49 protein-coding genes (1 of these 49 running past the window's edge) are annotated in these 57,671 nt (G+C 66.8%); 31 read left to right on the top strand and 18 right to left on the bottom strand.

What is annotated here, in order from left to right; genetic code table 11:
• Together V7060_RS11550 and V7060_RS11545 are read left to right on the top strand one after the other, a co-directional pair.
• Positions 1-1,518 carry the 3' portion of a hypothetical protein gene (locus tag V7060_RS11550; protein ID WP_334179391.1) on the top strand. Its footprint begins 525 nt before the window's first position, so the window shows 1,518 of its 2,043 coding nt (coding positions 526-2,043); the start codon falls outside the window, past its left edge; the stop codon is at positions 1,516-1,518.
• Positions 1,519-1,691: 173 nt separating this feature from the next.
• A complete protein-coding gene (locus tag V7060_RS11545) occupies positions 1,692-3,434 on the top strand; it encodes a hypothetical protein (protein WP_334179390.1) in 1,743 nt (580 codons plus the stop codon).
• 46 nt (positions 3,435-3,480) lie between these two features.
• On the opposite strand, the gene V7060_RS11540 is transcribed toward V7060_RS11545, so the two are convergent.
• Positions 3,481-5,844, bottom strand: a complete 2,364-nt coding sequence (locus V7060_RS11540; protein ID WP_334179389.1) for a Tex family protein — start codon at positions 5,842-5,844, stop codon at positions 3,481-3,483.
• 154 nt (positions 5,845-5,998) lie between these two features.
• Between V7060_RS11540 and pip the strand changes: the two genes are divergently transcribed.
• On the top strand, positions 5,999-6,955 hold the full coding sequence (pip, locus tag V7060_RS11535) for a prolyl aminopeptidase (protein ID WP_334179388.1): 957 nt from the start codon (positions 5,999-6,001) through the stop codon (positions 6,953-6,955).
• A 58-nt stretch (positions 6,956-7,013) separates the two neighbouring features.
• Here the strand turns inward: pip and V7060_RS11530 are convergent, their stop codons facing one another.
• From V7060_RS11530 to V7060_RS11490, 9 genes are all read right to left on the bottom strand, one after another.
• Positions 7,014-7,640, bottom strand: a complete 627-nt coding sequence (locus tag V7060_RS11530) for an OmpA family protein (RefSeq protein ID WP_334179475.1) — start codon at positions 7,638-7,640, stop codon at positions 7,014-7,016.
• 158 nt (positions 7,641-7,798) lie between these two features.
• A complete protein-coding gene (locus V7060_RS11525; RefSeq protein WP_334179387.1) occupies positions 7,799-9,259 on the bottom strand; it encodes a wax ester/triacylglycerol synthase family O-acyltransferase in 1,461 nt (486 codons plus the stop codon).
• A gap of 59 nt (positions 9,260-9,318) precedes the next feature.
• Positions 9,319-10,737, bottom strand: a complete 1,419-nt coding sequence (locus V7060_RS11520; RefSeq protein WP_334179386.1) for a deoxyribodipyrimidine photo-lyase — start codon at positions 10,735-10,737, stop codon at positions 9,319-9,321.
• Between the two features lie 28 nt (positions 10,738-10,765).
• The gene (gene alr / locus V7060_RS11515) at positions 10,766-11,962 is read right to left on the bottom strand and encodes an alanine racemase (protein ID WP_334179385.1); all 1,197 of its coding nucleotides are present in this window, start codon (positions 11,960-11,962) and stop codon (positions 10,766-10,768) included.
• A 42-nt stretch (positions 11,963-12,004) separates the two neighbouring features.
• Positions 12,005-13,405, bottom strand: a complete 1,401-nt coding sequence (locus tag V7060_RS11510; RefSeq protein WP_334179384.1) for a replicative DNA helicase — start codon at positions 13,403-13,405, stop codon at positions 12,005-12,007.
• A gap of 204 nt (positions 13,406-13,609) precedes the next feature.
• Positions 13,610-14,059: a 50S ribosomal protein L9 gene (rplI, locus tag V7060_RS11505; protein WP_334179383.1), complete on the bottom strand. Its 450-nt coding sequence runs from the start codon at positions 14,057-14,059 to the stop codon at positions 13,610-13,612.
• Between the two features lie 97 nt (positions 14,060-14,156).
• The gene (rpsR, locus tag V7060_RS11500; protein ID WP_055942998.1) at positions 14,157-14,387 is read right to left on the bottom strand and encodes a 30S ribosomal protein S18; all 231 of its coding nucleotides are present in this window, start codon (positions 14,385-14,387) and stop codon (positions 14,157-14,159) included.
• An 11-nt stretch (positions 14,388-14,398) separates the two neighbouring features.
• Positions 14,399-14,824 carry a 30S ribosomal protein S6 gene (rpsF, locus tag V7060_RS11495; RefSeq protein WP_334179382.1) on the bottom strand — a complete coding sequence of 142 codons (426 nt, stop codon included), beginning with the start codon at positions 14,822-14,824 and terminating at the stop codon, positions 14,399-14,401.
• 168 nt (positions 14,825-14,992) lie between these two features.
• Positions 14,993-15,331: an iron-sulfur cluster assembly accessory protein gene (locus tag V7060_RS11490; RefSeq protein ID WP_334179381.1), complete on the bottom strand. Its 339-nt coding sequence runs from the start codon at positions 15,329-15,331 to the stop codon at positions 14,993-14,995.
• Positions 15,332-15,442: 111 nt separating this feature from the next.
• On the opposite strand from V7060_RS11490, the gene asnS reads away from it, so the two are divergent.
• From asnS to V7060_RS11395, 19 genes are all read left to right on the top strand, one after another.
• Entirely contained in the window at positions 15,443-16,843 is a 1,401-nt protein-coding gene (gene asnS, locus V7060_RS11485; RefSeq protein WP_334179380.1) for an asparagine--tRNA ligase, read from the top strand.
• Positions 16,844-16,969: 126 nt separating this feature from the next.
• Positions 16,970-17,275, top strand: a complete 306-nt coding sequence (locus tag V7060_RS11480) for a hypothetical protein (protein ID WP_334179379.1) — start codon at positions 16,970-16,972, stop codon at positions 17,273-17,275.
• Complete coding sequence (locus V7060_RS11475; RefSeq protein ID WP_334179378.1) at positions 17,272-17,580, top strand: hypothetical protein; 309 nt, start codon at positions 17,272-17,274, stop codon at positions 17,578-17,580. The genes V7060_RS11480 and V7060_RS11475 overlap by 4 nt, the downstream gene beginning before the upstream one ends.
• Positions 17,581-17,587: 7 nt before the next feature.
• Positions 17,588-18,232 (top strand): FMN-binding negative transcriptional regulator, encoded by a 645-nt coding sequence (locus V7060_RS11470; RefSeq protein WP_334179377.1) that lies wholly within the window; start codon positions 17,588-17,590, stop codon positions 18,230-18,232.
• Between the two features lie 93 nt (positions 18,233-18,325).
• Positions 18,326-19,111, top strand: coding sequence for an SDR family oxidoreductase (locus V7060_RS11465; protein WP_334179376.1), 786 nt, complete (start codon positions 18,326-18,328; stop codon positions 19,109-19,111).
• Positions 19,112-19,155: 44 nt separating this feature from the next.
• The gene (locus tag V7060_RS11460; RefSeq protein ID WP_334179375.1) at positions 19,156-20,577 is read left to right on the top strand and encodes an aldehyde dehydrogenase; all 1,422 of its coding nucleotides are present in this window, start codon (positions 19,156-19,158) and stop codon (positions 20,575-20,577) included.
• Positions 20,578-20,592: 15 nt separating this feature from the next.
• A complete protein-coding gene (gene can, locus V7060_RS11455) occupies positions 20,593-21,267 on the top strand; it encodes a carbonate dehydratase (RefSeq protein ID WP_334179374.1) in 675 nt (224 codons plus the stop codon).
• Complete coding sequence (locus V7060_RS11450; protein ID WP_334179373.1) at positions 21,260-21,655, top strand: RidA family protein; 396 nt, start codon at positions 21,260-21,262, stop codon at positions 21,653-21,655. Before can ends, V7060_RS11450 begins: the two co-directional genes overlap by 8 nt.
• A 1-nt stretch (position 21,656) precedes the next feature.
• Positions 21,657-22,205, top strand: a complete 549-nt coding sequence (locus tag V7060_RS11445) for a 3-hydroxyanthranilate 3,4-dioxygenase (protein ID WP_334179372.1) — start codon at positions 21,657-21,659, stop codon at positions 22,203-22,205.
• A gap of 29 nt (positions 22,206-22,234) precedes the next feature.
• Positions 22,235-22,849 carry a hypothetical protein gene (locus tag V7060_RS11440; RefSeq protein WP_334179371.1) on the top strand — a complete coding sequence of 205 codons (615 nt, stop codon included), beginning with the start codon at positions 22,235-22,237 and terminating at the stop codon, positions 22,847-22,849.
• 90 nt (positions 22,850-22,939) lie between these two features.
• Positions 22,940-23,581 carry a nucleotidyltransferase domain-containing protein gene (locus tag V7060_RS11435; RefSeq protein WP_334179370.1) on the top strand — a complete coding sequence of 214 codons (642 nt, stop codon included), beginning with the start codon at positions 22,940-22,942 and terminating at the stop codon, positions 23,579-23,581.
• Positions 23,565-23,972 (top strand): hypothetical protein, encoded by a 408-nt coding sequence (locus V7060_RS11430; protein WP_334179369.1) that lies wholly within the window; start codon positions 23,565-23,567, stop codon positions 23,970-23,972. Before V7060_RS11435 ends, V7060_RS11430 begins: the two co-directional genes overlap by 17 nt.
• Positions 23,973-24,051: 79 nt before the next feature.
• Positions 24,052-25,062 (top strand): amidohydrolase family protein, encoded by a 1,011-nt coding sequence (locus V7060_RS11425; RefSeq protein ID WP_334179368.1) that lies wholly within the window; start codon positions 24,052-24,054, stop codon positions 25,060-25,062.
• Positions 25,063-25,225: 163 nt separating this feature from the next.
• Complete coding sequence (kynU, locus tag V7060_RS11420) at positions 25,226-26,500, top strand: kynureninase (RefSeq protein ID WP_334179367.1); 1,275 nt, start codon at positions 25,226-25,228, stop codon at positions 26,498-26,500.
• A gap of 75 nt (positions 26,501-26,575) precedes the next feature.
• The gene (locus V7060_RS11415; RefSeq protein ID WP_334179366.1) at positions 26,576-26,905 is read left to right on the top strand and encodes a GIY-YIG nuclease family protein; all 330 of its coding nucleotides are present in this window, start codon (positions 26,576-26,578) and stop codon (positions 26,903-26,905) included.
• Between the two features lie 12 nt (positions 26,906-26,917).
• Positions 26,918-28,291, top strand: coding sequence for an NAD(P)/FAD-dependent oxidoreductase (locus tag V7060_RS11410; RefSeq protein ID WP_334179365.1), 1,374 nt, complete (start codon positions 26,918-26,920; stop codon positions 28,289-28,291).
• A 107-nt stretch (positions 28,292-28,398) separates the two neighbouring features.
• Entirely contained in the window at positions 28,399-29,838 is a 1,440-nt protein-coding gene (gene sbcB, locus V7060_RS11405) for an exodeoxyribonuclease I (RefSeq protein WP_334179364.1), read from the top strand.
• A gap of 59 nt (positions 29,839-29,897) precedes the next feature.
• Complete coding sequence (locus V7060_RS11400; protein ID WP_334179363.1) at positions 29,898-30,584, top strand: DUF2461 domain-containing protein; 687 nt, start codon at positions 29,898-29,900, stop codon at positions 30,582-30,584.
• A gap of 16 nt (positions 30,585-30,600) precedes the next feature.
• Positions 30,601-31,143: a DUF2939 domain-containing protein gene (locus V7060_RS11395; RefSeq protein ID WP_334179362.1), complete on the top strand. Its 543-nt coding sequence runs from the start codon at positions 30,601-30,603 to the stop codon at positions 31,141-31,143.
• A 19-nt stretch (positions 31,144-31,162) separates the two neighbouring features.
• Here V7060_RS11395 and V7060_RS11390 read toward each other — a convergent pair whose 3' ends face one another.
• The 5 genes from V7060_RS11390 to V7060_RS11370 form a co-directional block, all read right to left on the bottom strand.
• The gene (locus V7060_RS11390) at positions 31,163-31,822 is read right to left on the bottom strand and encodes a hypothetical protein (protein WP_334179361.1); all 660 of its coding nucleotides are present in this window, start codon (positions 31,820-31,822) and stop codon (positions 31,163-31,165) included.
• Positions 31,823-31,992: 170 nt separating this feature from the next.
• Positions 31,993-32,901 carry a 5'-nucleotidase gene (locus tag V7060_RS11385; protein WP_334179360.1) on the bottom strand — a complete coding sequence of 303 codons (909 nt, stop codon included), beginning with the start codon at positions 32,899-32,901 and terminating at the stop codon, positions 31,993-31,995.
• 47 nt (positions 32,902-32,948) lie between these two features.
• Positions 32,949-33,443 carry a hypothetical protein gene (locus V7060_RS11380; protein ID WP_334179359.1) on the bottom strand — a complete coding sequence of 165 codons (495 nt, stop codon included), beginning with the start codon at positions 33,441-33,443 and terminating at the stop codon, positions 32,949-32,951.
• Between the two features lie 118 nt (positions 33,444-33,561).
• A complete protein-coding gene (locus tag V7060_RS11375; protein WP_334179358.1) occupies positions 33,562-34,329 on the bottom strand; it encodes an NAD kinase in 768 nt (255 codons plus the stop codon).
• A gap of 158 nt (positions 34,330-34,487) precedes the next feature.
• A complete protein-coding gene (locus tag V7060_RS11370) occupies positions 34,488-39,395 on the bottom strand; it encodes an NAD-glutamate dehydrogenase domain-containing protein (RefSeq protein ID WP_334179474.1) in 4,908 nt (1,635 codons plus the stop codon).
• 476 nt (positions 39,396-39,871) lie between these two features.
• Between V7060_RS11370 and V7060_RS11365 the strand changes: the two genes are divergently transcribed.
• From V7060_RS11365 to V7060_RS11345, 5 genes are all read left to right on the top strand, one after another.
• On the top strand, positions 39,872-40,579 hold the full coding sequence (locus V7060_RS11365; RefSeq protein ID WP_334179357.1) for a TetR/AcrR family transcriptional regulator: 708 nt from the start codon (positions 39,872-39,874) through the stop codon (positions 40,577-40,579).
• Positions 40,576-41,757, top strand: a complete 1,182-nt coding sequence (locus V7060_RS11360) for an efflux RND transporter periplasmic adaptor subunit (RefSeq protein WP_334179356.1) — start codon at positions 40,576-40,578, stop codon at positions 41,755-41,757. Before V7060_RS11365 ends, V7060_RS11360 begins: the two co-directional genes overlap by 4 nt.
• 15 nt (positions 41,758-41,772) lie before the next feature.
• A complete protein-coding gene (locus V7060_RS11355) occupies positions 41,773-44,937 on the top strand; it encodes an efflux RND transporter permease subunit (RefSeq protein ID WP_334179355.1) in 3,165 nt (1,054 codons plus the stop codon).
• A gap of 279 nt (positions 44,938-45,216) precedes the next feature.
• A complete protein-coding gene (locus V7060_RS11350) occupies positions 45,217-46,413 on the top strand; it encodes an efflux RND transporter periplasmic adaptor subunit (protein ID WP_334179354.1) in 1,197 nt (398 codons plus the stop codon).
• 12 nt (positions 46,414-46,425) lie between these two features.
• Positions 46,426-49,608, top strand: coding sequence for an efflux RND transporter permease subunit (locus tag V7060_RS11345; RefSeq protein WP_334179353.1), 3,183 nt, complete (start codon positions 46,426-46,428; stop codon positions 49,606-49,608).
• 106 nt (positions 49,609-49,714) lie between these two features.
• Here V7060_RS11345 and V7060_RS11340 read toward each other — a convergent pair whose 3' ends face one another.
• Positions 49,715-50,098, bottom strand: coding sequence for a helix-turn-helix domain-containing protein (locus V7060_RS11340; protein WP_334179352.1), 384 nt, complete (start codon positions 50,096-50,098; stop codon positions 49,715-49,717).
• 127 nt (positions 50,099-50,225) lie between these two features.
• On the opposite strand from V7060_RS11340, the gene V7060_RS11335 reads away from it, so the two are divergent.
• The gene (locus tag V7060_RS11335) at positions 50,226-51,128 is read left to right on the top strand and encodes an SDR family oxidoreductase (protein ID WP_334179351.1); all 903 of its coding nucleotides are present in this window, start codon (positions 50,226-50,228) and stop codon (positions 51,126-51,128) included.
• A 61-nt stretch (positions 51,129-51,189) separates the two neighbouring features.
• Here V7060_RS11335 and V7060_RS11330 read toward each other — a convergent pair whose 3' ends face one another.
• Entirely contained in the window at positions 51,190-53,061 is a 1,872-nt protein-coding gene (locus tag V7060_RS11330; RefSeq protein WP_334179350.1) for a DUF885 domain-containing protein, read from the bottom strand.
• Between the two features lie 173 nt (positions 53,062-53,234).
• A complete protein-coding gene (locus V7060_RS11325; protein ID WP_334179349.1) occupies positions 53,235-54,383 on the bottom strand; it encodes an acyl-CoA dehydrogenase family protein in 1,149 nt (382 codons plus the stop codon).
• Positions 54,384-54,509: 126 nt separating this feature from the next.
• On the opposite strand from V7060_RS11325, the gene V7060_RS11320 reads away from it, so the two are divergent.
• The 3 genes from V7060_RS11320 to V7060_RS11310 form a co-directional block, all read left to right on the top strand.
• A complete protein-coding gene (locus V7060_RS11320; protein WP_334179348.1) occupies positions 54,510-55,439 on the top strand; it encodes a metalloregulator ArsR/SmtB family transcription factor in 930 nt (309 codons plus the stop codon).
• Positions 55,436-56,521, top strand: a complete 1,086-nt coding sequence (locus V7060_RS11315; RefSeq protein ID WP_334179347.1) for a homocysteine S-methyltransferase family protein — start codon at positions 55,436-55,438, stop codon at positions 56,519-56,521. The genes V7060_RS11320 and V7060_RS11315 overlap by 4 nt, the downstream gene beginning before the upstream one ends.
• Positions 56,518-57,671: dihydropteroate synthase (locus V7060_RS11310; protein ID WP_334179346.1), on the top strand; the 1,154-nt coding region annotated here is incomplete at its 3' end. The genes V7060_RS11315 and V7060_RS11310, both read left to right, overlap by 4 nt.

Genomic DNA, 57,671 nt, shown 5'->3' with positions numbered 1-57,671 from the left:
GAAGGGTTCGAGGACATTCCCGAGATCGGCCGCCTGCAATTGCAGGACAACGGCATCCAGCCGGACGATCTGGTATTCGCCGTCACCGAAGGCGGCGAGACCTCCGCGGTGATCGGCACGGCGCTGGCCGCCGCCGACCAGGCAGGCGCCGATGCGCGGCGTACCTGGTTCGTCTACAACAATCCCGATGACGTGCTGCGTCCGTTCGAGCGCAGTCGTCGCGTGCTGGACGATGCGCGCATCACCAAGATCCCGCTGCCGACCGGACCGCAGGCGATCACCGGCTCCACCCGCATGCAGGCCACGACAACCAGCCTCTACGTGCTGGGCGTGGTACTGGAAGACGCCACGCGCGCGCTGCTGCGCGACGTACTGACGACCGACGAACTTGCATCGCTGGGCTTCAGCGAAGCCAGCGTCGCCGACCGGCTGCGCGGCTTCGGCGTGCTGCAGCAGACCGCTGCGGCCACTGCACCGAAGCTCGCCGCCTGGACCGAGCGCGAAGCCGCCAGCTATGCCCGTGGCCATCGCAGCACCTACCTCGCCACGCGTGCGCTGATGCCGGTGTTCGTGGACGTCACCGAACGCGCGCCGACGTTCCGCCTGGGCCCGCTCGATCCGGTCGACGCCACCGAGCGCCGCTCGTGGATCCAGGTATGGACGCCGGCCACCGATGCGTCGCAGGCGTGGCAGGCGCTGCTGCACCGGCCTTTCCACGGCCTGGACAAGGCGCTGTACCTGCCGCCGTTCGAAACCGGCATTCCCGACCCCTACCTGCGCGAGGCCGCGCTGCGCGGCCTGTCCAACGCCGGCGACGAACAGCAGGCGCTGTACGACCTGTCGTATTCGCCGGCCAACATGCAGCGCAACGCACCGGCTGCGGGCGATTCCGGCGCGCTGATCCTGCTTGGCGACGAAGCGCACCAGGTCGCCAACACGCAATGGCTGGAGGCCGCCACCGCGGCCGGCGCGGAGCTGGTGCTGTTCTCGGTGTCCGCACGCCCGTTGGCGTCGGATGTGCTGCGCGATGTCGCTGCCCTGCCCCGCCCGGTGCCGGTGATCGCGATCACGGTGCCGCAACGCGATGCGTTCGAACTGGACCAGACCATCACGCTGAAGATGCTGCTCAACGCGCATTCCACGGGCGTGATGGCCAAGCTTGGCCGCGTGGTCGGCAATACGATGACCAGCGTGCAGCCGGGCAACCTGAAACTGGTCGGCCGCGCGACATGGTTGATCCTCTCGCACGTCAACGGTGTCCTGGAAACGCCGGCATGGCGCGATGCGCATGGCGCGACGGCGCCGTTGTCGTACGCGGAGGCCAACGCCGTGCTGTTCGATGCCATCGAACAGCGGCGCATGGCCGCAGGTGCGGCCGGTCTGCCGGAAGTGGAACTGTCGGTCGTGGCGGTGCTGGAGGCATTGAAGACCGGCACGCCGGTCGATTGGGCCGCGGCGGCGACGCGGTTGCGCACGGAAGGCCTGAACCGCTACCTGGCGCCGTACGCGACGCGCTGATCCGCGCAGGCGGCATGCCGATGACACATCGGCATCACCGGCGAACGGCTGTAGGAAAACCCTGATTTTTCGTGAACAGGGCGCGCTGCGCGCCCGTGCGTGTCCGTCGTGCCGGTGGCCGGGCGTTGTCCTTCATGCAGGAGGGATCCCAGCCATCAGCCAAGGACAGCATCATGCCCACCATCGACACACCCCTCACGCTCGAGAACCTGCGCCATCTGGAGCTGCGCGAACGTTTCCGCGACGACTGGCGCCTGAACCCCGAGATCTACTGGCCGTTCCTGCGCCCCTGCACGGTGAAGTTGCTGCTGGTCGCAGATGGCGGACTGGATTTTTCCGAAGGCGACTTCGGCCTGTCCACGTTCGTCCGCTCGCTGCTCGCCATGCCCGGTCGCCACGCGCGCTTCGAGATCACCCTGGCCCACATCAATGCGGTGGCCGGCAGCCAGCTGATGTCGGCTGAAACCCGCATCGCCCAGCGCATTCCCTCCTTCAAGTTCGACAACGCCGCACACTTCGGCACCGGCATGTACGACGCGGTGTTCCTGTTCGGCATCGACGGCAGTTTCGGCGGTCGCGGCGCCGGGTATCCGTCCGATCGCCTGTCCGACAATGAACTGCGTGCAGTGACGCAGTTCATGAACGCAGGCGGCGGCGTCTTCGCCACCGGCGATCACGGCTCGTTGGGACGTGCCCTGTGCCACGCGATTCCGCGCGCACGCGGCATGCGCCTGTGGCAGTCCACGCCCGGCGTCGGCGGCCTGGATGAGGTCAGCATGGGCGGGGCGCGCCGCAACGACACCAATCGGCCGCCCGGCACGTCCTCGTTCTCGGACCAGTCCGACGATGTGCCGCAGACGATCCAGCCCCGCATGTACGCGCGGCGCAACGGGCTGTTCCGCTACACCTACCCGCATCCGCTGCTGTGCGGACCGCGAGGCGTGATCCGGGTGATGCCCGACCATCCGCACGAAGGCGAATGCGTCGAGCCCTCCGCGACCGGCGCGAACCTCAACTTCGGCGGCGCCCTCGGCGCGGAGTATCCCACCGCCATCGACGGCGGCCCGCGCCCGCTGCCGGAGCTGATTTCCACCAACAGCGTGCTCGGCGGCACGCGCTCCGGCAAGGATCCGACACAGTCGCAGACCTTCGGTGGCATCTGCGCCTACGACGGCCACCGCGCCGGCGTCGGTCGGGTGGTGACCGATGCGACCTGGCACCACTTCGTCAACGTCAACCTGATCGGCCTGTTCAACGACAGTGGCCTGCCCGCGGGGCATGTGTGGCGCAACGGCTTCCTGTCGTCGGCCAGCGGGCAAGCGCACTTCGAGGAGATCAAGTCCTACTACCGCAACCTGGCCGTGTGGCTGTCGCGCCCGGAACGCATCCGCTGCATGAACTCGCGCCTGTACTGGACGCTGCTGTGGGACGAGCGCGTGATGGAAGCCGTGCTGACGACGACCGATGTTCCGCTCGCCAAACTCGACCTGGGTGCGATCCGCCTGATCGGCCAGCATGCGCGCGACGTGCTTGGCCGCTTCGCCGGGCGCTGCCAGGGCGTACGGTTGGCGCTGGACCTGTTGTACGAACGCCTGCCGCCGCTGATCCCCGACATCGATCCGTGGTGGCCGGAACCGGGCCCGCTGCACGAGAAATTCGATGGCGTGGAATGGCTGGACGGCACCCAGTTGTTCGACATCGCGATCGGCAGCGCGCTCGTGGCGTTGCGTGAAGCGTTCCCCGAGCCAGACGAGAAGACGGTGCGCAAGCTGGAAGGCGAACGCATCGAGAAGGTGTTGCGGGAAGGCGCGGGCACGGGCGTGCAGCGCGCCCTGGACTCGATGGTCGCTTCGGCGGAGCTGTTGGCGTCCGCGTCGAAGGCCACCGCCGTGCAGAAGCCACGCAAGAAGCGCTGACCCGGGCTGACGGGACATCGGCCGGTGCCGATGTCCCGTGTTCGCGTCAGGGCTTGTCGCGGGCGCGGGCGAACGCCGCCGCCAGCGCGTTGTCGGCCGGCGGTGCGCCGGACTTGGCCGGCGCCGGATTGCGTCGCGGATCGCGCGGGTTGCCGCGGTCGGGACCACGCGGCGGACGCGGGTCGTTGCCGCGTGCTTCGCGCGGCACCTGCGGTGCGGGAGCGTCATCCAGACGTCGCGTCAATGCGATGCGCTTGCGCGCCACGTCGACCTCCAGCACTTTCACCTTGACGATGTCGCCGGCCTTCACCACGTCGCGCGGATCCTTCACGTAGCGGTCGGCCAGCGCGGAAATGTGGATCAGGCCGTCCTGGTGCACGCCGATGTCGACGAAGGCGCCGAACGCGGCGACGTTGCTGACCACGCCCTCCAGCACCATGCCTTCACGGAGGTCCTTGATGTCCTCCACGCCATCGGCGAACCGCGCGGCCTTGAACTCCGGACGCGGATCGCGGCCGGGCTTCTCCAGTTCCTTGAGGATGTCGCGGATGGTCGGCACGCCGAACCTGTCATCGGTGTACTGCTCGGCCTTCACCGCGCGCAGGAATACCGTGTCGCCGACGATCTGCTTCACCTGCCGGCCACTGCCGGCGAGGATGCGCTCGACCACCGGATAGGCTTCCGGGTGCACGGACGAGGCGTCCAGCGGCTGGTCGCCATCGGCGATGCGCAGGAAGCCGGCGCACTGTTCGAACGTCTTCTCGCCCAGCCTCGGCACGTCAAGCAGCGCCTTGCGGCTGCGGAAGGCGCCGTGTTCGTCGCGGAAGCGGACGATGTTCTCGGCCACTGTCGACGACAGGCCGGACACGCGCGTCAGCAACGCGGCCGAGGCGGTGTTGACGTCCACGCCGACCGCGTTGACGCAATCCTCGACACGCGCATCCAGTGCGCGCGCCAGGCGGAACTGGTCGACGTCGTGCTGGTACTGGCCGACGCCGATCGCCTTCGGTTCGATCTTCACCAGCTCCGCCAGCGGATCCTGCAGCCGGCGCGCGATCGACACCGCGCCACGGATGCTGACGTCGAGGTCCGGGAATTCCTTCGCCGCGAACTCCGAGGCTGAGTACACCGAGGCGCCGGCTTCGCTGACGACGATCTTGTCCATCTTCAGCTCGGACGCCTGCTTGATGAGGTCACCGGCCAGCTTGTCGGTTTCGCGGCTGGCGGTGCCGTTGCCGATCGCGATCAGGTCGACCTGGTGCTTCGTGCACAGCGCGCGCAGCACGTGCAACGACTGGTCCCACTGGCGCTTGGGTTCGTGCGGATAGATCGTCGCGGTGTCGACCAGCTTGCCGGTCCGGTCGACCACGGCGACCTTCACGCCGGTGCGCAGCCCCGGATCGAGGCCGAGCACGGCTTTCGGACCCGCAGGTGCAGCCAGCAGCAGGTCCTTGAGGTTGTCGCCGAACACGGTGATGGCCTCGGCCTCGGCCTTTTCGCGCGCCTGGTTGAACAGGTCCAGCAACAGGTGCATGTGCAGCTTGGCGCGCCACGTCAGGCGGCAGGCGTCCAGCAGCCACTTGTCGGCGGCACGCCCCTGCGCGGACACGCCGGCATGCACCGCCACGCGACCTTCGGCCTGCTGGTGGCCGGCCTCGGCTTCCATGCCGGGGTCCAGGTCGAGTTGCAGGATTTCTTCGCGCCGCGCGCGGAACAGCGCCAGCAGACGGTGCGAGGGGATCTTCGCCAGCGATTCGGCGTGGTCGAAGTAGTCGCGGTACTTCGCGCCCTCGTTCTCCTTGCCGGTGGCCACCTTCGCGCGGATCACGCCGACCTCGGTCATCCAGCCACGCAGCTCGCCGACCAGCGCGGCGTTCTCGCCCCAGCGCTCCATCAGGATCGCGCGCGCACCATCGAGCGCGGCCTTGGCGTCGGCGACGCCCTTCTCGGCGTCGATGTAGGTGGCGGCGACCGTTTCCGGCACCTGGGTCGGATCGGCAAGCAGACCGTCGGCCAGCGGTTCCAGCCCGGCTTCGCGCGCGATCTGCGCCCGCGTGCGGCGTTTCTGCTTGTAGGGCAGGTACAGGTCTTCCAGGCGCGCCTTGCTGTCGGCGGCTTCGATATCGGCGCGGAGTTCGTCGGTGAGCTTGCCCTGCTCCTCGATGCTGGCGAGCACGGCGACGCGGCGGTCTTCCAGTTCGCGCAGGTAGGTCAGGCGCGTTTCGAGGTTGCGCAGTTGGGTGTCGTCCAGGCCACCGGTGACTTCCTTGCGGTAGCGCGCGATGAAGGGCACGGTGGCGCCTTCGTCGAGCAGGGCGATGGCGGCCTTGGCCTGCGAGGTCTGTGCGCCGATCTCGGCGGCGATGGTGGCGGCGATGTGCTGGGCGATCTGGGGATTGCGGTCTTGCATTGCGTCCGTACTGGAAATCCCGATGCACCGGGAGGGACTTCGATTGTCGCAACGGATGGCGACCGGGGGAACGGGTTGACAGGCAGGTCCATTGCGGGCTGACGGACGTGGTGTGGCTGGCTATGCTCGACTGCCCCCGCACGGACCCTGCCCCATGCGCACGCTGTATCCCGAGATCACCCCCTATCGCACGCACACCGTGCCCGTCGATCCGCTGCACACGCTGTACGTGGAGGAATGCGGCAATCCGGACGGCATCCCGGTGATCTTTCTGCACGGCGGACCGGGCGCCGGCCTGTCGCCGGTGCATCGCCGCTTCTTCGATCCGGCGCGGCACCGCATCGTGCTGTTCGACCAGCGTGGAACGGGCCGCTCCACGCCGTTCGGCGAGCTGCGCGACAACACCACCGCGCACCTGGTCGCCGACATCGAGACGATCCGCGAGCGTCTGGGTATCGATCGCTGGCTGGTGTTCGGCGGTTCGTGGGGGTCGACGCTGGCACTGGCCTACGCGCAGGCGCATCCACGACGCGCCACCGGGCTGATCGTGCGCGGCATCTACCTCGGCCGCGAAGAAGAGAACCGCTGGTTCAACGAGGCCGACGGCGGCGCGCGCTGGATCTTCCCGGAGCGCTGGGCGCGCTACGAGGCGCATATCCCGCCGGACGAGCGCGACACGATGATCGAGGCCTATTGGCGTCGCATGGACAGCGCGGACGAGGCGACGCGGCTCGAAGCCGGATTGGCCTGGCTGGGCTGGGAGGATCACGCCGCGACCCTGATCCACGATCCCGGCGCCGATGCGGCCGAGGATCCGCACAAGGTGCTGGCGAAGGCGCGCATCGAGGCGCACTACTTCCGCCACAACGCGTTCCTGGAACACGGCCAGTTGCTGCGGCACGTGGACCACATCCGCCACCTGCCCGGTGTGATCGTCCAAGGCCGCTACGACATCATCTGCCCTCCGCGCAGCGCATGGGACCTGGCGCAGGCTTGGCCCGAAGCGCGCCTGGAGATGGTGCTGGCTGGCCACAGTGCCACCGAGCCGGCGATCACGGATGCACTGGTGCGCGCGACGGATACCTTCGCCGACTGCGCGAGCCTGGCCTGAAACGGAAACGGGCCGCATGGAGCGGCCCGTTCGCGATACATCATTTCGCGGTGACGGCTTACGAACGCACCGGCAGCACGCGGACTTCGACACGGCGGTTCATCGCGCGACCCGACTCGGTATCGTTGCTGGCGATGGGGTAGCGCTTGCCCATGCCGACGATCTCGAAGCGCTCGCGCTGCAGGCCCTGGCCGATCAGGTAGTTGCCGACCGACGCGGCACGCTGCTCGGACAGGCGCTGGTTGACTGCATCGGTGCCAATGCTGTCGGTGTGGCCGCTGACTTCCACGATGGTCTGGTTGTACTCGCGCAGCGTGGAGGCGACGTTGTTGAGCGCGGGATAGAACTGCGACTTCAGGTCGGCCTTGCCGAAATCGAAGGTCACGCCATCGGGCAGGTTGAGCTTGATGACGTCGCCATCGCGGCTGACGTCGATGCCGGTGCCGGCGGTCTGGCGGCGCAGCTCGGCTTCCTGGCGATCCTGGTAGGCACCGATCGAGCCGCCGGCGAGTCCGCCAACGCCCGCACCGACCAGCGCACGCTGGCGACGTTCGGTGGCATCACCACCGCTGAGCAGGCCCGCCACCGCGCCGATGCCGGCACCGATCAGCGCGCCATTGCGCGTGCGGTTGGGATCGTTGGGGTCGTTGGTCTGCCCGGTGTAGCTGGCGCAACCGCCCAGCATCGTGACCGTAAGTGCCGCAAGGGCGCCGCTCTTCAGCATCGTATTCATAAATCCTCCTGGGTGGCCTGCGGGGGTAACTCTGGAACGGGGGCAAGCCTAACCAGCGAACTGTTCAGTTCTTGCGATTAGAGCCCTGTTCATTCAGCCGGCGTCGGGTATCAGGACAGCAGCGCGTGGGCGGTGGGTGCGTCCAGGGTCTGCTCCCAGTCCCCCATCAGCGACAGGTACAGCAGCTTGTCGAACTCGGGACCGAAGCGGCGGATCACGGCATCGGGATCGGGGATCAGCTTGGCATCCGCGATGAGGCCGAAATGCACGCGACCGTTGTAGCTGAGGATCGACACGCCGATGCCGATCGAACCCGTCTGCGGCACCCAGAACATCATGTCCCGCAGGCGCGAGCCGCCCATGTACAGCGGCTGCTGCGGGCCGGGGACGTTGGTCGCCACTGCGGTGGCCTTGCGCGAAAACAACTCCAGCGCGACGCCCTGGATCGCCGCGGGCGCCATGCCGAGCGCCGCAAGAAGTCCAAAGGCGACAATGGCTTGGCGTGAATTCTTCAGGTCACGCATGCACTCTGCAACACGTTCCAGCCGGCGGATCGGGTTGTCTTCGCCGACCGGCAGGTCCAGGAAGACCAGGCCAAAATGGTTGCCCAGCTTGCGGGCATGTTCGAGCGGTCGCAGGTTGACCGGCACGGTAGCCCGCAAGGTGACGCCGTCGAGCTGTTCGCCGCGCTCGATCATGTAGCTGCGCAGTGCACCGGCCGCGGCCGCCATCAGCACGTCGTTGACCGTGCAGTCGCAGGCGCGACCGACCGCCTTCACTTCCTCCAGGTCCAGCGGTTCGGCCCAGGCCACGCGCTTGCTGACCCCCAGCTTGCCCCGCAGCAAGGTGGGCGGATCATCGGACAGCGACAGCGCATGCAGCAGCTCGCGTCCGATCTCGCCGCCCTCCTTCGCCAGCATCGTCGCCAGCGTGGGGTCCTGCATCATCTCCATGCCCTTGCCGAGCACCTTGCCGCCGATCTGCATGTAGCGGTCGATGGCGCCGACACGGCGCACGACGTCCGCACCGTCCTTCTTCAGCCAGGCCGAACGCAGGTCCTTGCCGGCATCGGGTTTGCGGCTGGTATCGGTCAACGACAGCAGCACCTGCACCAGCGCGATGCCGTCGGCATAGCTGTGGTGGATGCGCGCGACCAGCGCCGAGCCGGTGCCGTAGCGTTCGATCAGGTGGAACTGCCAGAGCGGCTTGGTCTTGTCGAGCGGCGTGGACGCCATCTGGCTGGTGAAGCGTTCCAGCGCCTTCTTTTCGGACTTCGGATCATGCCGGCCCGGCAGCGCGGAAATACGCACGTGCCAGTCGAGGTCGAAGTCCGGATCGGTCACCCATGACGCACCGGCAGGCGTATCGACCGCCTTCTGCAGGAAGCGCGGGTACGCGAGGAAGCGCTTCCTGATCACCTGCTTCAGTTTGTCGAGCGTCATCGGCTCGTCGAACATCAGCACGCCGGTGATCATCATCGGGTTGGTCGGACGGCACATCCGCAACCACGCGGTATCCACCCGCGACATCGGCTCGCGACGCGGCTTTGCCGGCGTCTTTTTCGTGGCCATGCTTGCCCTCCTCTCCCGCACCGAGTGAAGCACGCGGTGGCGAAAGGCGTCAACGCGGCTCAGTCGCCGGTCTTGCGGTAGGCCGCCAGCGCACCATCGCGGCCCGTGGCCAGGTCGACGACGGGATGTCGCGGATAGTCCGGGGCCAGCCTCGCGAGGACGTCGGGCTTCTGCCACGGCGCGAAGCGCAACGGCACCGGGATCTCGGCCAGTTCCGGCACCCAGCGGGCGATGTAGCTACCCTTCGGGTCGAATTTCTCCGCCTGCGTCACCGGATTGAACACGCGGAAGTAAGGCGCCGCGTCGGCGCCCGTGCCGGCCACCCATTGCCAGCCCAGCGTGTTGTTGGCGAGGTCCGCATCCACCAGCGTGTCCCAGAACCAGCGCGCTCCGTGCGACCAGTGGTAGCGCAGGTGCTTGGTCAGGTAGCTGGCCACGATCATGCGCACGCGGTTGTGCACGTAGCCGGTCGCCCACAGCTCGCGCAGGCCGGCGTCGATGATCGGCACCCCGGTGCGGCCGCGCTGCCAGGCTTCCAGGGTGGCTGGATCCACCTTCGCCCAGTCGAAATGCTCGAAGCGCGGGTTGAGGTTCTGGCTGGTGGTCTGCGGGAAGTGGTGCAACAGGTGGTAGGCGAACTCGCGCCAGCCCAGTTCGCGGATATACCCGTCCATGTCGGCACTGTTGGCGGCGGTACGTGCGCGCTCCAGTTCGGCAGTGATGCGCCACGGCGCGATCTCCCCGAAATGCAGGTGCGGCGACAGGCGAGAGGTGCCGATGCGGTCGGGGCGGTCGCGATCCGTACGGTAGCCGTTGAGCGCACCGTCGACGAAGACCTCCAACGCCTCCCGCGCGCCCGCCTCGCCCGGCACCCATGATTCCCAGAAACCCGTGTCCCAGCCGAGGCGCGGTTGCAGCGCCAGCGCCGCAAGCGCTTCCCCTTCTAGGGGAGCGTCCACCGCAGGCAATTGCGACGGTGCATCCCATGGCAAAGGCACGCGCCATTTCGCCAGTGCGGTGCGCCAGAACGGCGTGAACACCCTGTAGGGCTGGCCCTGCTGGGTCGCGATGTCCCACGGCTCGATCAACAGGCTGCCGTTGAAGCTCTCCACGCGCAGTCCCTGCGCGCGCAATGCCTGCTTGATCGCGGCATCGCGCCGCTGCGTGGCGGGTTCGTACTTGCGGTTCCAGAACACGGCCGTGGCACCGGACTGCTCGATCAACACCCGCAACATCCCGGCGCTGCGGCCCTGCCGAATCAGCAGGCGTGAGCCACGGTGCCTCAGGTCCGCATCCAGCGCTGTCAACGAACGGTGCAGCCACGCCCGCGAGGCGGCGCCCGGTGACCACTCGCCTTCTTCCGCCGGCGCGTGGATATACACGGGTATCGGCGTGAATCCCTCGTCCAGCGCGGCGCGCAGTGCCGGATTGTCGTCCAGGCGCAGGTCGTGACGGAACCAGACGATGGCATTCGGCATTTGGAAAACCAGGAGGGACGACCAGGTCTTACGCGAGCGGCTGACCACCGGATGCAGCGCCGATGTATTCGCGCGGAATGCGCGCATTGAGCCCGGTCAGGATCTCGTACGGGATGGTGCCGGCCGCCTGCGCGACCGCCTCACAGGAAATCGCATCGCTGCCCTGGCGGCCGATCAGGACGACTTCATCCTCGTTGTACGCCGTACCGCCGGGTCCCAGGTCGACCATGAACTGGTCCATGCACACGCGGCCGATGATGGGCTGGCGTGTACCGCGCACCAGCACCTCACCGCGCGACGACAGCGAGCGGGGATAGCCGTCGCCATAGCCGATCGGCACGGTGATCACCCGCGTATCGGCGACTGCGGTCCAGGTGGCGCCGTAGCTGACGGTGCGGCCCGCCTTGACCACCTTGAAGTAGACGACCTTCGAGACCAGCGACAGCGCCGGCTTCAGTGCGACCGTCGGACGCGACGCGGGATCGGGCATCACGCCGTACAGCGCGATGCCCGGACGCACCATGTCCAGCCAGGTGTCGGGGAAGTGCAGCACGCCGCCGGAGTTGGCCAGGTGGCGGATCGGCATCGGCGCGCCCAGTCGATCGAAATGTGCGCAGGCATGCAGGAAACGCTCACGCTGCTCGACGGTCATCGGCGAAGCGGGATCGTCCGCGCAGGCCAGGTGCGAGTAGATGCCCTTCACGGTGCACCACCGCGACGCCACCGCCGCTTCGATGAACGCGCCCGCGTTGTCGCTGTGCACGCCGATGCGCTCCATGCCGGTATCGACCTTGAGGTGGATCACCGCGTTTCGGCCCAGCGCGGCCGCCGCTTCTTCCACCTGCCGCAGTTTGGCAATGGACGACACGGTCACCTCCAGGTCGCAGGCCAGGAACTGGCCGACCTGCGGTGCATGGATGCCGCCCAGCACCAGGATCGGCACGGTCACGCCGGCACGACGCAGCGCCAATCCTTCTTCCACCAGCGCGACACCAAGCTGACCGATGCCCTGCGCCTGCAGATGCAGGGCGACCGGCACCAACCCGTGCCCGTAGGCATTCGCCTTGACGATGCCCATGACCGGGACGCCCGCATGGGCCTGCAGTGCATGGAAATTATGGCTCAGCGCATCCAGGTCAACGCGGACGCGCGTGGGCCGGTCGTTGGCTTCCGGGCGCAACGAGGTCGCAGTGTCCGTCACGTCGATGAGGTCGGTTTCTGGCATTCCCGGATTGTAGCCGCGCCGCATCGAGGAGCGCGGAGGGTGCTACTCGAACGCGCCGATGTTGTCGTGGCTCAGGTTGTCGAAGCGGGTGTACTCGCCGAAGAACCGCAGCTTGCACGAGCCGGTCGGGCCGGAACGCTGCTTGCCGATGATGATCTCGGCCAGGCCCTTGTCCGGCGAGGTTTCCTTGTTGTAGTAATCGTCGCGGTAGATGAAGACGATCATGTCGGCGTCCTGCTCGATGGCACCCGATTCGCGCAGGTCGGCCATCACCGGACGCTTGTCGGTACGCGTTTCCAGCGAGCGGTTGAGCTGCGACAGTGCAAGCACCGGCACGTTGAGCTCCTTCGCAAGCCCTTTCAGCGAGCGCGAGATCTCGGAGATCTCGGTGGCGCGGTTCTCGCTGTTGCCCGGTACCGACATCAACTGCAGGTAGTCGATGACGATCAGGCCCAGGTCGTGCTCGCGCTTCAGCCGTCGCGCCTTCGAGCGCAGCACGTCCGGCGACAGGCCCGGCGTGTCGTCGATGAACACCTTGGCCTGGTCCTTGAGGATGCGGATGGCGCTGGTCACGCGGCTCCAGTCCTCGTCTTCCAGCGAACCGGTGCGCAGGCGCGTGGCATTGATGCGCCCGACCGACGAGATCAGGCGCATGGCCAGCTGGCCGGCCGACATTTCCATCGAAAAGACCGCGACTGCCTTCTTCGATTTGATCGCCGCGTACTCGGCGATGTTCAGCGCAAAGGTGGTCTTGCCCATGGCCGGACGCGCCGCCAGGATCACCAGGTCGGTGGGCTGCAGGCCCGCGGTCATCATGTCGAACTCGGTATAGCCGGTCGGCAGGCCGGTGACCGTGCCGCCGCTCTCCGAACGCACGCGCAGGACCTCGAACGCGTCCTTCAGCGCATCGTTCATCGCCACGAAGTCGGTACGGCCGCGCGCGCCCTGCTCGGCGATGGCGAACACCTTCTGCTCGGCGACGGCCAGCATCTCGTCGCTTTCCTTGCCCTCGGGCTGGAACGCGTCGTTGACGATCTCGGTGCCGACTTCGATCAGCTGCCGCATCACCGCCTTGTCGCGGACGATCTCGGCATAGGCGGTGATGTTGGCAGCCGACGGGGTGGTGCTGGCCAGTTCCACCAGATAGGCGCCGCCGGCGACCAGCTCCATGTGGCCCTGCGATTCGAACCACTCGCCCAGCGTCACCGCGTCGAACGGCCGGTTGCGCTCGGCCAGTTCGCCGATGGCGCGGTAGATCAGCTGGTGGTCGCGCCGGTAGAAGTCGTTCGGCGTCAGCTTGTCGTTGATGCGGTCGTAGGCTTCCGGCGCCAGCATCAGGCCGCCCAGCACCGCCTGTTCCGCCTCGATGGAATTCGGCGGCACGCGCAGCTGTTCGATGCGCGCATCATGGGAATCGGAACGGAAATTCGTGCGTGCTGACATGTGCGGGGCAAACTCCTGCGGCGCATGCGGGGCGAACGCCAGCACGGCCGGACATGGTAGGCAGTCCATGCCCGGGGGTGTTGCAGATAAGTGTGTGGATAACCGGTGGGAATCTCACTGCCTGAGACGCGCTCAGCCCCTGAAAACAGGACGGGCGCCTTTCGGCGCCCGTCTGTCGGCATCACGGATGATGCGCAGGGTGGATCAGGCTTCGGCCTGCACCACGACCTTGACGGTCGTCTGCACGTCGGCGTGCAGCTTCACGACGATCTCGTACTCACCGACGTTGCGCAACGCGCCTTCGCCCATGATGACTTCGCTCTTCTCGAGTGGCAGGCCGGCGGCGGTGAAGGCATCGGCGATGTCGCGCGGACCGACCGAACCGAACAGCTTGCCTTCGGTCGCGGCGTTGGCCGTGATCGTGACGCTGGCGCCTTGCAGCTTGGCGGCGCGGCTTTCGGCGTCGTCATGCACGGCCTTGGCCTTGGCTTCGTAGTCGGCACGCTTGGCTTCGAACTCGGCGACGTTGGCAGCGGTGGCCGGCACGGCCTTGCCCTGCGGCACCAGGAAGTTGCGGCCGTAGCCCGGCTTCACGTTGACCTTGTCACCCAGGACGCCCAGGTTGGTCACTTTCTGCAGAAGAATCAGTTCCATCGTATTGCTCCGTATTCGTTAGCAGGACGGGCCTGCAGCGATTGGCTGTCCGAATGACAGTGGGAAAAGGAACCTCCCCGTGCGGGGAGGCCCTGGATTACACGTCGTGGTTGTCCGTGTACGGGATCAGCGCCAGGAAACGGGCGCGCTTGACCGCGGTGGACAGCTGACGCTGGTAGCGGGACTTGGTGCCGGTGACGCGGCTCGGCACGATCTTGCCGTTCTCGGTCAGGTACTGGCGCAGGGTGTTGAGATCCTTGTAGTCGATCTCTTTCACGCCTTCGGCGGTGAACTTGCAGAACTTGCGGCGGCGGAAGAACTTGGACATGGGTGTGCTCCTCAGGCGGCTTCGGCGTTGTCGGAATCGGTCGAGGCAGCGGGGGCCTCGCCTTCTTCGTCGTCACGGCGGCGACGCTCGCCACGTTCGGGCTTGTCGCCCTTCTCGTCCTTGTTCTTCATGATCAGGGACTGCTCGGTGTCCGGGCCATCGCGCTTGACGACCAGGTTGCGCAGCACCGCATCGTTGAAGCGGAAGCTTTCCACCAGCTCGTTCAGCACGGCCTGGTCGGCTTCGATGTTGAGCAGGACGTAGTGGGCCTTCACCAGGTTCTGGATCGGGTAGGCCAACTGGCGGCGGCCCCAGTCTTCCAGACGGTGGATGGTGCCGTTGCCGCCCTCGATCAGCGCCTTGTAGCGCTCGATCATGGCCGGCACCTGCTCGCTCTGGTCCGGGTGGACCAGGAATACGACTTCGTAGTGACGCATCGTTTTTACCTTTCGGATGTGGGTCCAGCCATGGAAAACGGCTGGACGGTACAGCCCCCCGACGCCGGGAACGGACACGGTGGAGCGAGGAACCGGTGGCCTGACGGGCCTCCGGGAGCCGGAAAGTATGACAGGTCAATCACTTAGGGGCAACCAGCCCCCGACGTGTCAGGCGGCGTCGGCCGCGGTGGTGAAGCTCTCGCCGCAGCCGCATTCGGCAGCCGCGTTGGGGTTCCGGAAGATGAAGGTCTCGGACAGGCCCTGCTTGGCGAAGTCGATCTCGGTACCGTCGACCAGCGACAGGCTGGTGGCGTCCACATAGATCTTCACGCCGGCGAATTCGAACACGGTGTCGCCCTCGCGCTCGTCGCGGGCCAGGTCGGCCACGTGGCCCCAGCCCGAACAGCCCGTGCGGGTCACGCCGAAGCGCAGGCCCAACGCCGACGGGGTCTGCTCGACGAAACGCCGCACGCGTTCGAGTGCAACCGGGGTCAGGGTGATGGCCATGCGTGTCTCCTGTGCGGCGCGGACGATTATAGCCGCCGGCATGCCGAGGGCTGCGCGGCTCTTGTAAACTCCGCGTTCCATTAATAAGTCTGTTATCGAAGGATTCAAGCCATGACGGTGGTGAGCGTCGAACATGCGCTGGCGGGCAAGCTCCCGGCCGGCGGCGAAGTCACGGTGCGCGGCTGGGTGCGCACGCGGCGCGATTCCAAGGCGGGCCTGTCCTTCGTCAACGTCAGCGATGGCTCGTGCTTCGCGCCGATCCAGGTGGTGGCGCCCGACTCGCTGTCCAACTACGAATCCGAGATCAAGCACCTGACCACCGGTTGCGCGGTCGTCGCCACCGGCACGCTGGTGGCCTCGCAGGGCCAGGGCCAGAGCTTCGAGATCCAGGCGTCGTCGGTCGAGGTCGTGGGCTGGGTGGAAGACCCCCTCACCTACCCCATGCAGCCCAAGCAGCATTCGCTGGAGTACCTGCGCGAGTTCGCCCACCTGCGCCCGCGCACCAACCTGTTCGGCGCGGTCACCCGCATCCGCAACTCGCTGGCGCAGGCGGTGCACCGGTTCTTCCACGAGAACGGCTACTTCTGGATCAGCACGCCGATCATCACCACGTCCGACGCCGAAGGCGCCGGCCAGATGTTCCGCGTATCGACGCTGGATATGGTCAACCTGCCACGCGACAAGGAAGGCGCGGTGGACTTCTCGCGCGATTTCTTCGGCAAGGAAACCTTCCTGACCGTGTCCGGCCAGCTCAACGCCGAGGCCTACGCGCTGGCGATGAGCAAGGTCTACACCTTCGGCCCGACCTTCCGCGCCGAGAACAGCAACACCACGCGCCACCTGGCCGAGTTCTGGATGATCGAACCGGAAGTCGCCTTCAACGACCTGGCCGCCAACGCGCAACTCGCCGAGGACTTCCTGAAGTACCTGTTCCGTGCCGTGCTCAGCGAGCGCGCCGACGACCTGGCGTTCATCGCCGAGCGCGTCGAACCGACTGCGCTGACCCGGCTGGAAGCCTTCGTCAACTCGCCATTCGAGCGCATCGACTACACCGATGCGATCTCCCTGCTGCAGAAGTCGGGGCAGAAGTTCGAGTTCCCGGTCGAATGGGGCCTGGACCTGCAGACCGAGCACGAGCGCTGGCTGACCGAGCAGCACGTCGGCCGCCCGGTGGTGGTGACCAACTATCCCGAGCACTTCAAGGCCTTCTACATGCGCCTGAATGACGACGGCAAGACCGTCGCCGCGATGGACGTGCTGGCGCCCGGCATCGGCGAGATCATCGGTGGCAGCCAGCGCGAGGAGCGCCTGGACGTGCTGGACGCGCGCATGGCGCAGTTCGGCCTGGATCCGGCGCACTACGGCTGGTACCGCGACTTCCGCCGCTACGGCTCGGTGCCGCATGCCGGCTTCGGCCTCGGCTTCGAACGGCTGGTGGTGTACGTCTGCGGGTTGTCCAACATCCGTGACGCCATCGCCTACCCGCGCGCACCGGGCAATGCGGAGTTCTGAACAACCTCGTCATTCCGGCGCATGCCGGAATCCATTGCCGCTTGCAGCCACGTACCTGCCCGGCGCGGGCAAGATGGGTTCCAGCGTGCGCTGGGACGACGGAAACCCTCTCTGGAGTGACCTTCGGTGATCCTCTTTTTCGCTCTCTGCTTCGTCGGCGTCGCCATCGCCGGCTTCTGCGCATTCGTCATCTTCTGGCCACTGACCCTGGTGCACGTCCGCGACCGCCACGGTTCGCTCGGCGCGCAATGGGGCGAAGGCGCCTTCCTCAAGCCGGTGGCGCTGCGCTGGCTGCTGGCCGGCGACTACCGCCGGATCGCCGACACCTCGTTGTCCGGCCTGGCCACGCCGGCCCGCATCTCGCTGTGCGTGATCATGTTCGGGCTGGCGATGGCCGGCCTGCTGGCGTTGTGGGCGGAGGCCTTCGCATGAACCCGTCCATCCGTGAAGACTGGTACCTCGCCTCGCTCGGCCGCACGCTGATCTGGGCGCGCCTGCATGTCCTGGAAGCCGGGACCGCCGAGGTACTGGACAGCGACGGCAACACCCTCGCCTATGACAGCGAGGACAGCGCCCGTGCGGCGCTGTTTGACGCGGAGTTCGTCGCCTTCGACGGCCTGGATGAAGACGACGCGCTGGCGCGCGGCTTCTCGCTGACCGGTGTGCGGCCGCCGCAGGGCGACGACGATGCCGCGCTGGTGCCGCAGATGGTGCAGTCGCTCGGCGCGCGCGCCTGATCCGCCCATGTTCACGCCGCGTGCGTTCGTCGAAACCGATCTGGCGGAACTCGACAGGCTGATCGCCCGCGATGCCTTCGTCACCCTGGTCACCGTGGCCGATGGCGCGCCCGTCGTCAGCCACCTCCCTGTGCTCTACGCACGCGACGGCGACCGGATCATCATCGAAGGCCACTGGGCGAAGCCGAATCCACAGGCACGCCATGCCGGTCCTGCCCTGCTGATCGTGCACGGCCCGCATGCCTATCTGTCGCCGGGATGGTACGCGGACAAGGAAGAGAACTCCCGTGTACCGACCTGGAACTATGCCGTCGCGCACCTGCATGGCGTCCTGGAAACGACCGAGGACACCGCAGCGCTGGCCTCGATCGTCGACCGCCTCAGCCAGGTCAACGAAGCGCGCGTCGGCAACGACTGGCGCTTCGAGCACGATCGTGACGACCATGTCCGACAGCTGCGCGGGATCATCGGTTTCCGCTTCGACGTCGAACGCGTCGAGTTGAAGTTCAAACTGAGCCAGAACCATCCGGCCGCCAATGTCGAGGGTGCCGCCGCAGCACTGCAGCAGCTTGGCGGCGAAGACAACGTGGCCGTATCCGACCTGATGCGCGGACGACTGGCCCGCCGCAAGGACGGCGTGGGAGCGACGTAAGTCGTGAAGCGGAACGCCAGGAAAGCATCGCGACTTGCGTCGCTCCCACATCCCGCGCCGCTAAACTCGACGCATCCCGACCCAGGAGCACGCATGGACCTCAACCTCACCGGCCGGCATGCCCTCGTCTGCGGGGCCTCCGAAGGCATCGGCCGTGCAGCGGCGCATGAACTCGCCCTGCTCGGCGCGGACGTCACCGTGCTGGCGCGCCGCTCCGACGTGCTTGCGGACGTTGCCGCAGGCTTGCCTGTTGCCGGAGCGCAGCGACATGGCGTGCTGGTGGCCGACGTGTCGGACCCGGTCGCGCTGAGGGACAGGGTCGATGCGCTCGTCGCCGGCAGGCCCGTCGACATCCTGGTCAACAACACCGGCGGTCCGCCCGGCGGGCGCGCCATCGACGCGGGAGCGGACGACTATCTGGCGGCGTTCCAGCGCCACCTGCTCGCCAACCAGTCACTCGCACAGGCCGTCGTACCTGGCATGCGGAAGTCCGGTTGGGGGCGCATCGTCAATGTCGTGTCCACCTCCGTGAAGGAACCCATCGCCAACCTCGGCGTCTCCAACACCATCCGCGGCGCCGTCGCGAGTTGGGCCAAGACGCTGTCGAAGGAGCTGGGTGCCGACGGCATCACCGTCAACAACGTGCTGCCCGGTTACACCCGCACGCAGCGCCTGGAACAGATCCTTCATGACCGTGTGAAGGCGACAGGCAAGGACGAAGCCACCGTCAGCGCCGCGATGCTCGCCACGGTGCCGGCCGGCCGCTTCGCGGATGCGGGTGAAATCGCCGCCGCCATCGCCTTCCTCGCCTCGCCCGCCGCCGGCTACATCACCGGCGTCAGCCTGGCGGTGGACGGCGGCCGCATGCAGTCCATCTGAGCCTGCGGGACGGGGGGCTTGCCAGCCGGGTTAAGCTAGTGGGCATGGACCGCTTCGGCCACTTCATCGACGGCGAACCGCGCCCCGGCAGCGCCTGGCGCCCCGTGTTCGAACCGGCGTCCGGCGACGTCTATGCCGAGGTGGCGGATGGCAGCGAAAGCGACGTGCTGCTGGCCGTGCAGGCGGCCGAGGCCGCCTTCCCCGCCTGGTCGGGACTGACGACGAGCGAGCGGTCGCGCTGGCTGGAACGCCTGGCCGATGCGCTCGAACAGCGGCGCGACGCCTTCGCCGCTGCCGAGTCGCGCGACACCGGCAAGCCGCTGGCGCTGGCCCGCGACATCGAGATTCCGCGCGCCGTCGCCAACCTTCGCTTCTTCGCGCATGCGGCCACCCAGTTCGCCAGCGAATCGCATCACGGCGAGGCCGGGTTGAACTACACCCTGCGGCAACCGCTGGGCGTGGTCGCGGCGATTTCGCCATGGAATCTCCCGCTCTACCTGTTCACCTGGAAGATCGCGCCTGCGTTGGCCGCCGGCAACACCGTCGTCGCCAAACCGTCCGAGATCACGCCGGCCACGGCCACGATGCTTGGCGAACTGGCGGCCGAGATCGGCCTGCCGCGCGGCGTGTTGAACATCGTGCACGGCACAGGCCCGGCGATCGGCGAACCGCTGGTGATGCATCCCGCGATCAAGGCGGTCTCCTTCACCGGCAGTACGCCGGTGGGCCGACGCATCGCCGGGCTGGCCGGGCCGCAGCTCAAGAAGGTCTCGCTGGAACTGGGCGGCAAGAACGCCACGCTCGTGTTCGCCAACAGCGACTGGCGCGCGCACCTCGACACCCTGCTTCGCTCCGCGTTCCAGAATGCCGGGCAGATCTGCCTGTGCGGTTCGCGCCTGCTGGTGCAGCAGGCGATCTACGACGAGTTCCGCGAGATGCTGGTCGAACGCGCGGCCACGTGGCAGGCCGGACCGCTCGACGATCCGGATACGCGCCTCGGCGCGATGGTGTCGCAGGCGCATTTCGACAAGGTGCTGGGATGCATCGCGCGGGCGCGTTTCGAAGGCGGCCGCGTGTTGAGCGGTGGTCACGCGCTGGACCGGCCGGGCTGGTACATCGCGCCGACCGTGATCGAAGGCCTGGGACCGCAGGCGTCCACCAACCGCGAAGAAATCTTCGGGCCGGTGGTCACCCTGCAGCCGTTCGCGGATGAAACCCACGCGCTGGCCCTGGCCAACGCCGGCGATTACGGCCTGGCGGCGACCGTGTGGACGCGCGACCTCGACCGCGCCCATCGCCTGGCCGCGCAGCTGCGCGCCGGCATCGTCTGGATCAACACCTGGATGACGCGCGACCTGCGTACGCCGTTCGGCGGCGCCGGCGCGTCTGGCCTTGGCCGCGAAGGCGGCCTGGAGGCCATGCGTTTCTTCACCGAACCCAAGAACGTCTGCGTCGCGTTGCGCTGAGGATGACCGAACCGAATGTCCGACCTTTCCGAACTCGAGAAGCTGCTGCAGAACAACCGCGACTGGGCCGCCCGCATCAAGCAGGAGGATCCCGGTTTCTTCAAGCGGCTGTCGCAACAGCAGTCGCCGCGCTACCTGTGGATCGGCTGCTCCGATTCGCGCGTGCCGGCCAACCAGATCCTGGGCCTGGACCCGGGCGAGGTCTTCGTCCATCGCAACATCGCCAACGTCATGTCGCACGGCGACCTCAATGCGCTGTCGGTGGTGCAGTTCGCCGTCGATATCCTGAAGGTGGAACACATCCTGCTGGTGGGCCACTACGGTTGCGGCGGCGTGCATGCCGCGATGACCGGACTGCGCGTGGGCCTGGCCGACAACTGGCTGCGCCACGTGGCGGACGTGGCACTGAAGCATGAGGCCCTGCTGGCGCAGGTCGATACCGAATCGCTGCGCCATGCGCGCCTGTGCGAACTCAATGTCATCGAGCAGGTGTTCAACGTCTGCCAGACCACCGTCGTGCAGGATGCGTGGGCGCGTGGCCAGCCGCTGGCCATCCATGGCTGGGTCTACAGCCTGTTCGACGGGCGCGTTCGCGAACTCGGCATGGACGTGGCGGCGCAGGACGAACTGCAGCCCTCCTACCAGCGTGCCCTCGCCGGCGTGCCGCCAAAGGGCAAGCGCGATGCGTGAGGTCGTGCAGGCCGATGGCGCGCCCAAGCCCGTCGGGCACTACCCGCATGCGCGGCGCGTCGGCGACCTGCTGTTCCTGTCCGGCATCGGCCCACGTGAGCCGGCCACGAACGGAATTCCCGCCGGCATCGAGGCGCAAACGCATGCCGTCTTTGCGAACGTGCGCGCCGTACTCGACGCCAGTGGTGCGCGCTGGGAAGATCTGGCGGACGTGACCGTGTACCTGACCGACATGACAGGCGATTTCGCCGGCTACAACCGGGTCTGGGCCGAGTACTTCCCCGATGCCACCGTTGCCCCCTGCCGCACCACGCTGGGCATCACCGCCCTGCCTACGCCGATCTCCATCGAACTGAAGTGCATCGCGCACCTGCCGGAGCGCCGCTGACATGCTGCCGAACCCGCTCAACTTCCAGGCCTGGATCGACGAGCACCGTCACCTGCTGAAGCCGCCGGTCGGCAACAAGGTCATCTACGACGGCGACTTCATCGTCATGGTCGTCGGCGGGCCGAACGCACGCACCGACTACCACTGGGATGAAGGTCCGGAGTGGTTCTACCAGTTGGAAGGCGACATGGTGCTGCGGATCCAGGAGGACGGCGCCGTCCGCGACATCCCGATCCGCGCCGGCGAGATCTTCCTGTTGCCGCCGCGCGTGCCGCATTCGCCGCAACGCATGCCCGGCTCGGTCGGGCTGGTGATCGAGCGCAAGCGCCTGCCGCACGAGGACGACGGCCTGCTGTGGTTCTGCGAACGCTGCAATGCCAAGGTGTACGAGGAGTACTTCCACCTCAACGACATCGAACAGGACTTCTTCCGCGTGTTCGAGGCCTTCTACCGCAACGACGACCTGCGCACCTGCAAGGCCTGCGGCCACCTGAATCCCCGCCCGGGCCGCTACGAAATGCAGGCGGATTCGCAGGCCGACATCACTTGACCCGACTCCTCAAGGACCGAGGCCGCCCCATGCGTTTTCCCTCACGCAGTCTCTTCTCCTGCTTCTGTCTGCTGCTGGCGACGCCAACGCTAGCCCAGAACCAGGAACTCGCCTCCCTCTATGAAGCTGACCAGGCCGCCCGTTCGAAGCCTGCCGAGATTGACTGGACGATTCTCCTCCCGGAAGACAGGAAACGTCGTGAACGCGTTCTGGAGCTCATGCGCGCCGGCGCAATGCAGAGTGCCGTGGACTACTACCATGCGGCGATGGTGTACCAGCATGGCCAGAGCCTGGATGATTTCCGGCTTGCTCATGCCCTGTCGACCATCGCGATGTCGCTGGAACCGGAAGAAAAACAGTATCGCTGGCTGACGGCGGCCTCGTGGGACAGGATCATGGCCTCGCAGCTCCAGCCGCAGTGGTACGGCACCCAGTCCCATTCCGATGACAAGGGGATGTTTCTGTACCCCGTTGCTGACGATGTCGTCACCGACGAGGATCGAAAGGCGATGCAGGTTCCCACGCTGGCCGAAACGCGCGCACGGCTCAAGGAACTGGCCGAGATGCATGGCCAGACACTTAATCCAGACCCGCCAACGATTGATGAGTTGCGCAAAGCAAGGCGGGCATGGTCGCAGGAGTAGCGCTGTGATCGGCGATCCGCCAATGCGGTGCTATGCCCACACCGCGGCTTGCATCTGCCCAATATGGGCATTATCGTGCCCGATATGGGCATGAATAACACCCCCCGATCCGGGAGAGTCAGCGAGGCGGCAGCGCGCTACGCAAGCGCCAGCCTGTCTGGCGCGCTCTTCACCACCACCCAGCAACGCGTGCTGGCCTGCCTATTCGGCGAGTCGGGCCGCAGTTACGCGGTCAACGAACTGATCCAGGCCACCGGCGCCGGCAGCGGCGCGGTCCAGCGCGAGTTGGCCCGGCTGGCCGGCAGCGGACTGCTGACCGTCGAGCACGTCGGCAACCAGAAGCGTTACCGCGCCAATCCCGACGCGCCGATCCACGACGAACTGGCCTCCATCGTCCGCAAGACCTTCGGCCTGGCCGAGCCGCTGCGCGAAGCGCTGGCGCCACTGGCCGACCGCATCCACGCGGCCTTCCTCTACGGCTCGATCGCCAAGGGCAGCGACACCACCCGCAGCGACATCGACCTGATGGTGATCGCCGACGACCTGGCCTATGCCGAGGTGATGCTGGCCCTGCACCCGGTGGCGGAGCGGCTGGGCCGGCAGATCAATCCCACGGTCTATGCGCGCGACGAACTGCGCACCCGGATCGATGCGGGGAACAGCTTCGTCACCCGCCTGCTGCAACAACCGCGGCAATGGCTGATCGGGAGCGACGATGACCTCGCCGCTTGAGAAGCTGGCCACGCACGGTGGACCGCTCAGCGCCGAGCCTCCCGACAAGCAGGAAACCGCCGGGCTGCTGCGTTCGGGATTGGCGCGGCTGGCCGATGCGCACAACGACGCGCTGTCGCTGGATAGTCGCTTCGACCTGGCCTACAACGCCGCCCATGCGCTGAGTCTGGCCGCGCTTCGACGCGCCGGCTTCCGTGCGCGCCATCGCTACATCGTCTTCCAGGTGCTGCCGCATACCCTCGGACTCGGCCCGGAGGTGTGGAGGGTGCTGGCCAAGGCGCACGACCTGCGCAACCTGGCCGAGTACGAAGGCCACGTGGAAGTGGATCGCCGCCTGGTCAACGACCTGATCGCCGCCTGCGAGCGCGTCTCCGACGCGCTGGAACGATGAACGTCGACGCCTCGCACGTTTCCGCTCCGTCGCGGCACTGCAGCGCGAATCCCCTGCAGGCAGCCCCTACAATCCGACGATGCTGAAGATCGACACCCACGCGCATTTCCTGCCCCGCGACTGGCCCGACCTCGCGGCCAAGTACGGCGATGTGCGTTTCCCGGTGATCCACCACGGCGACGACGGCCGCCACCGTATCTACAAGGACGGCAAGTTCTTCCGCGAGATCTGGCCCAAGACCTGGGATCCGGAGGAACGTATCGCCGACTACGCTCGCTTCGGCGTGCAGGTACAGGTGATCAGCACGGTCCCGGTGATGTTCAGCTACTGGGCCAAGCCGCACCACGCGCTGGAACTGCACCAGGCACTCAACGACCACACCGCCGTCGCCTGCCGCGACTACCCGCGCCACTACGCCGGCATCGGCACCGTGCCCCTGCAGTCGCCGCGACTGGCCGTGCAGGAACTGGAACGCTGCATGGACCAGTTGGGCCTGCAGGGCGTGCAGATCGGCAGCCACGTCAACGACTGGAACCTGGACGCACCGGAGCTGTTCGACTTCTTCCAGGCCGCCAGCGAACTGGGCGCCGCGATCCTCGTGCACCCCTGGGACATGATGGGCGCCGCCTCGATGCCGAAGTACTGGCTGCCCTGGCTGGTCGGCATGCCCGCCGAGCAATCGCGCGCCGCGTGCAGCCTGATTTTCGGCGGCGTGCTGGAACGACTGCCGCAGCTGAAGGTCTGCTTCGCGCACGGTGGCGGCAGCTTTCCCTACACGATCGGCCGCATCGAGCATGGCTTCAACATGCGCCCGGACCTCGTGGCCACCGACAACCCGCGCAATCCGCGCGACTATCTGGGCCGCGTGTATTTCGATTCCTGGGTCGCCGATCCGCGCGCCTTGCGCTACCTGCTCGACACCGTCGGCCACGAGCGCGTGATGCTCGGCACCGACTACCCGTTCCCGCTGGGCGAACAGGAACCCGGCGCCGGCATCGCCGCACTGGGCCTGGACATCGCGCAGCAGACCCGCCTGTATCACGGCACCGCGCTGGAATGGCTGGGCCTGCCGGCCTCGAGGTTTGCGTGATGACGCTCCCTGTAGGAGCGACGTCAGTCGCGACCGCACGGTCCGGCATGACCCAGGCCTTCATCAGCTTTTTGGGAAATCAGCACATCCGACGTCAGATCCGCCGACACTCCACGGTCGCGACTGACTTCGCTCCTACACCCTATCGAACACCTCCGACCCGATGACCGACCCGCTGTCCCGCACCCACATCATCGCCCTCGACGCTGCCGATCCCCTGCGCGCACTGCGCAATGAGTTCCTGATTCCCCGCCACAAGCACAACGACCAGATCTATTTCTGCGGCAACTCGCTGGGCCTGCAACCGAAGGGCGCACGCGTCCACCTCAACGAGGCGCTGGACAAGTGGGCGAACGAAGCCGTCGAAGGCCACTTCACCGGCAACGCACAGTGGATGACGTACCACGAACTGGTACGCGAGCCGCTCGCACGGCTGGTGGGCGCCGAGCCATCGGAAGTGGTGGCAATGAACACACTGACCACCAACCTGCACCTGATGATGGTCAGCTTCTACCGCCCCACCGCGGAGCGGCCGGCGATCCTGATGGAAGCCGGTGCATTTCCCTCCGACCGGCATGCGATGGAGTCGCAGGTGCGCTTCCATGGCTTCGATCCCGCGACCGACCTGATCGAGGTGGAACCGGACCAGCCCGACGGCACGCTGTCGATGGCCGCGATCGAGCGCGCCATCGCCGAACACGGCCCACGCCTGGCGCTGGTGCTGTGGCCCGGCATCCAGTACCGCACCGGGCAGGCGTTCGACCTGGCCGAAATCGTGCGCCTCGGCCATGCGCAGGGCGCCGTGGTCGGCGTCGACCTGGCCCACGCGGTCGGCAACCTGCCGCTGCGGCTGCACGACAGCGGCGTCGATTTCGCGGTGTGGTGCCACTACAAGTACCTGAACTCCGGTCCCGGCGCCGTGGCGGGCTGCTTCGTGCATGCGCGACACGCCAACACGGACCGGCCGCGGTTCGCCGGCTGGTGGGGCCATGAGAAGGAAACCCGCTTCCGCATGGGCCCAGCCTTCGTACCCACGCCTGGCGCCGAAGGCTGGCAGCTCAGCAATCCGCCGATCCTCGGACTGGCGCCGCTGCGTGCGTCGCTCGAGGTGTTCGAGAAGGCCGGCGGCATGGACGCGATCCGGACCAAGTCGCTGAAGCTCACCGGCCTGCTGGAAGCGCTGATCCGGGCGCGGCTGTCCGATGTGCTGCAGATCATCACGCCTGCCGACACGGCCCAGCGCGGCGCGCAGCTGTCGTTGCGCGTGATCGGCGGCCGCGAGCGCGGGCGCGAACTGTTCGAGTACCTGCTGTCGGTCGGTACCGTCGGCGACTGGCGCGAACCGGACGTGATCCGCATCTCGCCCGCCCCGCTCTACAACCGCTACATGGACCTGCTCCGCTTCGTCGAGGAAGTCGAGACGTGGCGGGGGTTCTGAACATCCCGGTGAAAGTGGAAACCGTCATTCCCGCGCAGGCGGGAACCCAGCGACTTCGCTTTACGACGGACGCTTATGGACAAGCAACCGGCGACCTACATCCTGGCAAGTCGACGCAACGGAACGCTCTACATCGGTGTTACCAGCGACCTCGTGGGACGTATCTGGCAACATCGTAATCACGTGGCATCGGACTTCACTTGCCGGCACAGCATTACGCTACTCGTGTGGTACGAGTTGCACGAAACGATGGGAGCTGCGATTACCCGCGAAAAGCGACTCAAGAAGTGGGAAAGGACATGGAAGATCCGGCTGATCGAAACGTCCAATCCCTACTGGAACGATCTCTGGACGGACATCACCGGGCAGAGCAAAGTCACTGGGTCCCCGCCTTCGCGGGGATGACGGATCATGCCATTGGACAAGACTGACACATCGCGACACATCACCATCATCGGCGCCGGCCTGGCCGGTGCGTTGCTGGCCACCCTGATGGCGCGCGCCGGCTGGCGCGTGGACGTCTACGAGAAACGCGGTGATCCGCGCGTGCAGGGCTACGCCGGTGGTCGCTCGATCAACCTGGCGCTGACCGAACGCGGCCGCCACGCGTTGCGGATGGCCGATGCCGACGATGCGGTGATGCGCCAGGCGGTGATGATGCGCGGCCGCATGGTGCATGCACTGGACGGTCGCCAGCAGTTGCAGCGCTATGGCCGAGACGATTCCGAGGTGATCTGGTCGATCCATCGCGGCGACCTGAACATCACGCTGCTCGACCTGGCAGAGAGGGCCGGCGCGACGCTCCATTTCGATCGCCGTTTGGATGCCGTCGATTTCGATGCATCCGTCGCCCGCTTCGCCGATGAACAGGCCGGAGGATTCCGTGACGTCGGGTTCACGGCACTGATCGGCGCCGACGGCGCGGGATCGTCGCTGCGTGGCGCCATGCAGCACCAGGAGGATCTCGGCGAGCGCACCGAGTTCCTCGACCACTCCTACAAGGAACTGGAAATCCCGCCGTCCGCCGAAGGGGGCTTCATGATGGAGCCGAATGCCCTGCACATCTGGCCGCGCGGGCACTACATGTGCATCGCGCTGCCGAACGACGAGCGCACGTTCACGGTGACGCTGTTCCTGCCCAACCAGGGCGACCCGAGTTTCGCCAGCGTGCGCAACGGCCGCGATGCGAAGGCGCTGTTCCTGCGCGATTTCGCCGATGCCGTGCCGCTGATTCCCGACCTGGAGCAGGACTGGGAAGCCAACCCCACCGGCCTGCTGGCCACGCTGTACCTGGACCGTTGGCATCTTGGCGGCCAGGCGGTGCTGCTGGGCGACGCGGCCCACGCGATGGTGCCGTTCCACGGCCAAGGCATGAACTGCGCGTTCGAGGACTGCGTGTCGCTGGCGCGGCATCTGCAGGCCAACACCACCCTGGATACCGCCTTTGCGGCGTTCGAGGCGGAGCGCAAGCCGAATGCGCTCGCCATCCAGGAGATGGCGCTGGAGAACTACGTGGAGATGCGCGACAAGGTGGACGACAGCGGCTTCCTGCTGCAACGCGAGCTGGAGCTGGCCCTGCAGCAGCGCCACCCGCAGCGCTTCGTCCCGCACTACACGATGGTCAGCTTCATGCGGATTCCGTACGCGGTCGCGCAGCATCGCAGCCACGTGCAGCGCGACCTGCTGATGCGGCATACCGCCGGACTGGCGTCGCTGGACGGCGTCGACTGGAAGGCCGTCGATGCCGACGTCGACACCCTGTTGCCGGTGCTGGAGGACGCAGCGGGGTGAGCGCATGCTCCCGCTTCCACGATCGCACCCCCCTCGGCCGGCCAGCGCGCATTGAACGATGCCGTTGCGACGGCACGGCACAATGACCTGCAGGGAAAGGACCGCACATGGCTGGAAGCTTTCTTTTCTATGATCTGGAAACCTTCGGCGCCGACCCGCGTCGCAGCCGCCTGGCGCAGTTCGCCGCGGTGCGCACCACGCATGCGCTGGAGGTCATCGACGAGCCGATCAGCTTCTTCGTGCAGCCCGCGGACGACCTGCTGCCCTCGCCCATCGCCACGCTGATCACCGGCATTACACCGCAACAGGCCCTGCGCGATGGCGTCAACGAAGCCGAAGCCTTCGCCCGCATCGCCGACGAGATGGGGCGCCCCGAGACCTGCACGCTCGGCTACAACAGCCTGCGTTTCGACGACGAGTTCGTGCGCCATGGCCTGTTCCGCAATTTCCACGAGCCTTACGAGCGCGAATGGCGCGGCGGCAACTCGCGCTGGGACCTGCTGGACGTGATGCGGTTGATGCATGCGCTTCGACCGGACGGCATCGTCTGGCCAAAGCGCGAAGACGGCGCCACCTCGTTCAAGCTGGAACAGCTCGCGCTCGCCAACCGCGTCCGCGAGGGCGACGCGCACGAAGCGCTGTCGGACGTGTACGCCACCATCGGCTTGGCCAGGCTGATGCGGCAGGTGCAGCCGCGCCTGTGGGACTACGCGCTGCAGCTGCGCGACAAGCGCTTCGCCGCGCGGCTGCTCGACACCACGGCCATGCTGCCCGTCCTGCACGTGTCGCAACGCTATCCCGCAAGCCGGCTGTGCGCCGCGCCGGTATTGCCGCTGGCCCGGCATCCGCGCATCGACAACCGCGTGGTGGTGTTCGACCTGGACAGCGACCCGGCGCCGCTGCTGTCGATGTCGCCCGACGACATCGCCGATCGGCTCTACACACCCGCGGCCGACCTGCCCGAAGGCGAGCAACGCATTCCGCTGAAGGAAGTCCATCTGAACCGCGCGCCGGCGCTGGTCGCCTGGTCGCACCTGCGGCCGGCCGACATGGACCGGCTGGGCATCGATCCGGCGCGCTGCGAGCGCCATGCCGCGATCCTGCGCGAGGCCGGTCCCGATCTGGCCGAAACGGTGCGCCGGGTGTTCTCCACGGAACGCAGTTTCCAGGCGGGCGATGTCGATGGTTCGCTGTACGACGGCTTCCTGGCCGACGCTGACAAGCGCCGCTTCACCGACGTGCGCACCACGCCTCCCGCGCTGCTGGGCCAGCGCGATTTCGGCTTCCGCGATGCGCGGCTGCCGGAACTGCTGTTCCGCTACCGTGCGCGCAACTGGCCCGGGACCCTGTCCGCCGATGAACGCCAGCGCTGGGACGATTACCGCCGCCAGCGGTTGACGACCGACAGCGGCCTGTCGGAATACAGCTTCGAGACCTTCGATGCCGAAGTCGCGCACCTGCGGCAGGCGGAGTCCGGGAACGCCGACCGGCTGGCGCTGCTGGACAGGATCCAGCAGTGGCGCGACGAGATCCAGGCAACCCTGTAAGCGGACATCGAGGGCGGCCTTGTCGGCCCCATGACACCGGCTTGTCTAGAATGGCGACCATGGCCACCTACTTCTCCGATGCCAGTTTCAAGTTCCTGCGCGGGCTGGCGCGCCACAACGACAAGACCTGGTTCAACGACCACAAGGCGCAGTACGAAGACCACGTCCGCCAGCCGTTCCTGCGGCTGCTGACCGACCTGCAGCCGGACCTGGCCGCGGTCAGCCTGCACTTCCGCGCGGACCCGAAGACCGTCGGCGGGTCGCTGTTCCGCATCTACCGCGATGCGCGCTTCTCGAACGACAAATCGCCGTACAAGTCCTGGCAGGGCGCGCGCCTGTTCCACGAGCGCCACAAGCAGGTCCCCGCGCCGTCGTTCTACCTGCACCTGCAACCGGGCGAGTGTTTCGTCGGCGCCGGGCTGTGGCATCCGGAACCGGACACGCAGCGCCGCGTCCGCCAGTTCATCCTCGACAACCCGGGCAGTTGGAAGAAGGCCGCGCACGATCCGGCGTTCCGTCGCCGCTTCGACTTCGAGGAAAGCGAGAAGCTGGTGCGCGCGCCGCGCGGATTCCCGGCGGACTTCGAATTCATCGAAGACCTGAAGCATCGCAACTTCGTCTTCTGGCGCTCGCTGGACGATGCCACGATGACCGGTCCGCGCCTGCGGCAGGCCCTGGCCGGGGACCTGAAGACGCTCGGACCCTTCGTCGACTACCTGTGCGCGGCGCTGGACCTGGAGTTCTGACGTGGAGGTGTCACCGATGAAGAAGTGGCTTGTCGGCGGTGCGGCGTTGGCCGTGCTGCTGGGACTGGCGACCTACGTGGTCGCAGGCCCCTATCTCGCCATCCACGGCATCCGCACGGCGCTGGCGGAGCAGGACACGGCGAAGCTGCAACGGCATGTCGACTTCCCGTCGCTGCGGGTCAACCTGCGCGCGCAGGTCGAAGACTATCTGGCCCGCAAGGCCGGGCCGGAGGTGTCGTCCAACCTGTTCGGTGCAGCCGCCCTGTCGATCGCCAACCAGGTGCTGGGGCGCGGTGTCGATACGCTGGTCACGCCGATGGGCATCGCCGCCGTGCTGCAGGGCCGTGCCACGTGGAAACGCGCGATCGGCGAGACGGTCGGGGGCGACACCTATGCGCCGCCCGTGCCCGCCGAACCACTGGAAGGCGCGGCGCACCACTACGAATCCCTGTCGCGATTCACCGTCACGGTCCACGATGAGCAGGGCAATCCCGTGGTGCTCGTGTTCACCCGCCAGGGACTGCGCTGGCGCCTGACGGATATCCGGCTGCCGCTCTGATCGCCCTGCCACCGAGCCGTCAGACCTGCGCTGGCCGTGCAGCGGCCCAGACCGCATCGGCACGCGGCAGCGCCAAGCGGAACAGGTCGTCCAGGGTGCGTACGCTGTCGAGGATCGCGTCACGCGCCGCCTGTTCTTCATCGGTCTGCGCATCCGTGTCCTGCCACAGGCATGCCCGCAGCACGGTCCGCTTCTCGTACGCATCGATCCTCGCGTAACGGCTCACCCGCTCGATCTTTCCCGTCCAGCTGCTCTGCCAGTAGAAGTCGCGATGGTCCGCGAAGTGTTCGCAACGCGGCAGGAAATGAAGCGGCCGGACCGCATGTTCCAGCATGTCCAGGCCTTCCGTGATGGTGAACGCATAGACATGCTCGCGGTCATGCGCGAACCGGGTCTCCGCTATCAGCTGGAACTGGTCCGCGTCGGCGTCCGGCACCCGTGCGCCCCGGCAATACAGCGCGTTGCCGATGCGCGCGTAGTACGGCGACAGCACCTGGAGGTCGCCGGACGAAGATCGCGGCAGCCTCATGACACGGATCTTGTTAGGCAGCCAGTAGCTGACGTAGTGCAGATGGCGCCCATCATCCACGTAGGCCCAGAAATCGGGTCCTTCGCCCCCGTGCCGGATGACGCGGCTGCCGGCGACCGGCAGGCCCAGATCGTAGATCTTCTCTTCCATGACCCGTTGGCTGTCCCACTCACGCCTGCGATGGACCAGATGCAGGCGTCCTTCCCGTTTATCCAGGCACACGGCACTCCCCCCACTGCGCTCCGCGATGCTGCGAAACCGCTTGTGCTCAAGCTATCGGGGAGGTTTTCGCCACCCGGACAGGCGCGGCGCGACAGGCATCACGGATTGGCGACGCCGTGGGGAACGTGCCCGGCAGCGACGTGATGGCGGGCGCTGTCGATGTTGTGCTGGGAATCGTCGAAGAAGATGTCGGCGCCGAACGCTTCCAGGAACGGCCCCTTGTGGCGTCCACCCAGGAACAGCGCTTCGTCCAGCCGTACGCCCCACTCCCGCAGCGTGCGGATCACGCGCTCATGCGCGGGCGCCGAACGCGCGGTGACCAGCGCGGTGCGGATCGGTGAGCGCTCATCCGCGGGGAACACCTGCTGCAACTGGTGCAGCGCCGACAGGAAATTGCGGAACGGCCCGCCGGACAGCGGTTCGCGGGCGCGTTCCTGCTCGTGCTTGCCGAAGGCTTCCACGCCCTGCTCACGCGAGATGCGCTCGCTTTCGTCGCTGAAGATCACCGCGTCGCCATCGAAGGCGATGCGAAGCTGGTGTTCATGGCGCTGTTGCGGCGCTCCGGCGGGCAGGATGGTCGCGGCCGCGATGCCGTGTTCGAGCGAGCGGCGCACCGATTCGGGATTGGCCGACAGGAACAGATCCGTGCCGAACGGCTTCACGTAAGGCCAGGTGGGCTCACCGGCGGTGAACGTCGCGCGCACGATACCCAGGCCGTAGTGCTGGATGGAGTTGAAGATGCGCAGGCCGGTGTCCGCTGAATTCCGCGACAGCAGGATCACCTCGACCCGTGGCGCCTCGGCGGGCGCACCGACGTTGAGCGCCAGCAGCTTGCGCACCACCGGATAGGCGATGCCGGGCGCCAGCACGTCGTCCTCGTGGTGGCGCTGGAAATCGCTGTACGCCTGGACACCCTCGCGTTCGTACAGCGCGTGGCTTTCTTCCAGATCGAACAGGGCGCGCGAGGTGACGGCGACCGTCAGCAGGCGGGGGGTATTGTCGGCCATGCGCACAGTATCGGCGATCCGTGGCGCAAGGCGTGAGACGGCAGGCGCTATCCGCCCGGTGCGGACGCCACGCGCAGCTGCGCCGGTGGTCCCCGGCGGTTGTCCGCCGTCACCGCGCGGACTTCCACGGTCAGGTCGATGCGCGACTGCTGCGAAGGCGGCCCATCCCGCCAGAGGAAAACGAACTCGCTGCGTCGTCCGTCCACCCGACCGCTCACCGGCTGCGACGGAAAGATGGACAACGCATCCACCCCGTCGACGACGCGGAACTCGAATCCGAGGTCGCGCACCTTGTAGTCGGTGCCCCGCGGCCACTCCACGTTCAGCGTGAGCAGCCCGCTGGCATCACAGGAAGCACGCCCATCCACCCCGCGCGTCACGCTGACCAGTTCCAGCACCGGGGCTTTCAGCACCCCGTCATCCGCAGGCGACGACGGCCGTTCGCCCGCCGCGAATGGCGTGGTCCCCGTGGACAGGTTGCAGGCAGCGGCATCGGCCACCGCCATCAAGGCGCACAACGCCATCACGCACGTCTTCTGCATCGTGACCCCTCCCCGGGTGGATGCGAACCGGACCGCTACGTGGCGCTGGATAGCATGCGTGACATGACCCGGCAAGCCGCAATGCGGCGAAACCACGATGTCCGGCGGGACAACGCGGTCAGGTCATGAACTGTTCGCTGAGGATGCGCTCTTCGAGATTGTGTTCGCGATCGAACAGCAACGTGACCGTGCGGTCGCGCGATTCCCGGATGGTGACCTCCACCACGTCGCGGACCTCGTGCGAATCGGCCGTGGCACTGACCGGTCGCTTGTAGGGGTCCAGTACGCGGAACCGCACTTCGGTGTCCGCCTTCAGGATGGCGCCCCGCCACCGGCGCGGGCGGAAGGGTGCGATCGGCGTCAGCGCGATGGTGTGCGAGCCCAGCGGCAGGATGGGACCGTGCGCGGAGAAATTGTAGGCCGTGCTGCCGGCCGGGGTTGCGGTCAGCACGCCATCGCAGATCAGTTCGTCCAGCCGCATCTCGCCATTGAGATCGATGCAGATATGCGCCGCCTGCCGTGTCTGGCGCAGCAGCGACACTTCGTTGTAGGCCAGCGACGCGGTGGACGTGCCGGATTCGGTCAGCGCCTGCATCTCCAGTGGCCGCAGCTTGGCGGGCTCCGCCGCCGCGATCCGCTCGACCAGGTCGTCGGACCGGTAGTGGTTCATCAGGAACCCCACCGTCCCCAGCTTCATGCCGAACACCGGTTTGCCGAGGGCGCCATGCCGGTGCAGCGTCTGCAGCATGAAGCCGTCGCCACCCAGCGCGCACAGCACGTCGGCCTGGTCCGGCGCGTGCGCACCGTGTTCGCGCTGCAGCGTCGCCAGGGCCTGCTGCGCTTCCGGCGTCGGGCTGGCGAGAAAGGCGATACGGGGGTCGGACATCCGTGGCTCCATCGTCGGGCCTGCACAGCGTACAGAAAAAAACGCCGGGAGCATTTTTCGACAACACGCAGCGTTGGCCCACCGGGTGGCTGCCATGGACGGCAGCCACGAAAAAGGCGGCCCGAAGGCCGCCCCGTTCCGTCATCCACGGCCCATGCTCAGGCCTGCGATGCAAGCTGCCCCAGCCGCTGTACAGCGACCGATGCGGTCGGATAGTCCAGCGTCTTCTGCGCAGCCAGTTCGTTGAGCATGCTGAGCGTGAAGCGCAGCGCCGCGTCGTCACGGCCCAGCCACGCCTTGACCTTGGCCTCGGCGTTGGCGCCCGGGAGCGACAGCACCTGGTTGGCCAGCGTGCGCTGGTGCGCGGCGAGTTCGTCGCGCAGCACGCCACGCGCCACCGCGTGCCAGCGGCCATCGACCTTGAGGGCCTCGATCTGGTCCTGCAGCCACGGCAGGTGCAAGGCCTCGCCCAGGCGGTAGTGGACCTTGGACACCTCGACCGGCTTCAGCTTGCGTGCGCGCGCCAGTTCGATGATGTCGCAGGACGGCTCCAGGTACGGCAGCGCCGCGATCTGGCCGGCCAGCGCCGGCGGCAGGCCCTTGTCCTTCCACGCCTGCAGGCTGGCGTTGTAGGCCGGACGCAGCGAATCGGGCAGCACGCCGTCGGCCGCGCGGATCTCGTTGAAGCCGTCGTGGTAGCGCTCCACCGCGGTGGCGATCGCCGGGATCGGCCCCTGCCGGGTCAGCAGCCAGCGGGTGAAGTTGCGCTGCACCTGCCAGATGACCTGCAGGGCATCGATCTGCACCGATTCCGGCACCTGGCCGTCCAGCGCGTCAATCTGGTTCCACAGTGCCCGCGCGTCCAGCGTTTCGCGGGTGATGGTGAAAGCCTTGGCGACTTCGGCCGGCGAACGGCCGGTGTCTTCCTGCATGCGCAGCAGGAAGGTGGCGCCCATGCGGTTGATGGTGGTGTTGGTGACCGCCGTGGCGATGATCTCGCGCTTCAGGCGGTGCTTCTCCATCTCCGAGGCGTACTTCTTCTGCAGCGGCTGCGGGAAGTAGCGCTGCAGTTCCTTGGACAGGTACGGGTCCTCGGGGATGTCGGATTCCAGCAGTTGCTGGAACGCCACCAGTTTGGAGTACGACAGCAGCACCGCCAGTTCCGGACGGGTCAGGCCCTGGCCGCGCGCCTTGCGTTCGGCCAGCTCCGCGTCGGACGGCAGGAACTCGATCTGGCGGTCCAGCAGGCCCTGCGATTCCAGCGTCTGGATGAAGTGCTGCTTGGAGCCCAGGCGCGACACGCTCATGCGCTCCATGAGGCTGATGGCCTGGTTCTGGCGGTAGTTGTCCCACAGCACCAGCTCGGCCACTTCACCGGTCATGTCGGCCAGCAGCTTGTTGCGGGCCTCCATCGACAGCTTCTTGCCCTGCACCACGCCGTTGAGCAGGATCTTGATGTTCACCTCGTGGTCGGAGGTGTCCACGCCGGCGGAGTTGTCGATGAAGTCGGTATTGAGCAGCACGCCGTGCTGCGCGGCCTCGATGCGGCCCAGCTGGGTCAGGCCCAGGTTGCCGCCCTCGCCCACCACCTTGCAGCGCAGGTCGCGGCCATCGACGCGCAGGCCGTTGTTGGCGCGGTCGCCCACGTCGGCATGCGTCTCGCTGGCCGCCTTGACGTAGGTGCCGATGCCGCCATTCCACAGCAGGTCGACCGGCGATTTCAGGATGGCGCTCATCAATTCGTTCGGCGTCATCGACTTCACGCCGTCGGCGATGCCGAGCGATGCGCGCACTTCCGGCGTGATCTCGATGGACTTGGCGCTGCGCGGATGGACGCCGCCGCCCTTCGAGATGAGCTTGGCATCGTAGTCGGCCCAGCTGGAACGCGGCACCTTGAACATGCGGTCGCGTTCCTTGAACGACTTCGCCGCATCCGGGTTCGGGTCCAGGAAGATGTGGCGGTGGTCGAACGCAGCCAGCAGGCGGATGTGCTCGGACAGCAGCATGCCGTTGCCGAACACGTCGCCCGACATGTCGCCGATGCCGACGCAGGTGAAGTCCTCGGTCTGGCTGTCGCGGTTCATGGCGCGGAAGTGGCGCTTGACCGACTCCCACGCGCCGCGCGCGGTGATGCCCATGCCCTTGTGGTCGTAGCCCACCGAGCCGCCGGAGGCGAACGCGTCGCCCATCCAGAAGCCGTGCGCGATGGCCAGGCCGTTGGCGATGTCGGAGAACGTCGCCGTGCCCTTGTCGGCGGCGACCACCAGGTACGGATCGTCCTGGTCGTGGCGCACCACGTCGACCGGCGGCACGATCCTGTTGCCGACGATGTTGTCGGTGATGTCCAGCAGGCCCTGGATGAACAGCTTGTAGCAGGCGATGCCCTCGGCCAGCACGGCATCGCGGTCGCCGCCCACCGGCGGACGCTTGACGAAGAAACCGCCCTTCGCGCCGACCGGCACGATGACGGTGTTCTTCACCATCTGCGCCTTCACCAGGCCCAGCACCTCGGTACGGAAATCCTCGCGACGGTCGGACCAGCGCAGGCCGCCACGGGCCACCGGACCGAAGCGCAGGTGCACGCCTTCCACGCGGGGGCCGTAGACGAAGATTTCGCGGTACGGACGCGGCTTCGGCAGGTCCGGCACCTTGGCCGAATCGAACTTGAAGCTGATCGTATGCGCCGGCTTCCCGTCCTTGCCGGTCTGGTAGAAGCTGGTGCGCAGCGTGGCTTCGATCGCGCCCATGAAGCCGCGCAGGATGCGGTCGTCGTCCAGGCTGGACACGCGGTCCATCAGCTTCAGCAGCGCGTTGTGCGCCATTTCCACCTGCTGGTCGCGCTTGCCGCCGCGGGCGTCGACCAGTTGCGCGAGCGTCTTCGCCGTCGCCTCGTCGTCACCGGCCAGCGCCTTCAGCTGGGCCGCGAAGCGGTCCTGGCCGTCCTTGATCTGCGCGTTGCTTTCGCTGCCGGTCGCCGGGTCGAAACGCGCTTCGAACAGTTCCACCAGCAGGCGCGCGAGCAGCGGATAGCGGTTGAGGGTTTCCTCGACATAGCTTTGCGAGAACGGCACGCCGGTCTGCAGCAGGTACTTGCAGTAACCGCGCAGCAGCGCCACCTGGCGCCAGGCCAGGCCTGCACCGAGCACCAGCCGGTTGAAGCCGTCGTTCTCGGCATCGCCGCTCCACACGCGGGCGAAGGCATCTTCGAACACGGGCGCCAGCCGCTCGATATCGAACTCCCCACCCAACGGCTCGACTTCGAACTCCTGGATGTAACGCGCGCCCTGTGCCGTCTCCAGCCGGAACGGATGCTCGGAAATCACGCGCAGGCCCATGTTCTCCATCAGCGGCAGTGCATCGGAGAGCGGGATGTCGGTTTCCTGGCGATAGAGGTTCAGGCGCAGGCGGCCCTGGCCCGGACGCTTGCGGCGCGACTCGTGCAGGCTCAGGCGCAGGTCGTCCGCACCCTCGAGCGCAGCGAGGTGTTCGACATCGCGCGCGGCGCCTTCCGGCGACACCACTTCGATGTAGCCCGCCGGCAATGCACGACCGTAGCCACCGGCCAACAGCAGGCCCTTGGACTCACCGTGGCGCGTGATCAGGGTTTCGCGCAGGTCGTCCTGCCAGTTGCGCAGCAGGTGGGCGATATCGGCTTCCAGCGCGGACGTGTCGACTTCGACCTGCTCGCCGGCCTTGGGACGGATGGTGATGTGCAACTGCGCCAGCGGCGATTCGCCCAGCAGCACGCTGCTGTCGACGTACTCACCGCGCATGGCGTCCTTCAGCAGCGATTCGATGCGCAGGCGCACGTCCGTGTTGAAGCGCTCGCGCGGGATGTAGACGAGCGCCGAATAGAACCGGCCGTAGCGGTCGCGGCGCAGGAACAGCTTGCTGCGCACGCGCTCCTGCAGGCCGAGGATGCCCATGGCCGTGCGGTGCAGTTCCTCGTCGCTGGACTGGAACAGCTCCTCGCGCGGCAGCGTCTCCAGGATGTGGCGCAGCGCCTTGCCGCTGTGGCCACTGGGCGACAGGCCGGACTTCTGCATGACGTACTCGTGGCGCTCGCGCACCAGCGGGATCTCCCACGGACGGCGGTTGTAGGCGCTGGAGGTGTAGAGGCCGATGAAGCGCTGTTCGGCGATCGGATTGCCCTTCGCATCGAACTCCAGCACGCCGATGTAGTCCATGTTGCCGGGACGGTGCACGGTCGAGCGGCGGTTGGTCTTGGTGAGGATCAATGCATCCACCGAGCCGCCCTGCGGCAGGTAGTGCGCGGCCAGCGTCTTCACGTTGCGCGGCGGCGTGGTGTCGCCTTCGCGCAGCAGGCCCAACCCGCTGTCTTCGACCGCCGCAAGGATCCCGGTGCCCTTCTCGACGCGGTACTCGCGGTAGCCGAAGAAGGTGAAGTGGTCGGCGGCCGCCCAGCGCATGAACTCCTGCGCTTCGCGGCGGCCATCGTCGTCCACCGGCATGCGGCGCGTCGCCATGTCGTCGGCCAGCGCCAGCATCTTCTCGCGCATCGCGCTCCAGTCGCGCACGATGGCCCGGACTTCTTCCAGCACGCCGCGGATGCGCTTCTCGACCTGCGCCATCTCTTCCGGCGGCAGGCGGTCGATTTCCAGCAGCATCAGCGATTCGTGCCTGCCCTCGCCCACCGCCGAGACCTTGCCGGCCTTGTCGCGGGTGAAGCGCACCAGCGGATGGCCGAGCACGTGCACGCCCACGCCCATGTCCGCCAGCGCCATGCTGACCGAATCGACCAGGAACGGCATGTCGTCGTTGATGATCTGGAGCACGGTATGGGGCGACTCCCAGCCATGCGATTTCTGCGAGGCATTGAAGATGCGCACATTGGCGGTGCCCGGCTTGCGGCTGCGCGCGAACGCCAATGTGTCCGCGGCGATCGCCGCCCACCCGTCCGCGCTGTGGTGCGGGTACTCGTCCTCTTCCATGCGCTTGTAGAAAGCTTCGGCGAACGTGCGCGCCTCGGCCTGCGCGGCGGCACCCGATACGCGCTTGCGGATCGCGTCGAGGATCGGCGACAGCGAGAACGCACCGCCCGACATCGCCACTGCCTTGCCCTGCTCCCCCGCGGCCTTCGCCGCCTTCACCGGTCGGGCAGCCACCTTCTTGGTAGGCGTCGCCTTCGGGCTCACCGACTTCGTGGCCTTTGCGGCTTCCGGCTTGGACGTCTTTTTCGAGGCTTTTTTGGAGCTGCGCACAGCGTTCATGCAGAGAATGACTCAACAAGTGGTAGTCGAATGGTCATTGTATCTCCCGGCGCCATGACAAAACTTGCTGCGAGGCGTCATAAGCACGGCTTGCAATCATGCGGGGGATTGTCTAACGGGCACCGGCATGAAGCCGCGCGATGCATGCGTGCTCGGCGGATCGCCGACAAGCACTCCACCATTCGGCATCGGATGGAGGCAGCCAACGTCCTCACGCACGCCTTACGAATGCAGCCACCTGCTTTGTGCACGGAAAGTCCGTGTTTTCAAGCCTGTCAAAATTCTGAACTGGACGGTATAGTCCAGTCCGCATGCACCCTTCCCCCGCCCCTTCCGCGCCCGATCAACGTCGCGCCCGCGTCCACCAGGCCGTGCGTGAACTGATGTCCGAGCAGGGCTTCCGCATGAGCATGGACACCGTCGCCGCCCGCGCGGGCTGCTCCAAACAGACGCTCTATGCGCACTTCGGCAGCAAGCAGGCGCTGCTGCGCAGCGTGATCGCCGAGCACCAGGACCTGGCCACCGTGCCGCTGTCGCCGGTGGTGGAGGATCCACGCGCAGCGCTGCTGGCCTTCGCGATGGAACACCTCCGGCACCTCAACGACCCCACCATCGCGGCGACCAGCCGCTTGCTGGCGGCGGAAGCGCACCAGTTTCCCGACGAAGCGCGCGATCTCTTCCAGCAGGCCTGCGATACTCTGGTCCGGCGCCTCGCCACCTGGCTGCAGCACGCGATGGACCAGGGGCGGTTGAGGCATGACGATCCGCACTACGCCGCGGAGCTGCTGCTCAGCATGATCGTGGGAATGGATTTCGAACGGCAGCGTTTCGGCGTGGCCCACCGCGCAGGCGACCGTGCGCGCCGCCGCTGGGCCGAGTTCGCCGTCGATGGCTTCCTGCGGGCATTTACGCCGGCCTCCGATCACGCCGCACCGCCGCCCGCTCCCGCGGGCCGCAGCATCCGCGCATCGCGTTCTTCTCCCACGTCTCCAAGAAAAAGAAACGGAGTTTCCCCATGACGTCCCCCGTCCGTTCCCTCGTCCTGGCCAGCGCGCTGCTGGCGGCCCTCGCGGCGTGCAGCAAGCCCGAACAGCAGCAGATGCCGCCGCCCGAAGTGGTGGTGCTCGGCGCCACGCCGAAGGACGTGCCCCTGCAGCGCGACCTGGTGGGCCGCCTGTCGCCGTACCGCAGCTCGGACGTGCGTGCCCGCGTCGCCGGTGTCGTGCAGAAGCGGGTGTACCAGGAAGGCAGCGACGTGAAGGAAGGACAAGTGCTGTTCCTGATCGATCCCGCACCGCTGCAGGCGTCGCTGAGCGGCGCGCAGGCCACCCTGGCGTCGGCGCAGGCCACCTACGCCAATGCGAAAGTGGCGGCCGATCGCGCACGCCAGCTGGCGCCGCAGAAGTTCGTTTCCCGGTCCGACCTGGACAACGCCGAAGCCGCCGAACGCAGCGCCGCCGCCGCCGTGCAGCAGGCCCGCGCCAACGTCGAGACCGCCCGCATCAGCCTGGGCTACGCCAGCGTGACCGCGCCAATCGCCGGACGCGCCGGCAAGCAGCAGGTCACCGAAGGCGCGCTCGTCGGCCAGGGCGACGCCACGCTGCTGACCACCATCGACCAGATCGACTCGCTGTACGCGAATTTCTCGATGAGTTCCAGCGAACTGCAGGCGCTGCGCCAGGCACAGGGCGATGGCAAGGTGCAGCTGGCCGGCGAAGGCCAGCGCACGGTGCAGATCGTGCTGCCCAACGGCCAGGTACTGGACCAGACCGGGACGCTGGATTTCTCCGACACCGTGGTCGACCCGGCGACGGGCAGCGTCTCGCTGCGCGCCACCGTGCCGAACGCCGACCGCACGCTGCTGCCGGGCACGTTCGTGACCCTGCGCGCCACGCTGGGCGAACAGAAGGGCGCGTTCCTGATCCCGCAGGGCGCCATCCAGCGCGACACGGTCAGCGCCTTCGCCATGGTGATCGGCAAGGACGGCAACGTCGTGCGCAAGAACATCACCGCCCAGCAGGCCATCGGCGCCGACTGGCTGGTCACCGACGGCCTCGCGGCCGGCGACCAGGTCATCGTCGAAGGGCTGCAGAAGGTCCGGGAAGGCGCGCCCGCCAAGGGCGTGACCGCCGAGCAGGCTGCCGCGGCGAAGGCCGCGCAGGCCAAGCCCGCGCCGGCGCAAGGCAAGGCCGAGTAAGAAGGACCCTCCCCCATGCCCAAGTTCTTCATCAACCATCCGATCTTCGCCTGGGTCGTGTCGATCCTGATCTCGCTCGCCGGCGTGATCGCGATCCTCAACCTCGGCGTCGAGTCCTATCCGTCCATCGCGCCGCCGCAGGTCACGGTCAGCGCGACCTACCCCGGCGCCAGCGCCGAGACCACCGAGCGTTCGGTCACCCAGGTCATCGAGCAGCAGCTCACCGGCATCGACAACCTGCTGTACTTCAGTTCCAGCTCCAGTTCGGCCGGCCAGGCCTCCATCACCCTGACCTTCCAGACCGGCACCGACGCGGACATCGCGCAGGTACAGGTGCAGAACAAGGTATCGCTGGCCACGCCGCGCCTGCCGAGTGAAGTGACCGCGCAGGGCGTGGTGGTGGCCAAGGCCAATGCCGGCTTCCTGATGGTGGTGGGCCTGCAGTCCGACAACGCGAGCATCGACCGCAACCGCCTCAACGACATCGTCGCCTCGCGCGTGCTGGACCAGATCTCGCGCGTGCCAGGCGTCGGCAGCACCCAGCACTTCGGTTCCGAGTACGCCATGAACCTGTGGCTGGACCCGGGCAAGCTGCAGGGCTACAACCTGTCGGCGACCGAGGTGCTGACGGCGGTACGTGCGCAGAACGTGCAGTTCGCCGCCGGTTCGGTCGGCTCCGATCCCGCCCCCGAAGGCCAGGCGTTCACGGCCACGGTTTCGGCGGAAGGCCGCTTCACCTCGCCCGAGCAGTTCGAGCAGATCATCCTGCGCGCCAACAACGACGGCTCGACCGTTCGCCTGAAGGACGTGGCGCGGGTGGAGTTCGGCGCGCAGAACTTCGGCTTCGACACCCAGTTCAACGGCAAGCCGGTCGGCGCGTTCGCCATCCAGCTGCTGCCGGGCGCCAACGCGCTGAACGTGGCCGAGGCCGTGCGCGCCAAGATGGACGAACTGCAGCCCAGCTTCCCGCCGGGCGTCAGCTGGTTCTCGCCGTACGACACCACCACCTTCGTCAAGATCTCGATCGAGGAAGTGGTCAAGACGCTGATCGAGGCGGTGATCCTGGTGTTCCTGGTGATGCTGGTGTTCCTGCAGAACTTCCGCGCCACCATCATCCCCACGCTGGTGATCCCGGTCGCGCTGCTGGGCACGTTCTGGGGCCTGAGCCTGATCGGCTTCACCATCAACCAGCTGACGATGTTCGCGCTGGTGCTGGCCATCGGCATCGTGGTCGACGACGCGATCGTGGTGATCGAGAACGTCGAGCGCATCATGGCGGAAGAGAAACTGCCGCCGCGCGAGGCGACCATCAAGGCGATGGGCCAGATCACCGGCGCCGTCATCGCGATCACCGTGGTGCTGGCGGCGGTGTTCATTCCGTCGGCGCTGCAGGGTGGCGCCTCGGGCGAGATCTACAAGCAGTTCGCGCTGACCATCGCCATCTCGATGGCCTTCTCGGCGTTCCTGGCGCTGGGCTTCACGCCGGCCCTGTGCGCGACGTTCCTCAAGCAGCACGAACACGACAGCCACGAGAAGAAGAACATCGTCTTCCGGACGTTCGAGAAGTACTACGGCAAGATCGAGAAGACCTACGTGGGCCACATCGGCTCGGCCATCAAGCATGCGCCGCGCTGGATGGTGGTGTTCGCCCTGCTCACGGTGCTGGCCGGCTTCCTGTTCACCCGCCTGCCGAGCAGTTTCGTGCCCGAGGAAGACCAGGGCTACGCGCTGGCCATCGTGCAGCTGCCGCCCGGCAACTCCCTGCAGAAGACCAAGCAGGTGTTCAACCAGGTCCGCGGCACGCTGCAGCAGATGGATGGCTTCGACGGCGTCATGGAAGTGGCCGGCTTCAGCTTCCTGGGCCGCGGCGAGAACGTCGGCATGGCCTTCATCCGGCTCAAGCCGTGGGACGAACGCAAGGTGACCGTGCCGGAGTTCATCCAGCAGGCCAACCAGCGCTTCTACGGCATCAAGGGCGCGCAGATCTTCGTGGTGAACCTGCCGACGATCCAGGGCCTGGGCCAGTTCGGCGGCTTCGACATGTGGCTGCAGGACCGTGCGGGCCTGGGCGAGGACGCCCTGATGGCGGCGCGCAACCAGTTGCTGGGGGCCGCCTCGCAGGACCAGAGCCTGATGGGCGTGCGTCCCAACACGCTGGAAAACGCGCCGCAGCTGCAGCTGCACGTGGACCGCGTGCAGTCGCAGGCAATGGGCATGTCGCTGAGCGACATCTACAACGGCATCCAGCTGATGCTGGCACCGGTGTACGTCAACGACTTCTTCTATGAGGGCCGCATCAAGCGCGTGAACATGCGCGCCGACGCGCCCTACCGGACCGGCGCGGAGTCGCTGTCGCGGATCTATTCGCCGAGCAGCCGGCAGACCGACGCCAATGGCGGCCGCGCGATGATCCCGTTGTCCAACGTGGTGCAGTCGTCATGGGCATCGGTGCCGCCGTCGCTGTCGCGCTACAACGGCTATTCCGCGGTCAACATCAACGGTGCCGCCGCGCCGGGCAGTTCGTCCGGCCAGGCGATGACGACCATGGAGAACATCGTCACCGGGCAGCTGCCGCAGGGCTTCGGCTACGACTGGAGCGGCATGTCGTACCAGGAGATCCTGGCCGGCAACAGCGCCACCCTGCTGATGGTGCTGTCGATCGTGGTGGTGTTCCTCTGCCTGGCGGCCCTGTACGAAAGCTGGTCGATCCCGGTGGCGGTGCTGCTGGTGGTACCGCTGGGTGCGTTGGGTGCCCTCGCCTTCACCATGCTGCGCGGACTGTCCAACGACCTGTTCTTCAAGATCGGCCTGATCACCATCATCGGCCTGGCGGCCAAGAATGCCATCCTGATCGTCGAGTTCGCGGTGATGGAGCGCAAGCAGGGCAAGACACTGCGCGATGCGGTGATCTCGGCCTCGCACCTGCGCTTCCGCCCGATCCTGATGACCTCGTTCGCCTTCATCATGGGCGTGCTGCCGATGGCCATCTCGACCGGCGCGGGCGCCAATGCGCGCCATGCCATCGGCACCGGCGTGATCGGCGGCATGTTCTTCGCCACGTTCCTCGGCCTGTTGCTGATCCCGGTGTTCTTCGTGGCGGTCCGGCGCCTGCTGGGCGACCGGATGGACGAGCCATCGAAGGAATACCTGCTGGAACAGGAGAAGCCGGCCTCGCGCTGATGCGCTGACCGTCGGTGCCATGTCCGACAGCCCCGGCCATGCCGGGGCTGTCTTGTTGTCGGCGCCTGCCTCGCGCCGCCATGTAATCCCAGTTTCGCGACAGCGATCGGCGCGGCACCCCTGTCCATGGTGTGCGCACCGACCCGGTCCCGGCGCAAGGGCCCTCGTCCACTACTGGCGGGCGTCTCAAACCGTGATAATCGCGTGCCCCATCGTGTCGAGCACGCCGCCGCCCGCTCGTCGCTCCCCTGACTCCCCCGCATTGAAGACGACCCGACCATGACACGGAAAGACCCTCTCGCACGGAAAACGCCCTCCACCACCAAGCGCATGATCCTGATGCTGCTGGGGGTCCTGGTGATCTTCGGCGGCGTATTCGCCGTCAAGGCCATCATGGGCAAGGGCATGAACGATTTCTTCGACAACATGCCGCAGCCCGCCGCCGCGGTGACCGACTGGACCGCCAAGCAGGAAGACTGGATCGACGCGCAGCAGGCCGTCGGCACGTTCGTCGCGATCAACGGCACCGACGTCACCACCGAAGCCGGCGGCGTGGTGCGCAGCCTGTCCATCGATGTCGGCAAGCCGGTGAAGGCCGGCACCGTGCTGGCCCAGCTCAACACCGCCAATGAACTGGCCGTGCTGAAATCGCTGGAAGCCTCGTCCAAGCTGGCATCGGTGCAGCGCGACCGCTGGCAGGCACTGGCACGCGACAAGCTGGTGTCGCAGGCCGAAGCCGAGGAACGTTCCACGGTGGCGGCGACCTCGCTGGCGCAGGTCGAGGCGCAGCGCGCCCTGATCGCGCAGAAGACCATCCGCGCCCCGTTCGACGGCGTACTCGGCATCCGCCGGATCAACCTGGGCCAGTACCTCAATCCGGGCGACCCCATCGTCAGCCTGCAGGCGCTGGACCCGATCTACCTCGACTTCACCCTGCCGGAGCAGCGCGTGGGCCAGGTGCTACCGGGCGCCAAGATCCGCGCGACCGTCGATGCCCTGCCGGGCCAGGTGTTCGAGGGCGAGGTCACCGCCGTCGAGCCCCAGGTCGACCCGGCCACGCGCAACTTCAAGGTGCAGGCGACGCTGGCGAACGGCGAGTACAACCTGCGGCCGGGCGCGTTCGCGCACGTCGGCTTCGATACCGGCGATGCCCGCAAGGTCGTGGTGGTGCCGCAGACGGCGATCAGCTTCAACCCGTACGGCAACGCGGTGTACGTGATCCAGGAAGTCCAGCGCGCCGAGGGCGAGAAGGACATGCAGGGCAAGCCGCTGACCGGCAAGAAGCTGATCGTGCGCCAGCGCTTCGTGAAGACCGGCGCCACCCGCGGCGACCTGATCGCCGTCACCGAAGGCCTGAAGCCGGGCGAGCGCGTGGCCACCAGCGGCCTGCTGAAGCTGCGCAACGATGCCGAGGTCACGGTCAACAACAAGGTGCAGCCGGTGACCGAGGCCCAGCCCAAACCCGAAAACCGTTGACGGAGCGCCGGCATGAAATTCACCGACATCTTCATCAACAAACCGGTACTGGCGATCGTCGTCAGCCTCTTCATCCTGCTGTTCGGCCTGCGCTCGTTCACCGAGTTGAACGTGCGGCAGTACCCCGAACTGCGCAACGCCGTCATCAACATCAGCACGACCTACTACGGTGCCGATGCCGACCTGATCCAGGGCTTCATCACCACGCCGCTGGAACGGGAAGTCGCCAGTGCCGAGGGCATCGAGTACCTGACCTCGACCAGCTCCGCCGGCGTCAGCGTGATCCAGGCGTACATCCGGCTGGACCAGGACCCGAACGAGGCGCTCACCCAGATCGCCGCCAAGGTCAACAAGATGCGCGGCCAGCTGCCGCCGGAGTCCGAGGATCCGGTGATCGACCTGCAGCAGGGCCAGCAGATCGCGGCGATGTACGTGTCCTTCGCCAGCGAGACCCTGGACAACAACCAGATCACCGATTACCTGACGCGCGTGGTGCAGCCCAAGCTGGTCACCGTGTCGGGCGTGCAGCGTGCCGACATCCTGGGCGCGGGTACGTTCGCGATGCGCGTGTGGCTGAAGCCGGACCGGATGACGGCATTGCAGGTCACGGCCAGCGACGTGTCGACCGCACTGTCGTCCAACAACGTGCTGGCCGCGGTGGGTTCCACCAAGGGCCAGATGGTCGCCATCGACATGACGGCGCGTACCGACCTGCGCAATGCGGACGAGTTCCGCCGGTTGATCATCCGCGAGCAGAACGGTGCGATCGTGCGCCTCGGCGACGTGGCCGACGTGCAGCTGGGTTCGGAGAGTTACGGCACTTCGGTCCGCATCAACGGCGAAGCCGCGACGTTCATGGGCATCTTCGTGGCCCCTGACGCCAACTCGCTGGACGTCATCAAGAGCGTGCGGGCGATGTGGGACAACGAGATCGTCCCGCAGCTGCCGGAAGGCATCAAGGCGACCATCCCCTACGACAGCACCGAGCAGATCCAGGACGCCATCGACGAGGTGGTCAGCACGATCATCGAAGCGGTGATCATCGTGATCGTGGTGATCTTCCTGTTCCTGGGTTCGCTGCGCAGCGTGTTGATTCCGGCGGTAACCGTGCCGCTGTCGCTGGTCGGTGCGCTGTTCCTGATGCTGCTGATGGGGTTCACCATCAACCTGCTGACCCTGCTGGCGATGGTGCTGGCGATCGGCATCGTGGTCGACGACGCCATCATCGTGCTGGAGAACATCCACCGGCATATCGAAGAAGGCATGTCGCCGCACGACGCGGCGATCAAGGGCGCACGCGAGTTGGCCTGGCCCGTCGTGGCGATGACCACCACGCTGGTGGCCGTATACCTGCCGATCGGCTTCCAGGGCGGCATGACCGGCGTGCTGTTCACCGAATTTGCCTTCACCCTGGCCGGTTCGGTGCTGCTGTCGGGCATCATCGCGCTGACGCTGACGCCGATGATGTGCGCCAAGATCCTCAAGCCGCATGGCGACGGCGGCAAGGGCAAGCTGGAGGCATGGCTGGATGCGCGCTTCGAGAAGCTCAATGCCGGCTACCAGCGCCGCCTGCACGGCACGATGGAAACCAAGTCCGTCGTCGCTGTGTTTGGCCTGCTGGTGCTGGTCTCGTGCGCGTTCCTGTACATGACCGCGCCCAAGGAACCGGCACCGCTGGAGGACGAGGGCTTCATCTTCTCGGTCGCCAGCGCGGACCCCTACTCCACGCTGGATTACGTGGAGCGCTACACCGAGGAAGTCACTTCGATCGCCAAGGGCGTGCCGGAGGTGCAGGACTACTTCCTGTTCAACGGTGGCTTCGGTGGCAGCGGTGGTGGCGCCAGCCCGATGGCGATGGCCGGCTTCGTGCTAAAACCGTGGAGCGAGCGCGAGCGTTCGACCAACGCGGTGCTGCAGCAGGAGCTCCAGCCGAAGATGAGCCAAGTCAGCGGCCTGAACATCTTCGCGCTCGTTCCGCCCTCGCTGCCGAGCGCGGGCGGCGATGGCGGCGGCGGCGAGTTCGTCATCGGCGGCGTCGGCGAGCTGAGCCAGCTGGCCGAGCTGGCCGACCAGATCCTGATGAAGGCGATGGAGAGCAAGCGCTTCATCTTCCTGGACAAGGACCTGAAGATCGACAAGCCGCGCATCGAGGTCAATATCGACCGCGACAAGGCCGCGACCCTGGGCATCGACATGCGCACGCTGGCCGCGGACATGGCGGCGATGCTGTCGGGTGGCTATACCAACCGCTTCGCGATGCAGAACCGTTCGTACCTGGTGATCCCGCAGGTGCAGCGCAGCGACCGCCTCAATGCCAGCGATCTGGAGAACTACTACACGCGTACCCGCGACGGCGAACTGATCCCGCTGTCGACGTTGGTGACGTTGAAGGAAAGCGCGCAGCCGCAATCGCTCAAGCGCTTCCAGCAGCTCAACGCGGTGTCGATCACCTTCGCGCCGCGCCCGGGCGTGAGCAAGGGCGAGGCGTTGGCCATCCTGGACCAGGCAGCGAAAGAGGTGCTTCCGCAGGGCTATACGGTGGACTACGCCGGCGAGTCGCGTCAGTTCAAGCAGGAAGGCGCGGCGATGCTGGTCACGCTGGCACTCGCACTGATCGTGATCTTCCTGGTGCTGGCGGCACAGTTCGAGAGCTTCCGCGATGCGCTGATCATGCTGCTCACCGTCCCGATGGCGATCAGTGGTGCGCTGCTGACGGTCAACGTGCTAGCGATCCTCAGCGGCATCCTCGGCATGATGCAGATCGAGGCGTTCCCGGGCATGAGCATCAACATCTACACCCAGGTGGGCCTGGTGACGCTGGTCGGCGTGATCTCCAAGCACGGCATCCTGATCGTGGAGTTCGCCAACAAGCTGCAGTCGGAACAGGGCTTTTCGAAGCGCGAGGCGATCGAACAGGCGGCCGCCATCCGCCTGCGCCCGGTGCTGATGACGACCGCCGCGCTGGTGTTCGCGATGATCCCGCTGCTGATCGCCAGCGGCCCCGGCGCCGCCTCGCGCTTCTCGATGGGCGTGGTGATCGCCTCCGGCATGACCATCGGTACGCTGTTCACGCTGTTCGTACTGCCGGCGTTCTATCTGTATCTGGCCCGCGACCATGCGCATGATCGCGACCGCGAAAACGCGCTGGAGCAGGACGCCGACGGAAAGCCGCCGGAGCCGATCCCCGGCCATTGATCTGCGGCTGGTATCGCTGCAACACTTGGAACCCCGGCGCTGCCGGGGTTCCTTTTTTGGCGACGCGGCTTTCGATCCGGACTGCTTTCCGTCGCGCGTCTACGCCTCAGAGCGGCGCGTTGCCCGTCGGCGCGACGTAGGCCTGGCGCGCGGCACGCACTTCATCGTGGTGGTCGGCCGCCCACTGCGCGAGCATCTCGATGCGCTCGAAGAATGACGCGCCCAGGGCCGTCAGCGCGTAGTCGACGCGTGGCGGAACCGTCGGGAAGACCTCGCGCCGCACCAGCCCGTCCTGCTCCAGCCTGCGCAGCGTCTGCGCCAGCATCCGCGGCGAGATGTCGGCGATGCCCTTGCGCACCTCGGTGAAGCGCAGCGTACCGCCGGCCAGCTCGTGCAGAACCAGCACGGTCCAACGGTCGCCGAGCCGGTCCAGCACGTCGCGGATCGGGCAGTTCTCGATGAGGATCCGGGATTGGCGGTGCAGCGTCATGGTCGATATCCGGTGCATGGTTACCGCGCGGTAACCGGGTTACTTCCGCCTCCCTGCTTGTGGGCGCGGCAGCCATTACTACCATAGCGTAACCAACATCCTTTCCATTACCGAAACAGGAGCCGCCATGAACACCCCCTCCCCCACCCTGCTGGTCACCGGCGCGTCCGGCCATCTCGGCGGCGCCGTCGTCCGCCACCTGCTGGATACCCTGCAGGTCCCGGCCGGGCGCCTCATCGTCACCACCCGCACCCCGGATACGCTGTCGGATCTCGCCGCGCGTGGCGTGACGGTCCGCGCCGCAGACTTCGACCAGCCCGCCACGCTGGCATCCGCTTTCGCCGGCGCCGACCGTCTGTTGCTGGTCAGCACCGACGCGATGATGGAACCCGGCAAGCGCCTCGCCCAGCATCGTGCCGCCGTGAAGGCGGCAGCCGATGCGGGTGTCAAGCACGTCGTGTACACCTCGCTGCCGTCCGCCGATACCTCGCATGTGTCGTTCGCCCCGGATCACTGGGGCACGGAACAGGCGCTGTCCGCGTCGCCGCTCACCTGGACGGTGCTGCGCAATGCCTGGTACTTCGAGAACCTCGCCTATGCGCTGCCCGGCGCGCTGGCATCCGGTGAATGGGCAACCTCGGCCGGCGACGGAGGCATCGCCTACATCGCCCGTGACGACCTTGCCCGCGCCGCCGCTGTCGCGCTGGCATCCAGCGACACGGAGAATCGTGTCCTGACCCTCACCGGCACGCAGGCGTACACCGCCCGCGACATCGCGGCGCGCGTGTCCACGCTGACCGGCAAGTCCCTGTCCGTGGTCGACATCACGCCGGCGCAGCAGGTCGAAGGCCTGCGCGCGCACGGCTTCCCGCCTGTTCTCGCCGACGTGTTCGCGTCGTTCGATGTCGCGACCGCCGCCGGCGATCTCAGTGAGGTCACCGACGACTACGCCCGGCTCACCAGCCAGTCGCCGACCGCACTGGACGCCTGGCTGCCGGCAAACCTTGCGCTGCTGACCCAGGCCCACTGAGCCACAAACGAAGAACCCCGGCGCGAAGCCGGGGTTCCGTGCATCACCGGAGTACCGAAGATCAGGCCTGCTTGGCCTTCTCCTTCGCGATCCACTGGTCGACGCGACGTTCCAGCAGGTTCAGCGGCAACGCGCCGCCACCGAGCACCGTGTCGTGGAAGCCCTTGATGTCGAACTTGTCGCCCAGTTCGGTTTCGGCCTTCTTGCGCAGCTCCTGGATCTTGATCATGCCGATCTTGTAGGCCGTGGCCTGGCCCGGCATGATCAGGTAGCGCTTGATCTCGGATTCGATCGCCGCACGCGGCACCGCGCTGTTGGCGTCGAAGTACTCGACCGCCTGCTGCTCGGTCCAGCCCTTCGCATGCAGGCCGGTATCCACCACCAGGCGGATCGCGCGCCACATCTCCGAACTCAGCCGGCCGTACTCCGAATACGGATCCCGATAGGTGCCCGGCATTTCCTTCGCCAGCCACTCCGAGTACAGGCCCCAGCCTTCCGCGTAGGCGGTGACGCCGTACTGCGTGCGGAACTTCGGCACGCCGGTCAGCTCCTGCGCGATCGAGATCTGCATGTGGTGGCCCGGCAGGCCCTCGTGGTACGCGATCACCTCGAGTTCGGTCTTCGGCATGGCATTCATGTCGGACAGATGCGCGTAGTACACGCCCGGACGCGAACCATCCGGCGTACCCGGGAAGTAGTGCTGGGCCGCGCCGTCCTGCTCGCGGAACGGCTCAACGCGCTTGACCACCAGGTCCGCCTTCGGCAGCAGGCCGAAGTACTCCGGCAACACCTTCTTGATGTTGTCGATCGCGCGCGTCGCATCGTCGATGTAGGCCTGACGGCCGGCATCGGTGTTGGGGTACTTGAACTGCTTGTCGGTGTCGATGAAGGTGAAGAACGCATCCAGGTCGCCCTTGAAGCCGACCTTGTCCTTCAGTGCGGTCATTTCGCCCTTGATGCGCTCGACTTCCTTCAGGCCCAGCGCATGGATCTCGTCGGCGGTCATGCCGGTCGTGGTCATCTGCCGCAACTGGTACTCGTAGTACGCCTTGCCGTTCTTGTGCGTGGTGCCCACGCCGGTCGCGTTCACGGCCGCTTTGGGCAGTTCCTCCTCGCTCCACGCGATCACGCGGTCGTAGGCCGGCTTGAACTGTTCCAGCAACGCCTTGCGCGCCTCGTCCTTCAGCGCCGTGCCGCGTGCGGCATCGATCTTGCCGGCCTTCACCAGCGCATCGGCCTTGGCCTGGGCGTCGGCCCAGATCGCCGAATCCTTGCCAGCGGTGAACGGAGCGCCGGTGATGACCTTCTTCGCCTGGTCGATCACGCCCTCGTAGGCGAACTTCGGCGGGCGGATGTCCTGCGCCGCGGATGCGCGCGCGCGCTCGAGCAACTGGTCGAACGCGCGGCCGGTCGCCTTCAGACGGGCGATGTAGGCCGTGTAGTCGGCTTCTTCGTCCACCTTGTGGAAACTGATCAGGAAGGTCGGCCAGAAGCCCTGCGCACCGTTCATCTGGTCGAAGGCATACCCGTCCTGCATGAAAGGCAGGCCGTCGCGTGCGTTCTCGTACTGCAGCTTCCACAGGTCGTAGGAGAACTTGGTCTCATCGTCGAGCTTGGCGTAGCCGAAGGACTTCTCCATCTCCTCGACGCTGGCCTTCTGCCAGGCGACCTGGTCGCGCGTGGCCTGTTCGGACATGTCGTCGACCTGGTCGTACAGGTCCTTGCTGCCCTGGAAGGTCAGCTGGATCGGGCTGAACTGCAACTGCTCTTCGTACTTCTTCTCGAACCACTCGTTCAGGCGCTTGCTTTCGGCCGCGATATCGGCGGTCGACGCAGCGACGGCGGGGGTGGCGCTGCCGGCATCCGGCGAAGCGGCGCGATCGCAGGCGGTGAGGGCGAGTACGAGGGAACAGGCGATCAGGGTCTTGCGCATCAGGGTCTCCTGGAAGGAAACGGAGGACGCACCTCCGCATCGGGCTACTGTAGCGGAGCCGCCCACCAGCGTCCCATGACCAAAGAGGGGGGCGATCGTGTGCACTGGCTCACGAAATGCGCCCATGAAAAAAGCGCCGCCCAACGGCGGCGCCTTCCATCGATCCCCAGGCCTCAGCGCAGACCGGTTTCGTTGCGCGCGATCACAAGGCGCTGGATCTCGCTGGTGCCTTCGTAGATCTCGGTGATCTTGGCGTCACGGAAGTAGCGCTCGATCGGCATTTCCTTCGAGTAGCCCATGCCGCCATGGATCTGCAGCGCCTGGTGGGTGATCCACATGGCCGCTTCCGAGGCAGTCAGTTTGGCGATGGCGGCCTCGTTGCTGAAGCGCTGATCCTGCCCCTTCACCCACGCCGCGCGCAGGGTCAGCAGCGTGGCCGCATCCAGCTTGCACTTCATGTCGGCGATCTTGGCCTGGGTCATCTGGAAGGTGCCGATGGGCGCGCCGAAGGCCTTGCGCTCCTTCACGTACGCGATGGTCGCCTCGTAGGCGGCGCGGGCGATGCCGATGGCCTGCGAGGCGATGCCGATGCGGCCGGCATCCAGCACGCTCATCGCGATCTTGAAGCCCTCGCCCTCGCTCCCCAGCACGTCTTCCGCCGCGGCGACATAGTCGGTGAACTCGATCTCGCAGGTGGCCGAGGCGCGGATGCCCAGCTTCGGCTCGGTCTTGCCGCGGTGGAAGCCTGCCTTGGTGGTGTCGATCATGAACGCGGTGATGCCGCGCGCGCCCTTGTCCGGTTCGCTCATCGCGAACAGCACGATGTACTTGGCCACCGGCCCGGAGGTGATCCAGCTTTTCTTGCCGTTGATGACGAAGCTGCCGTCGGCCTGCTTCACGGCACGACAGCGCATCGCGGTGGCATCGGAGCCGGACTGAGGCTCGGTGAGCGCGAAGGCGCCGATCTCGCGGCCCTCTGCGATGGCGCGCACGTACGTCTGCTTCTGGTCTTCGGTGCCGAACTTGAGGATGCCGTTGCAGAACAGCGAGTTGTTGACCGACACGATGGTGGAGTGCGCGGCATCGGCGGCGGCGATCTCGACCATGGCCAGCACGTAGGCGATGGGATCCATGCCCGCGCCGCCGTATTCGGCCGGCACCTCGATGCCCATCAGGCCGTTCTCGCCCAGCAGGCGGATGTTCTCCAGCGGGAACTCGCCGGTCCGGTCGTGGTGCTCGGCGCTGGGACCGATCTTCTCCTGGGCGATCCGGCGCGCCACGTCCTGGATCATCAACTGCTCTTCGGTGAATGCGAAATCCACGGATACCCCTCGACCAAGTGTTAGATACCAATTGTAACCCGCGACCATCCGTGGGCGTATGCCGCGGCTTGACCGCGACGGGATCCCGCCGCCAAAATATCTCTATATCGCGATAGGAAGATATTTATGGATCTGGAGGCCTGGTCGACCCGGCTGAAAGTCTTCGCCGACGCCACCCGCGTGCGCCTGCTGGCGCTGCTGGTACGCGAAGAATTGACCGTGGCGGAGCTGTCCGCCATCACCCAGCTTGCACAGCCGCGCGTCTCCACCCATCTCGCCAAGCTGAAGGAAGCGGGCCTGGTGCGCGACCGCCGGTCAGGCGTGTCCGCCTACTACCGCTTCGACGAAGACAACCTGGACGCGGTCCAGCGCGAACTCTGGCGCAGCCTGCGCGATGGCAGCGACGATCCGCTGCTGCGGCAGGATGCCGAGCGCGTCGCCAGCGTGCTGGCCAACCGTGCCCTCGACCAGAACTGGGCCGACAGCGTGGCGGGCGACATGGAACGCCACTACTCCCCTGGCCGCACTTGGGAAGCACTCGCGCGTACGGCCCTGCCGCTGCTTGAAACCGGTGACGTGCTGGACATCGCGTCCGGCGACGGTGTGCTGGCCGAACTGCTGTCGCCGCACGCGAAGCGCTACGTCTGCATCGACACCAGCACGCGCGTGGTCGCCGCCGCCGGCGAGCGCCTCCGCCGTTTCCCGAACGTGGAAGTCCGCGAAGGCGACATGCATGCCCTGCCCTTCAAGGACGGCAGCTTCGACCTGGTCGTGCTGATGCACGCGCTGACGTACGCGAGCAAGCCTGCGCAGGCCGTCGCGGAAGCCGCACGCGTGCTGCGCAAGGGGGGACGCCTGCTGCTGAGCAGCCTCGGCAAGCACGAGCATCGTGCGGTGGTGGAAGCCTATGGCCACGTCAACCTGGGCTTCTCCGACAAGGAGCTGCGCAAGTTCGCCGAGAAGGCCGGGCTGGAGATCGCCAATGCCGAGACCGTCACCCGCGAACGGCGCCCACCCCATTTCGAAGTCCTGTCCCTCACCGCGGTGAAGCCATGAACACCCTGCCCTGGCTGAATCCCGCGCGCGCGGAACTGCTGGCGAACGCATTGCGGGAACGCATCCTGATCATCGACGGCGCCATGGGCACCATGATCCAGCGCCATGGCCTGCAGGAGGCGGACTATCGCGGCCAGCGCTTCGCCGACGGCTGCGATGCGAAGCACGCGCACACGCATGGCCCCGGTTGCGACCATGACCTGAAAGGCAACAACGACCTGCTGCTGCTGACCAAGCCGGAGGTCATCGCCGGCGTGCACACCGCGTATCTCGACGCCGGTGCCGACCTGATCGAGACCAACACCTTCAACGCCACCTCGATCAGCCAGGCGGACTACCACCTCGAGCACCTGGTCTACGAACTCAACAAGGCCGGTGCGCAGATCGCACGCCAATGCTGCGATGCCGTCGAAGCCACCACGCCCGGCAAGCCGCGCTTCGTCATCGGCGTGCTCGGCCCGACCAGCCGCACGGCGTCGATCAGTCCGGACGTGAACGATCCCGGCTTCCGCAACACCAACTTCGACGAACTGCGCGAGACCTATCGCGAGGCCATCGAAGGCCTGATCGATGGCGGCGCCGATACGCTGATGGTGGAAACCATCTTCGACACGCTCAACGCCAAGGCCGCGCTGTACGCGATCGAGGAAGTCTTCGATGCGCGCGGCGCCCGCCTGCCGGTGATGATCTCCGGCACGATCACCGACGCGTCCGGGCGCACGCTGTCCGGCCAGACCGCCGAGGCCTTCTACGCCTCGGTCGTGCACAGCCGGCCACTGTCGATCGGCCTCAACTGCGCGCTGGGTGCGAAGGACCTGCGGGAGCATGTCGAGACGCTGGCGACGGTCGCCGACGCCTACGTCAGTGCGCACCCGAACGCCGGCCTGCCGAACGCCTTCGGCGAATACGACGAAACACCGGAAGAGATGGCCGCCACGCTGAGGGAATTCGCGCAGTCGGGCCTGCTGAACATGGTCGGTGGCTGTTGCGGCACCACGCCCGCGCATATCAAGGCGATCGCCGATGCGGTCGCGGAATTGCCGCCGCGCCGTCTTCCCGCTGCACTGGAGCAGGCCGCGTGAGCCATGCTGTCCGCCATACCCGCCTCTCCGGCCTGGAGCCGCTGGTCATCACGCCGGACCTGCTGTTCGTCAACGTCGGCGAACGCACCAACGTCACCGGCAGTGCGCAGTTCCGCAAGCTGATCAAGGAAGAGCGCTACGAGGAAGCCGTCGAGGTCGCCCGCCAGCAGGTCGCCAGCGGCGCGCAGATCCTCGACGTCAACATGGACGAAGGCCTGATCGATTCCGAGAAAGCGATGGACCGCTTCCTCAACCTGATCGCGTCCGAGCCCGACATCGCCCGCATTCCGGTGATGGTCGATTCGTCGAAGTGGAGCGTGATCGAAGCCGGCCTGAAATGCCTGCAGGGCAAGGGCGTGGTCAATTCGATCTCGCTGAAGGAAGGCGAAGAAGCCTTCGTCGACCATGCCCGCAAGGTGCTCCGCTACGGCGCGGCCGCGGTGGTGATGGCGTTCGACGAAACCGGCCAGGCCGACACCTGCGCACGCAAGGTCGAGATCTGCACCCGCGCCTACCGCATCCTGACCGAGGACGTCGGCTTTCCGCCGGAAGACATCATCTTCGACCCCAACATCTTCGCCGTCGCCACCGGCATCGAGGAACACGACAACTACGCGGTCGACTTCATCGAGGCGACGCGCATCATCAAGCAGACGCTGCCGCACTGCCACGTGTCCGGCGGTGTGTCGAACGTGTCGTTCTCGTTCCGCGGCAACGAACCCGTACGCGCCGCGATCCACTCCGTATTCCTGTACCACGCCATCCAGGCCGGCATGGACATGGGTATCGTCAATGCCGGCGGCCTGCCGGTCTACGACGACCTCGATGCCGACCTGCGCGAACGTGTCGAGGACGTGATCCTCAACCGCCGCAAGGACTCGACCGAGCGGCTGCTGGAGATCGCCGACCGCTACAAGGGCAGGAAGGGCGAAGCGCCCGTCGAGAACCTGGCCTGGCGCGACAAGCCGGTGCGCGAACGGCTGGCGCACGCCCTGGTGCATGGCATCGATGCCTTCGTCGACCAGGATACCGAGGAGGCACGCACGCAGGCCACGCGACCGCTGGACGTGATCGAAGGCCCGCTGATGGACGGCATGAACGTGGTCGGCGACCTGTTCGGCGCGGGCAAGATGTTCCTGCCGCAGGTGGT

Origin of the sequence: Pseudoxanthomonas sp. (genome assembly GCF_036845285.1) — a bacterium.
Classification (GTDB): Bacteria; Pseudomonadota; Gammaproteobacteria; order Xanthomonadales; family Xanthomonadaceae; genus Pseudoxanthomonas_A.
Note: the sequence above shows the minus strand (reverse complement) of the source record. Positions and strands in the feature narration are given on the sequence as shown.

Coding starts and splice junctions, on each gene's coding strand:
- V7060_RS11545 (WP_334179390.1), top strand. CDS start 1,692: ATGCCCACCATCGACACACCCCTCACGCTCGAGAACCTGCGCCATCTG.
- V7060_RS11540 (WP_334179389.1), bottom strand. CDS start 5,844: ATGCAAGACCGCAATCCCCAGATCGCCCAGCACATCGCCGCCACCATC.
- pip (WP_334179388.1), top strand. CDS start 5,999: ATGCGCACGCTGTATCCCGAGATCACCCCCTATCGCACGCACACCGTG.
- V7060_RS11530 (WP_334179475.1), bottom strand. CDS start 7,640: ATGCTGGGCGGTTGCGCCAGCTACACCGGGCAGACCAACGACCCCAAC.
- V7060_RS11525 (WP_334179387.1), bottom strand. CDS start 9,259: ATGGCCACGAAAAAGACGCCGGCAAAGCCGCGTCGCGAGCCGATGTCG.
- V7060_RS11520 (WP_334179386.1), bottom strand. CDS start 10,737: ATGCCGAATGCCATCGTCTGGTTCCGTCACGACCTGCGCCTGGACGAC.
- alr (WP_334179385.1), bottom strand. CDS start 11,962: ATGCCAGAAACCGACCTCATCGACGTGACGGACACTGCGACCTCGTTG.
- V7060_RS11510 (WP_334179384.1), bottom strand. CDS start 13,405: ATGTCAGCACGCACGAATTTCCGTTCCGATTCCCATGATGCGCGCATC.
- rplI (WP_334179383.1), bottom strand. CDS start 14,059: ATGGAACTGATTCTTCTGCAGAAAGTGACCAACCTGGGCGTCCTGGGT.
- rpsR (WP_055942998.1), bottom strand. CDS start 14,387: ATGTCCAAGTTCTTCCGCCGCCGCAAGTTCTGCAAGTTCACCGCCGAA.
- rpsF (WP_334179382.1), bottom strand. CDS start 14,824: ATGCGTCACTACGAAGTCGTATTCCTGGTCCACCCGGACCAGAGCGAG.
- V7060_RS11490 (WP_334179381.1), bottom strand. CDS start 15,331: ATGGCCATCACCCTGACCCCGGTTGCACTCGAACGCGTGCGGCGTTTC.
- asnS (WP_334179380.1), top strand. CDS start 15,443: ATGACGGTGGTGAGCGTCGAACATGCGCTGGCGGGCAAGCTCCCGGCC.
- V7060_RS11475 (WP_334179378.1), top strand. CDS start 17,272: ATGAACCCGTCCATCCGTGAAGACTGGTACCTCGCCTCGCTCGGCCGC.
- V7060_RS11470 (WP_334179377.1), top strand. CDS start 17,588: ATGTTCACGCCGCGTGCGTTCGTCGAAACCGATCTGGCGGAACTCGAC.
- V7060_RS11465 (WP_334179376.1), top strand. CDS start 18,326: ATGGACCTCAACCTCACCGGCCGGCATGCCCTCGTCTGCGGGGCCTCC.
- V7060_RS11460 (WP_334179375.1), top strand. CDS start 19,156: ATGGACCGCTTCGGCCACTTCATCGACGGCGAACCGCGCCCCGGCAGC.
- can (WP_334179374.1), top strand. CDS start 20,593: ATGTCCGACCTTTCCGAACTCGAGAAGCTGCTGCAGAACAACCGCGAC.
- V7060_RS11450 (WP_334179373.1), top strand. CDS start 21,260: ATGCGTGAGGTCGTGCAGGCCGATGGCGCGCCCAAGCCCGTCGGGCAC.
- V7060_RS11445 (WP_334179372.1), top strand. CDS start 21,657: ATGCTGCCGAACCCGCTCAACTTCCAGGCCTGGATCGACGAGCACCGT.
- V7060_RS11440 (WP_334179371.1), top strand. CDS start 22,235: ATGCGTTTTCCCTCACGCAGTCTCTTCTCCTGCTTCTGTCTGCTGCTG.
- V7060_RS11435 (WP_334179370.1), top strand. CDS start 22,940: ATGAATAACACCCCCCGATCCGGGAGAGTCAGCGAGGCGGCAGCGCGC.
- V7060_RS11430 (WP_334179369.1), top strand. CDS start 23,565: ATGACCTCGCCGCTTGAGAAGCTGGCCACGCACGGTGGACCGCTCAGC.
- V7060_RS11425 (WP_334179368.1), top strand. CDS start 24,052: ATGCTGAAGATCGACACCCACGCGCATTTCCTGCCCCGCGACTGGCCC.
- kynU (WP_334179367.1), top strand. CDS start 25,226: ATGACCGACCCGCTGTCCCGCACCCACATCATCGCCCTCGACGCTGCC.
- V7060_RS11415 (WP_334179366.1), top strand. CDS start 26,576: ATGGACAAGCAACCGGCGACCTACATCCTGGCAAGTCGACGCAACGGA.
- sbcB (WP_334179364.1), top strand. CDS start 28,399: ATGGCTGGAAGCTTTCTTTTCTATGATCTGGAAACCTTCGGCGCCGAC.
- V7060_RS11400 (WP_334179363.1), top strand. CDS start 29,898: ATGGCCACCTACTTCTCCGATGCCAGTTTCAAGTTCCTGCGCGGGCTG.
- V7060_RS11395 (WP_334179362.1), top strand. CDS start 30,601: ATGAAGAAGTGGCTTGTCGGCGGTGCGGCGTTGGCCGTGCTGCTGGGA.
- V7060_RS11390 (WP_334179361.1), bottom strand. CDS start 31,822: ATGGAAGAGAAGATCTACGATCTGGGCCTGCCGGTCGCCGGCAGCCGC.
- V7060_RS11385 (WP_334179360.1), bottom strand. CDS start 32,901: ATGGCCGACAATACCCCCCGCCTGCTGACGGTCGCCGTCACCTCGCGC.
- V7060_RS11380 (WP_334179359.1), bottom strand. CDS start 33,443: ATGCAGAAGACGTGCGTGATGGCGTTGTGCGCCTTGATGGCGGTGGCC.
- V7060_RS11375 (WP_334179358.1), bottom strand. CDS start 34,329: ATGTCCGACCCCCGTATCGCCTTTCTCGCCAGCCCGACGCCGGAAGCG.
- V7060_RS11370 (WP_334179474.1), bottom strand. CDS start 39,395: ATGTCGGGCGGTGCGTTCTCGCTGTCGCCGATCCTCGACGCGATCCGC.
- V7060_RS11365 (WP_334179357.1), top strand. CDS start 39,872: ATGCACCCTTCCCCCGCCCCTTCCGCGCCCGATCAACGTCGCGCCCGC.
- V7060_RS11360 (WP_334179356.1), top strand. CDS start 40,576: ATGACGTCCCCCGTCCGTTCCCTCGTCCTGGCCAGCGCGCTGCTGGCG.
- V7060_RS11355 (WP_334179355.1), top strand. CDS start 41,773: ATGCCCAAGTTCTTCATCAACCATCCGATCTTCGCCTGGGTCGTGTCG.
- V7060_RS11350 (WP_334179354.1), top strand. CDS start 45,217: ATGACACGGAAAGACCCTCTCGCACGGAAAACGCCCTCCACCACCAAG.
- V7060_RS11345 (WP_334179353.1), top strand. CDS start 46,426: ATGAAATTCACCGACATCTTCATCAACAAACCGGTACTGGCGATCGTC.
- V7060_RS11340 (WP_334179352.1), bottom strand. CDS start 50,098: ATGACGCTGCACCGCCAATCCCGGATCCTCATCGAGAACTGCCCGATC.
- V7060_RS11335 (WP_334179351.1), top strand. CDS start 50,226: ATGAACACCCCCTCCCCCACCCTGCTGGTCACCGGCGCGTCCGGCCAT.
- V7060_RS11330 (WP_334179350.1), bottom strand. CDS start 53,061: ATGCGCAAGACCCTGATCGCCTGTTCCCTCGTACTCGCCCTCACCGCC.
- V7060_RS11320 (WP_334179348.1), top strand. CDS start 54,510: ATGGATCTGGAGGCCTGGTCGACCCGGCTGAAAGTCTTCGCCGACGCC.
- V7060_RS11315 (WP_334179347.1), top strand. CDS start 55,436: ATGAACACCCTGCCCTGGCTGAATCCCGCGCGCGCGGAACTGCTGGCG.